Genomic DNA, 57,671 nt, shown 5'->3' on the forward strand with positions numbered 1-57,671 from the left:
TCCTCACGCTGATCGTGGCCGTGCTCACCGTGGCCATCACCGGCCTGCTCTATGTGGTGATCCCGAAGGGCCTCTTCCCGGTGCAGGACGTGGGCGTGCTCCAGGCGATCAGCGTGGCAGACAATTCGGTGTCGTATTCGGCGATGGTGCGCCGCCAGAGCGAACTGGCCGAGCAGATCCTCAAGGACCCCGACGTGGTCTCGCTCACGTCTTACGTGGGCATCGACGGCATCAATAACACGCTGAACAACGGCCGCTTCCTGATCAACCTGAAGTCGCACGACGACCGCTCGGAAACCGCCGAGGAAATCGGCCGGCGCATCCAGCAGTCGGTGGCGAAGGTGCCGGGCATTCGCCTCTATGTGCAGCCCGAGCAGGATCTGACGCTCGACACGACGGTCTCGCGCAGCCAGTACAACTTCGTGCTGCGCGGCCCGAGCCAGGAAGCGTTCGGGCAGTACGTGCCCGACCTCGTCGCGCGCATGAAGCAGATTCCGTCGATCGCCGACGTCACGAGCGACCTGAACACGGACGGTCTCTCCGTGAACGTGCAGGTGAACCGCCAGCTCGCGGCGCGTTACGGCATCACGGCGGCGACCATCGACAATGCGCTTTACGACGCGCTGGGCCAGCGCATCGTCTCGACCATCTTCCAGCAGTCGGACCAGTACCGCGTGATTCTGGTCGCGAAGCCGGAGTCGCTGCCGACGGTCGATTCGATCGGCGACATCTATCTGCCGAGCCAGACCGCGAGCACGGGCCAGGTGCCGCTCAAGGGCATCGCGACCATCAGCATCACGCGTTCGCCGCTGATGATCAGCCACCTCGCGCAATTCCCCTCGGTGACGATCTCGTTCAATCTCGCCGACGGCGCGTCGCTCTCTTCCGCCGTGCGCGACATCCGCAAGGCCGAAGCCGCCGTGAAGCTGCCGCCGTCGATCACCTCGTCGTTCCAGGGCGCGGCGCAGGCCTTCGAGGACTCGCTGTCGAGCGAGGTCTATCTGCTGATCGCCGCCATTGTGGCCGTGTATATCGTGCTGGGCGTGCTCTACGAGAGCTACGTGCATCCGGTGACGATTCTCTCGACGCTGCCTTCGGCGGGCATCGGCGCGCTGCTCGCGCTGATGATCGCGGGCAAGGACCTCGACGTGATCGGCATCATCGGCATCGTGCTGCTGATCGGCATCGTCAAGAAGAACGCCATCATGATGGTGGACTTCGCGCTCGAAGCCGAACGCGTGCACGGCAAGCCGCCGCGCGAGGCGATTTTCGAGGCCTCGCTGCTGCGCTTCCGCCCGATCCTGATGACCACGCTCGCGGCCATGCTCGGCGCGCTGCCGATGCTGCTCGGCACCGGCACGGGTTCGGAACTGCGCCGCCCGCTCGGGCTCGCGATCATCGGCGGCCTGACGGTTTCGCAGTTGCTCACGCTGTTCACCACGCCCGTGATCTATCTGATGTTCGATCGTCTCGCGGAGCGTTTCGGCCGCAAGCGCAACCGCGATGAAAGCGGCGACGCGGACAGCAACGCGCCTGGCGGCAACAACGGCGGCAGTGGCAACAACCCGCCGCCCGCGCCCGAGGCGACACCGTGAATCTTTCGGCGCTTTTTATCCGCAGACCGGTCGCGACCTCGCTGCTCGCGATCGCGATCCTGCTCGCCGGCACGCTCGCGTTCTTCCGTTTGCCCGTCGCGCCGCTGCCCAACATCGCCTATCCGGTGATCGTGGTGCAGGCGAACATGGCGGGCGCGAGCCCGGAAACCATGGCGTCCACCGTGGCCGAACCGCTCGAACGGCGGCTCGGCACGATCGCCGACGTCAGCCAGCTCACGTCGATCAACAACGTGGGCTCGTCGCTGATCGTGGTCGTGTTCGGCCTGAACCGCGACATCAACGGCGCCGCGCGCGACGTGGAAGCGGCCATCCAGGCCGCGCGCGCGGACCTGCCCACCACGCTGCGCAGCAATCCCACTTACCGGCAGTACAACCCCGCGAGCGCGCCGATCATGGTGCTCGCGCTCACCTCCGACACGCTCACGAAAGCGCAGCTCTACGATTCCGCCGACTCGGTCATCATGCAGCAGCTTTCGCAGGTGGACGGCGTGGGCCAGATCACGCTGGGCGGCGGCGCGCTGCCCTCGGTGCGCGTGGAGTTGCAGCCGGGCAAGCTCAATAGCTACGGCATCGGCCTCGAAGACGTGCGGGCGGCGATCGGCGCGGCCAACGCGAACAGCGCGAAAGGCCATCTCGACCAGGGCGACCAGCGTTTCGTCGTCACCTCGAACGACCAGATCAGCAATGCCGCGCCGTTCCGCGACGTGGTGATCGCCTATCGCGACGGCGCGCCCGTGTATCTGCGCGACGTGGGCACCGTGCGCGACTCGAACGAAAACATCCGCAACGCCGGCCTCTACAACGGCAAGTCGGCGGTGCTCGTGATCGTCTATCCGATGCCGGGCAGCAACGTCGTGAAGACGGTGCAGCAGATCCAGGCGCGCCTGCCCAACATCGAGGCCGCCCTGCCCGCCACCATCAAGGTGAACGTGGCGGTGGACCGCTCGGAGTCGGTGCGCGCCTCGGTCGCCGACACCGAGCGCACGCTCTTCATCGCCGTGCTGCTGGTGATCGGCGTGGTGTTCGTGTTCCTGCTCTCGCCGCGCGCCACGCTGATTCCGGCCGTGGCGCTGCCGCTCTCGATCATCGGCACTTTCGGCCCGATGTACCTGCTCGGCTACAGCATCGACTCGCTCTCGCTGATGGCGCTCACCATCGGCACCGGCTTCGTGGTCGACGACGCCGTGGTGGTGCTCGAAAACATCGTGCGCCATATCGAGGCCGGGCTCGATCCGAAAGAGGCCGCGTTGCGCGGCTCGGCCGAAGTGGGCTTCACGGTGCTCTCGATGAGCCTCTCGCTGATCGCCGTGTTCCTGCCGATCCTGCTGATGCCGGGCATCGTCGGCCTGCTGTTCCACGAATTCGCGATGACGCTCTCGATCGCGATCCTCATCTCGCTGATCGTCTCGCTCACGGTCACGCCCGCGATGTGCGCCTACGTGCTCAAACGCGAGCAGGTGCACAAGGAGCCGTCGCGCGCCGCGAAATGGATCGACGCGCAGTTCGAGCGCTTCAAGCAGTTCTATTCGCACTCGCTCAACGTCGCGCTCGATCACGCGAAGCTCGTGATCTTCCTGCTGTTCGCGCTGCTGGTCGGCAACGTGTTTCTCGCGCGCCTGCTCTCGGGCACCTTCTTTCCCGAGCAGGACACGGGCATTCTGATCGGGCAGATCATCGCCGACCAGAGCATCTCGTTCACGGCGATGGAAAAGAAGCTCGCGCAACTGCAGGAGATCGTGCAGCAGGATCCGGCGGTGGCGTCGGTGGCGGGCTTCACGGGCGGGCGCGCGCTCAACACGGCCAACGTCTTCATCGAACTGAAACCGCTCGCGCAGCGCAAGCTCTCGGCCAGCGAAGTCGTGAACCGGTTGCGGCCCAAGCTCAACGGCGTATCGGGCGCGCGCCTGTTCATCCAGGCGCAGCAGGATCTGCAGATCGGCGGACGGCAGTCGGCGGCGGAGTATCAGTACACGCTCACGAGCGATGATGCCGACGCGCTGTTCAATTGGGTGCCCAAGCTCGTGACCGAGCTGAACAAGCATCGCGGCGCGATCATGGACGTGAATTCGGACCTGCAGCAAAACGGGCTGCAGACCTATGTGACCGTGAACCGGCAGACCGCGAAACGCTACGGCTTCGATCCGAACCAGGTCGACAGCGTGCTGTACGACGCCTTTGGCCAGCGCACGGTCTCGACCATCTACAACCCCATCAACCAGTACTTCGTGGTGATGGAAGTGGCGCCGGAATACTGGCAGTATCCGCAATCGTTCGATCGCATCTATCTGAGCACGGCGGCGGGTAACGCGAGCGGCTCGGCGTCCACGCAGATGTCGAGCAGCACGGTATCGGGCGTGACCGCGTATAGCGCGATCACCAGCACGAGCACGTCGAGCAGCAGTACCAACGCCCTCAACGCCGACGCCGTGGCGAACCAGCAGAACAACTCGATCGCCAACAGCAAGGGCGGCAGTTCGAGCGGCAGCGCGGACAGCACGGCCGCCGAAACCATGGTGCCGGTGACCGCGATGATGAACTGGAGCGTGAGCCACACCGCCACTCAGGTGAACCACCAGAGCGGCCAGGTCGCGGGCACGATCTCGTTCAATCTGCCGACGGGCGGCTCGCTGTCCGAAGCGGGCAAGATCATCGAGCAGGCCGAGCGCGATATCGGCATGCCCGCTGCGATTCACGGCGAATTCGCGGGCGCGGCCCAGGCGTACGCGCAGTCGATGGGCACCGTGCCGCTGCTGATCCTCGCGGCGCTGGTCGTCGTGTATATCGTGCTGGGCGTACTCTACGAGAACACCATCCACCCGCTCACGATTCTCTCGACGCTGCCTTCTGCCGGGATCGGCGCGATTCTCGCGATGCTGATCTTCGGCACGCCGTTCTCGGTGATCGCGATGATCGGCATCATTCTGCTGATCGGTATCGTCAAGAAGAATGGGATCATGATGGTGGACGTCGCGATCCAGAATCAGCGCAATCTGGGCATGGATGCGCGCAGCGCGATTCACGACGCCGCCGTGGTGCGCCTGCGCCCGATCATGATGACGACCTTCGCCGCGGTGCTGGGCGCGGTGCCGCTCGCGGTCGGCATCGGCCAGGGCGCGTCGCTGCGCCAGCCGCTCGGCGTGACCGTGATGGGCGGCCTGCTCCTCTCGCAGGTCTTCACCCTGTACACCACTCCTGTGATTTATCTGTTCCTCGACCGCCTGCGCGCGCGACTCGCACGCTGGGCCGCACGTCTGCCCTGGAATCGCCAGGCCGATGAGAGCGCATCATGAAAACGACTGACTTCACTCTGATTCACCGCACGCGGCGTACGCTGCCGCTCGCGCTCGCCGCCGGCCTCGCGTTCGCGCTGAGCGGCTGCATGGTCGGCCCCGACTACCATCGCCCGCAGGTGTCGGTGCCCGCTCAATGGAAAGAGCTGCCGGGCTGGACCCAGGCCGAGCCCAGCGCCGCCGAAGCGCCGAAGGGCGACTGGTGGACCGCCTTCCACGATCCGCTGCTCGACGAACTCGAACCGCTCGTCACCGTGTCGAACCAGACCGTGCGGCAGAGCTACGCGAACTATCAGGAAGCGCTCGCCGAAGTGCGCGTGGCGCGCGCGGGCCTCTTTCCGACGCTGGGCGTGACCGGTTCGGCCACGCGCGAGCGCGCCTCGACGACCACCACGACCGGCAGCGCCGCCCGCATCGTCAACGCGGGCTCGCTCGAAGCAAACGCAAGCTGGGCGCCCGACCTCTGGGGCGAGGTGCGCCGCCAGATCGAGGAGCAGTCGGCCACGGCCCAGGCGAGCGAAGCCACGCTCGCCAATGCGCAGCTTTCGGAACAGATCGCGCTCGCGAACGCCGTGATCGACCTGCGCATCACCGACGCCGACATCGACCTGCTCACAGCGACGGTCGCGGCATACAAGGACTCGCTGCGCGTGGTGAGCGATCAGGATGCGGCGGGCACCGTCGCGCCGTCCGATCTGCTCACGGCGCGCACGCAACTGGAAAACGCGCAGGCGAGCCTGATCGCGCTGGGCGTTTCGCGCGCGCAGTACGAGCACGCGATCGCGGTGCTGGTAGGCCGCAATCCGGAAGACGTGACGATCCCGCATAGCGAGCGCCTGCCGATCCTGCCGGAAATCCCGGCGGGCGTGCCGTCGACCATCCTGCAACGCCGCCCCGATGTCGCGACCGCGGAACGTCAGATGGCGTCGGCAAACGCGGCCATCGGCGTGGCCGTGGCGGCGTACTACCCGAGCATTTCGCTCTCGGCGCTCGACGGCTTCACGCAATCGCCGCTGTCGGGTCTGCTGCACATCAGCAACTATGTGTGGTCGCTCGGCGCGAGCGCGACCGAAACGATCTTCGACGGCGGCCTGCGCAGCGCCGACGTGGACGCCGCGCGCGCGAGCTACGACGCCTCGGTGGCGAACTATCGCGGCACCGTGCTGACGGCGTTCCAGGACGTCGAAAACGATCTTTCGGGCCTGCGGATTCTCGCGCAGCAAAGCGCGGTGCTCGAATCGGCCGTGCGTGACGCCACGCGCGCCACGCAGATCGCGCAGAACGAGTACGAGGCTGGCACGGTCGATTACACGACGGTCGTGACCGCGCAGGCCACGCAATTGAGCACGCAACAAAGCGCGCTGACCGTGCAGCAGAGCCGCCTGCTCGACGCCGCCGCGCTGATCGGCGACCTGGGCGGCGGCTGGAACGGCCAGATGCACGATGCGCGTCATCCGGATCGGGTCGACGGCAACGCGAATCCGGGCATCAGCGCGAGCGCGCCCGCCGGTGCGGCGGCGCCTGTGCAGGCGAGCGGCGTGGCGGCGGCTGCGCCGAATCCGTAAGACGCGGGCGCGGTCGCGCGCGCGGACTCCAGTCAAACGCGCCGCGCCTTGATGTGCCGCGCATGCCGTTCGTGCATGCGCTTTGATGCAGCCCTTCTCATCCCCCTCTTCACCCCCTGCGAGCGCAACCGATCGTGAGATCGGCTGCGCTATGCTGAATTGTCGGGCGCGCATCGTCGGCTTTGTGCCTTGGTGCGCTTGCTCGTGCGCTTGGCTCGTGCTCACGCGCGCCGCCGCGCCCCCCGTCGATCATCGCCTGCACCACAGCATCGGCACGATGCCGATGCGGGAGATTTCGCCACGATGACACGCCACCGGCACTCGAACCTCGCCATGCTGTGCGCGCTGCTCGCACTCGCCGTGACGGCCCACGCCGAATCCCCACCCAACGCGGACGACGCTAACAGGACAACCGCAGCGCACCCCACGGGGTTCGCACGCTTTCGCGACACGCAAGACGGCGCGTTCGACCTCAGCGACTTGCTGCTCAATCACAAGGGCGTGTTGCCGGTACCGACCATCATCACCGAACCGGCCGTGGGCTACGGCTTTGGACTTGGGCTGCTGTACTTCAGCGCCCCCAAACGCGAGGCAAGCGACAATGCCGGCTCAGCATCGAACAGCGCCGACGCCAAACCGACAATGTCACCGCCCAACATCACCGGCGTGGGCGGTTTCTTCACCGGCACGCATAGCTGGGGCGCGGGCCTCATGCACTTCCACAGCTGGGACGACGACCACATCCGCTATCTCGGCGTGCTCGGCAAGGTCAATCTGCATTTGAATTACTACGGTCCGCAAGGCAACGCCAACGCGTACCAGTTAAGCGGCGTCACCGTGGTGCAGCAGATTTTATTCAGGATTGCCAATAGCCCGTGGTACGTCGGGCCGCGCTATACGTTCTTCGATTCGGCCACACGCTTCGGCCCCCTGCTGCCCGACGGCCTCCACCATTTCGAGCGCGACGTGCGCGTGGGCAAAGGCGGCATCGTGGTCGATTACGACACGCGCGACAACATGTTCTATCCGAGCCACGGCACCTACGCGGAATTCGAAGCCGATTTCGCGCGCGGCGGCTTCGGCAGTTCGAACGCGTTCGACATGCAATCGGTCAAGGCGTATCACTGGATCGAACTGACGCCGCGCTGGATTCTGGGACTGCGCGTGGACAGCGGCTTCTCGCAGGGCGACATCCCGTTTTTCGCGCAGCCCTACGTGAGTTTGCGCGGCGTCTCCGACGCCCGATTCCAGGATCGCAATCAGGTCACGGGCGAGCTGGAACTACGCTGGAACGTCACGCCGCGCTGGGCGCTGCTGGGCTTCGGCGGCGCGGGCAAGGCCTGGGGCAAGCTGCATGCGCTCGGCGACGCGCCCACGGCTTTCGGCTTCGGCACCGGCTTCCGTTATCTGATCGCGCGCAAGCTCGGTTTGTCGATGGGTATCGACGTGGCGCACGGCAACGGGCAGAACGCGTTCTATATTCAGGTGGGCAGCGCGTGGCGCTGAGTTGCGTACTCAAGTGCGCGCCGGATCACGCGCAAGGTTCCGATTCCGCGCGCGGCTCCAGCGGCAGCGCCGAGGCAGGCAAACCGAACACGCGATCGAAGATCAGATTGAAGACGTAGGCATAGACGAGGAAGAACACCGCGAGGCCGACGTCCATCACGAACGCCTCGCCGAGCGGCACGCGCAGCGTGAGCGCGATCATCGGCACGAGAAACAGGATCAGGCCGCCTTCGAAACCCACGGCATGCGCGATGCGCCGCGCGACGCTGCGCCCGCGCTTCGTCTGGCGCGCTTCCCAGCGCTCGAACAACGTGTTGAACACGACGTTCCAGATCACCGCAATCAGCGACGAGAAAATCGCCGCCGCGCCCGCGCGGTCCATGCCGCTGCCCGACAACGAGGCGAAGCTCGTGCTGGTGATGAGGATCGCGATCCCCTCGAACAGCGCGACGTAGACGATCCTGCGTTTGATTCCCTGCATGCCGTGAGCGCTCCCGCGCGATATTTTGCCTGGAAACCGAAAGTGAAAACCGGAAGCGGCGATGGTACCAGCATCCGCGCCGCCTCCCGTTTTCACGGCATGCGCGCCGTGGGCCTTACGCGAGGTCCGTGAACACGGCTTGCGCCGTGAGACGCGACTTCGGCAGCTTCGCGTTGAAGTCGTCGGCGCTGCGGTAGCCGAGGCTGATCACGACGAGCGACGTCAGGCCCTGATCGGCCAGACCGAGTTCCGCGTCGAGCGCAGCGGCGTCGAAACCTTCCATCGGGCAGGCGTCGATTTCGAGCGTCGACGCGCCGATCAGCACCGAACCCAGCGCCAGATACGCCTGCTTTTCCATCCACGACGGCAGATCGTTGCGCTCGCGATGCAGGTTCACGTAGAAATTGCGCGTGTTCGCCTGCCCCGTCTTCGCTTCGGCGCTCGCGAAGCGGCCATCGGCCTCTTCCTGCGCGAGCACGGCGTTCAGATGCGCCTCGTCCATGTCCTTGCGCACGCACAGCACGAGCACGTGCGAAGCCTTCAGCACCTTCGGCTCGTTGTACGCGTAGCCGGGCTGCATGGACTTCGCCACGCGCGCGCGGGCCGCGTCGCTTTCGGCCACCACGAAATGCCAGGGCTGCGAGTTCACCGACGACGGGCTGAAGCGGATCAGCTCCTTCAATTCGTCGATGACCGCGACCGGGATCTTGCGGGCGGGATCGAAAGACTTGGTCGAGTGGCGAGACTTGGCGAAGCGGGTGAGGTTCAAAACATTCTCCTGAATCGATGCGAGGTCTGACGTCGGCCGCCAGCGCGGCGGCAAGGCCGGTATCCTACCAGCATGCGGCGAAGGCCGTGCGGGCGGCCATCGGACCTGTTGCGGCGACCTCGCTCTGCCTGCTCGCCCCGCCTGCTCGCTTCGCCCGCCCCGCTTACGCATCGCGCCTTACCGGAGAATCCCATGCGCCAGGCCATCCATCATCTGCACGTGCACGCGCGCTCGCGCGGGCTCGTCGATTTCACCGCGCAGGTGCGCGAATTCGTCCGCGAAACCGGCATCGGCACGGGTTTGCTGACGCTGTTCTGCCGCCATACCTCGGCTTCGCTGCTGATCCAGGAGAACGCCGATCCCTCGGTGCGCCGCGATCTCGAACGCTATTTCGACGCGATCGCGCCCGAGGACCCGCAGCGCTACGAGCACGACACCGAAGGCCCCGACGACATGCCCGCGCATCTGCGCACCGCGCTCACGCAGACGCAGTTGTCGATTCCCGTCGAGTTCGGCGGTCCGGTGCTCGGCACGTGGCAGGGGATTTATCTGTTCGAGCATCGGCGCCACGCCTCGACGCGCGATGTCGTGCTGCACCTGATCGGTGAATAGACGCGCGCCGGACACCCGCCGTTAGCGAACCTTGTCGCGCCGGCATCGACTTCGCGCCGATGCCGCCGAGCAAAGCGCGCGCGCAGACGCTATGCTACGGCTTGCGCTTTTTCGACACCGGCTTTCGTTCGCCGCTATCGCATCCGAAAGCCTTCGGAAATGTCTAAACGCTTTCGCACCGATTCACCGAACCCTCAAGGAACGCCACATGACAAAGACCACCGGCTCCATGATTTCCTTCAACCGCCCCGACGGCAAAGCGCTGCAAGGCTACCTGGCCACGCCCGCCAAAACGGAGGGCGCGCCCGCCATCGTCGTGATCCAGGAATGGTGGGGCTTGAACGGCCAGATTCGCGGCGTGGCCGACCGTCTCGCGCAAGCCGGTTACTACGCGCTCGTGCCCGACCTCTATCGCGGCAAGAGCACGGTCGAGGAAGAAGAAGCCCATCACCTGATGACGGGCCTCGATTTCGGCGACGCCGCCTCGCAGGACATCCGCGGCGCGGTCGACCACCTGCGCACGCTGACCGACCGCATCGGCGTGACAGGCTACTGCATGGGCGGCGCGCTCACGCTGCTAGCCGCCAACCAGATTCCCGATCTCGCGGGCGTGGTGACGTGGTACGGCTTCCCCCCGCTCGAGTACCTCGACGCGAGCAAGATCACGGCGCCGGTGCTCGGCCACTGGGGCACGCAGGACGGCTTCTTCAAGATCGAGACCGTCGACGAACTGGAAAAGAAGCTCAAGGACGGCGGCGTGAACGTCGAGTTCCATCGCTACCTCGCCTATCACGCGTTCGCGAACGAAGAGGCCGTCGGCCCGGGCCGCATCGCGCACACGCAATTCGATCCGGTCTGGTCGCAGCAGGCGTGGGACCGCACGCTGACGTTCTGGGGCCGCACGCTCTGGAAGCAGGGCTGAGCGCGGCGGCGTGTAGCCGCTGGCCTTAGGCTCAAAGCATGAAAAAGCGCGGCGCACGTTTTCGAACGTGCGCCGCGCGATGGTCCCACAGAGAGACGGGACGCGACTCACCTCATTGCTGGATCGTCGCGCCGCGAATCTGCGCTGCGGTGAAAGCCGCCGCTGCTTTCTGCAGCGCCAGCACCTCGAGTTGCGCCTTCACCGTGTCCTTCACCTGCTCGAACGGCGGAATCTGCGTCGGACGCTTTGCATCCAGCTTCACGATCACCCATGCGTTACCGATCTGGACCGGCTGCGGTGTGATCCCGCCTGCTGGCAATTGCGCGATTGTGCGCGCGATCGGCAGCGGAAGTCCCTGAGTCTTGCCCTCCGCCGCCGGCACCGGAAAACTCATCCACGGCATTTCACCGCCTTGCGCCCCGGTCGCCGCCACGCTATACGCTTTCGCCAGTGCGTCGAACGGCTCACCTGCCTTGACCTGCGCGAGCACCTTCCGGGCGGTCGCCTCGTCGCCAACGGTGATGATGCGCGCCTTGAATTCGTCCTTGCCGAGCGACGCGACGAGCGCGTCGTAGCGCGAGCGAACCTGCGCGTCCGTCACCGCGTCGGGATGCACGTGGTCCGCGAGATAGAGCCTCACCTCGGTGTCGATCTTCGCCTGCGCCGGCGCCTGCTTCACCTCGGGCTTCTGGTCGTAATGCGCTTGCTCCGCGCCCTGGCGCAACACTTCACGCGCGATCAGTCCGCTGGTCAGCATCTGGCGCAACTGCGGCGTATCGGGCTGCTGCGCGCCGTTCGCGCTCACCCGGCGAACGGCATCGTCCAGTAGCGAGGTGGGGATGGCCACCCCGTTGACCACGGCGACAGCGCCAGCAGGTAGCGCGGTGGGTGCCGGGGAATCGCTTGCGTGCGCGAGCGGGACGCCGAACAGGCCACCGAGCACGCCCGCCATTGTCGCGACACGCGCCGCGCCTTTCATACGTTCAAGACAAAACATCACTGCTCTCCTGCTTCAATTGAATGATTGGGCTCGGCCGCATCAAAATGACCAGTTCACCGTACCGAGCGCGAGCGTCGCGCGCGGCCCGATTGCCGCTGGCCGGGCAAGCTGCCGCCCGATCAGGCCTTCGCCCGAAAACTGCTGGTGGCGCCACTGCCACTGCACGCGCAGACCCGCGCCAATCCCCGCCAGCGTCGGGAACCCCGGCACCGCGACGAGACTCGCCTTGCCCGCATCGAGGAACACGTAGGGCTCGACGCGTCCGTCGTGCCACACCGGCACGTTCACCCAGGCGAGTTCGTTACGCGAATAGATACCCCGGTCGCCCGCGATATCGCCCGAGCGAAAGCCCCGGATCGTATCCATGCCGCCGAGGTACAACTGGTCCGAGCCGTAGAGCGCCACGTTGGCGTACTGGCCGCCGAGCGCACCGCGATACGCGAGCGCCACGCTGGCTAGCTTCGGTAGCGGCAGCGTCCACGTCGCCGTTGCATCGCCCTTCGTGAACTGCGCGTGCGCGTCGGTGCGCGCCGCGTTACCGTCGTGGTCCGCGCCGAGCCACGGCAGGCCCTGGGAGATGCCCGCGTCGAGCGTGAAATTGCCCTGCGCTTCGTTGGCGACGAAGCGATGCAGCCAGTTGCCGCCCAAGCGCAGCACCGCGACGCGCTGCGGATCGAGATCGAAGTTATTGATCTCGCGGTCGGTGCGCCGCCATGAGAGCGAGGCGTCGAGCGCGGTGAGGTCCGAAGCCGTCCGGCCGAGCTGGTAGTTCCAGCCGACAATGTGGCTGAGCGTGCGCCCGTACTGCAACGCAGTCGTACCGATCACCTGCTGGTACTCGGAGTCGGAGAGCGTATAGCTGAACGTATTGCGCCCGAACGGGATCGCGAGCGAGCCGACGATTGCGTTGCTCTCGACGCTGTCGATGTAGTTCAGGCTCAGAACCTCCTGCAGGCCAATCAGGTTGTCGGCCTCGAAGCCTGCGCGATAGCGCGTGACGCCCGTCGACTGCGCGCCGTAGTTGTCGACGCCGAGCGCGTAATACGTCCGGTCGCCCGGCGCGTTCTGGATCGCGATAACCGAGTCGCCGATCTCCTGACCCGGCAGCACCTGCACCTGTGCCTGATTGCGCCGCATACGATTGATCTGCGCGACGCCCTGATCGATGTCGGCGAGGCGCAACGGGTCGCCCGCGCTCGCGGGGAACGCGAATCCGTACCCCGCGTCGGTGAGCCACCCGCCGCCGGCAGCGCGCTCGTTCGTCGCGAGCCGGTGAATCGTCTGCCCGTTGACCGTGAACCCCTCGATGCGCCCGATCTGAATCGTCACCGTCAGCGTGCCCGAGCCGAGGTTCTGCGGGCCGAGCAACGCGCGTGTCGTGACATAGCCCGCCCGCACATAGGCGTCGGTGAGCCGCCGCAACAGGACGTTCACGCGATGCGAGCCGAGATCCTGACCGACGAACGGCGCGACGAGCGCGACGAGCGTCGCCTGCGAGACGGCGGTTTCAGGGACGGGCGTTCCATTGGGGCCGGTGAGAACGATATGCTCGACGTGGAAGGTCGGCCCGGTCTCGACGATCTTGTCGACCGGTGTATCGAGCGGAATGTCGAGTGTGGTCTCGCTGGCCTGTGGCGCGACCTCGACCTGTGCGGGCGGCTCGGCGAGTTGACGTTGACGTTCGGCTTCGCGCTGCTGGTCGATCAGTTGCTGCGCGGGGTCCTGCACGGGGCGAGCCACCGGAGGCGCGGCAGGGGGAGCAACTGGAGGCGGCGTCTGCGCCGCCGCATGAAGCGTGTGAAAAACGACGGCGAGCGACGCCGGGATCGCGGCGAGTCGCCAATGCTGCCTGAACTTCGTGATCTGCATTTTCTAGTACCACCACCACGTCGTCAGGCCGAGATGCTGATCGATCTGTACCGGCGTGCGCGACGGCGCGCGCAGCGTCGTCATGTGGCCGAGGACGCCCCGACCGCCCGAGATATAGCCCCCGTTGATGAGCGTATCGCCCGTGAGCGTGACGAGGCCGTCCGCCGTCAAGCCGCCGCCGATATCCATCGCGACGAGCTGCGCCCAAATGCTGCCGAAAAACGCCTTGAATCCCCGGTCCTGATTGATCGCCGAGTAGCCCGTCACGCCCGTCGCGTAGGCAAGCGGCGCGTCCACGAGAATGTTGCCCTGCGCGATCACATTGCCGCCGACGTTCGCCGCGCTCGCTCCCGCGTGGATCGCGACATCGCCGCCGGAGCGGATCGTCCCGCCGTAGGGCGTCACGCTGCTCGACGCGCTGCCGTGGCAGAAGATGAAGCAGCTTCGTGAATAGCTCGCCTGGCCCGCGAAGATCGCCGCGTTCGTGAACGTATCGCGCGCCTCGATCGACACGTCGCCATCGCTCGACTGGATGATCCCGCCCGCGTTCGTGACGTTGCGCCCCGAGATCGAAACCGACCCGTTGCTCGACGCGATATAGGCCATCTGCGCGGGCTGCGTGACCGTCCCGTAATCGACGTCGTAACCCCCCGTCTGGTGCCTGAAGAACAGGAAGCGCCCCCCGGTGTAGAGGTAGGCGAGCGGCGCGCCGCCGTTGACACCTCCCGCGTGGTCGATAACGTTCCTGACGTCGCCCTGCGCCGAGAGCGAGACCGCGCCGTTCGCGATGATGCGCGCGTTATCGTTGACGATATCGCCCTGCGCGGAAAGTACCGCCTGGCCGTTCGCGGAGAACAGCACCGCGAGGTTCGTCGCGTCGGAAACGTTCGTGATGCTGCCGAGCGCGGAAAGCGTCAGATCGCCGCCCGAGAGCGTGCCGTCCGCCTGCGCGAGTCCCGCCTGAATCGTGCTGCCCGTGTTCGTGATCGCTCCGCCGCTCGCGAGCGCGAGAGCATGGTTCGCGCGCAGGGTTGACGGGCCCGAGCCGGCGTCGGAGACCGTGATATCCGCCGCGCTGATTGCGCCGTCATGGTTCGCGCCAACCTGAGCACCGACCATCGAGAACGCGCCGCCCGACGTGATGGCGAAATCGTTGGCCGCCTGAACCTGCGCCCCGTCGAGCGCGAGCGTGCCGGTCGCCGTCATGGTGACGTCGGTCCCCGCCTCGACTGTGCTGTTCGTTGCCGAGAGGTCGCCGCTACTCAGAAGCGTCGTATTGCGGTTTGCGCTGATCGAGGTCGCGCGCGTCGCGTCTGCCGCGAGCGTGATATCCGACGCCTGGACGACGGCGTCGCGCCCCGCCAGCACTTCCGTACCCATCGCCGAAAGCGGACCTGTCGCGGCGAGCGACACGTCCTCTCCCGCCGTCACGCGCGTATCCTGCAACGTCATCGCGCCGCCCTGCGCGGCGAGGCTCACATCGTTGCCCGCCTGGAGGGCGCCGCCCTGTACAGCGATGCTCGTCCCCGCGATGAGGCCGACGTCGTGACCGGCGACGACGGGCGTATCGTGCAGCGAGACCGCGCCGGGCGTCGCAATCGTCGCGTCGTGCGCTGCGGTTATCGAGCCGCCCAAGGTCGTGACGTCGCCGTTGGCCTGAACAAGCGCATCGCCCGCCGTCGCGTTGATCGCGCCCGCGCTGCGCACGCCCGCTCCCTGATCGGTGATGACAAGCTGCACGCGCCCTGCCGTCAGGCCGCCCGCCTCGGTGATATCGACCGCGTAAGCCGGTCCCTGCGCGCCGGTCGAGACGAGCCCGACGAGCCAGTCATGCCCGTTATCAGACGGGGAAAGGCTCGTATCCCAGGTGGTCGTACTGCTGCCGGTCAGCGCGCGGATACCGCCAGTCGAACTCGTATAGGCGTTCGCAACCGGACCGTTGACCGCAAGCTGCTTCGAGACGAGGTCGAGGTTGATGAGCGTGCCGGAGAGGCCACCCGGGCCGATGGTGATCGCGCCGCCGTTCGTGGTCAGGATGACATTGCGCTGGATCTGGCCGGGCGCGAGCGTGATGTCGCTAAAGCTGACCTGCCCGGTCGAGAGGACGACGTGCCCGGCGTTCACGAACGACCCGCCGTCGACCGTCACACCGTTCGGGTTCGCGAGGATGACGTTCGCGCGCGGCCCGAGCACGCTCACCGCGCCCTGAATGAGCGACGGGTTCGTACTCGTCACCTGGTTGACGATGGTTCGCGCGTTGACGCCCGTGTTCTGGAGATCCGCGCCAGCGTTCGACACGTTGAACGTGCGATACGTGTTGCTCGATACGCCGCCGACGGCGGGCGCGATGGAGACGGTCTGGTGACCGTTGGCGGCGGTCGAGACGTTTGTCGCGGTTCCGCCGTCAGGGGTAATCCCCCAGCATTTGCCGTGGGGATCGCCAAGGCAAACACGATTATGTGCAACAACCGCGCGAAATCCCACTCGCGGCATTCTTGTCTCGATCTGCTAATCTTTTGCATTGTTGTACGTTTTGTATCGAAATCTTTACCACAATTAAGACTAATCTGATTGACACGCACCTTCCCACCAAAACATACAGCACAGCCTACCCATGCCAACAGAAAACGATGAAATCAGTAAATATTTAAGCTACATACTCCGCCATGAACCGCACTCTATTGGACTGCAGCTAGATTCCGATGGATGGGCGAGCATCAACTCCCTCATCGCACTTTCTGCCGACCATGGGCGCGTTATTGATAAAGCAACAATCCAAACTGTGGTGCGAACGAACACGAAGAAACGATTCGAAATATCAGACGACGGTCGGAGGATTCGCGCTGTTCAGGGTCACACAACAAAATCTGTACAGCGCGTTTACCCAATAACAATGCCCCCACAATTGCTCTATCACGGGACTGCAGCCCGATTCGTAACGTCTATTCGCGAGCATGGTCTAAAAGCTGGTGCGCGCCATCACGTTCACTTATCAATCGACGTATCGACAGCCATTTCTGTCGGAAAGCGACACGGAAATCCAGTTGTTCTTGAAATTCAGGCACTGAAAATGTACGAACTAGGTTTTAAGTTTTTTATCGCCGAGAATTCAGTTTGGCTCACGGATTCTGTTCCCCCTGAATTCATCAAGACGATCGAGCAACTTGTTCACCAAGAGAAACCTCGCTTGCCATGATAACCAAAAGGAGGTTTTCTGCCGAGAACACAATATTGAAGTGCCGGACTATTCTTAAACTATTGAGATGTTTCGTCCATGCCTTCGCGATCTTTGATTCGGGATACTCTACAAGTACTCCACGCAGAAGGAGTGGCGCATCCATTTCCTCAACGTCAACCATCGGCGGCCCCGGAAATAATTGGGAATAGAAAGAACAAACCGAGGAGAACCGCAGCTCGCGCTGGCAAATTGATTCTCCACAGTCATACTCAATTCCTACTATTAGATCCGGCCCTTCCGTTCGTACCCTCACGGCACTCTCGCCATATCCCGGAAGCCATTCATAAGGGTCAAGCACTTCGATGCCGCGCGCTGCTTTCATCACTTTGGCCCCTTGGGCAAGTTGGGTGTTCCGGTTGATGGCAACTTGTTACGTGCCAGTTGCGTCGCAGCCAAGTCGTTAAATGTCATCCCAGCAGGCATCCCGGGCACTTGAACACCCGATTGATTGATGCCATACCATTGAGATCGCAGTATTCCAGCATCCCTCAAGGCAACGTGGGACGAAGAAGGCCGACAGCTCTTTGCGCCTCGATCACTCGCTGAACCTGCGATTCCCTAGCCTCCCGAACCTCCGCCTTTCCTTCCGCTTCTCGACGCATTGCACTACTTCTGTGTCGGCTTGTAGATTGTTGACTCTGAGCGAATACCATCCCCATCAATTCGACAACACCATCTGACAAGAGCAGACCAACCTCGATCGGTATTTCTAGCCACAACACCCGACGCGATCAAGTTATCGATTTTTCCGCCCACGTCACGATCCTCCATGTAGATGCTTACCAACATCCCTTCTCTAAGGTCTACCAGCAGTCCGGTAGCGTCGGCTTTGGTATCAGTTGCAGATAACAGCACAGTATCGGCATCGACCATTTCATTGAAGTCAACACAAAAAACTGGGCGGGACATTTGAACCTCACTTCCCAACTTTTGTTGGGTTCTTGATTGTCGGCACAAACAGATCCTGCAACTGTTACGTCGTAGTCTTTATCACTTTTCAGAAAAATCTGATTGACCGATCACCTCAGGTAGATATGCAACGCACTGTGCTAGTTCGCGTCGCCCTCTATCGCAACCACATCGGCGTTCCCTCTAACGCGTCATACTCTTCGAGGGGCTTGTTCTTGTCGCGCGCAAAACCAGCGAGGTCGGTGATCACTGTTCGGACCGGCTGATAGATGTTAAAGGCATCGACAAATGATTTCGCAGACGCGCAGGCGTCCGCGAAACGGTCGAAGTAACTACTGAACACATCGGCCAATGAGGGCTGATCGGGATTCAAGCGGCTCCTTTCCGGATCTGCGAGCATTGCAGCGTCCCATTCTATCGACGTCTTTGCCGGTTGTTGCGCAAAGATCTCTCGCGCCTGCGCCATCAACTTCAATGCAGGCTCCAGTTCTTCCGCGCGAAGGTAACGCCGATACAGACGATCGGTGAGCACGCTCCAGTCCTGCGTTGGATGATCCTCTTCTGCGTACCGTCTCAAACAATGGAAGAACAGCGACACATCAGGGGCTGGCCCTAGTTCATACATCGAATGCCCACCATCAAATCCGATTTTTCTCATCACTTTAACGAGAATCGTTTTCTGGAAGCCAGCCGCTCTCGATACGTTCGACAAGTGCTGTGTCATTCCATGCACTCCGTATTGGTAGCCGCCGTTGCTCCTCGGTAATCTTGCCGACCTTCCACTCTTTCTCTCCGTCCCATAGCCACCAATTTTCGACCTTGCCTGTCGATTGGTTAGGGATACCCGCCCGAAAAAGGGGAGTCGCTTTCGCGTGTTCCGGGACATGACCGTTCGCGACTTCTCGGATGATTCCCCGCTTATGAGCAGCCGCTACGGGAAAAAACACCCAAAAATTAGTTTCGCGCTCGACAAGTGAAGCCAACTCGGGCTGTCCATCTGCGTATGTTCCCGGTAAGACTCGGATCAGCGATCCCATCGGTGCGATCGTCTTCACGAACTGAAAGTATGCGTCTCCGATTGCCGTCTTGATCGCGAACACATCGCCAGTTCTCGCCATCGTTAGAAGCCCTCATATCCGACAGATTTAAGAGATTCGATACAAAGCCAAACTTCTACCGTCCATCAAACCGCTTGTCATTTTCACGACCAGACTTGAATCCCATTAACAACCCAACCTCCAGAAGTTTTATCGCAGCCTTCCCGGAAATCTTATAAGAATGTCGCTCAAGCGCGCAGTTTATATACTCATACGCAAGCCCATACTCCCCCGCAATTTCAATAAATTCTCGGATTTGAGCCATTTCATCGCCATATGACAACTCACCCGGAAGGTAAGTTTCTTCGATTTCATTCTGTCGCTCCATCTCATCCAAAACGACTATCAAATTCGCTTCGATAATCTCGTGATCGGATAAATTTTTCATTTCGGATTTCTCGGTAAATTTGTTGGATATCCGGCAACAACTCGACCCTTTGATGCATCGACCGCAACCTTGATATCAACTTCATTCACTGACCCAATTCCAATCACGTATCAGACGTCACCCCAGCAATTTGTCACTTGTTCAGGACTTGGGGATACCAAAGATGATCCACCAGTTCATAAGGCTCCAAGTAGCGCGAGAAAGTGTGTCGATCGCGAGTGGCCATAGATGCATCGTGCGATTCGCCAGGTTCATTCCACTCGGATTCACAGTCCTCACAGAGGACGAAGAGCGAGTGACCATCCTTCTCAGAAGCCACAAGAACTCTTCCCTGTCCGCATACTGGGCATGTTTCGTTGACAACGGCGTAGTGTACGTAGGTCATGCTTAAGGTGCCTTCGGCAAGGGTAAGCCATTGCCCGGGAATGCTGTAATGATTTGATTCGTTCCATGCACCGTAATAATGGTGACGGAATTCAGGTTCTGTCGTTGCCCAGTGTAGCCTCCGGCATATCCTGAGTTTGGTCGTGGCACAACGTAAATGTCGGTGCCTCCGTTGGTTACAGGTTGGATGCCGGTTTGCTGAACAGTATTCCATGAGTCGTTCACTGTCGACACTGTTACCCATCGTACTTTTATGTTGTAATCCTGATTAATTTTCAGAATAATCTGATTGACTGATCACCTCAGGTCGATATGCAACGCTCTGTGCTAGTTCGCGTTGCCCTCTATCGCAACCACATCGGCGTTCCCTCTAACGCGTCATACTCTTCGAGGGGCCTGTTCTTGTCGCGCGCAAAACCAGCGAGGTCGGTGATCACTGTTCGGACCGGCTGATAGATGTTAAAGGCATCGACGAATGATTTCGCAGACGCGCAGGCGTCCGCGAAACGGTCGAAGTAACTACTGAACACATCGGCCAATGAGGGCTGATCGGGATTCAAGCGGCTCCTTTCCGGATCTGCGAGCATTGCAGCGTCCCATTCTATCGACGTCTTTGCCGGTTGTTGCGCAAAGATCTCTCGCGCCTGCGCCATCAACTTCAATGCAGGCTCCAGTTCTTCCGCGCGAAGGTAACGCCGATACAGACGATCGGTGAGCACGCTCCAGTCCTGCGTTGGATGATCCTCTTCTGCGTACCGTCTCAAACAATGGAAGAACAGCGACACATCAGGGGCTGGCCCTAGTTCATACATCGAATGCCCGCCATCAAATCCGATTCTTCTCATCACTTTGGCGAGAATCGTTTTCTGGAAGCCAGCCGCTCTCGATACGTTCACAAGCATTACTCAACTGCAAGCCTCAAACGCCGTGACTAATTTATGGCCGAGTTCAGCACTGGACAACTCGCACTCAATCGTTTGATCTTTGAGCGCCCTCCCGCCTTTGTTCCAGTAATCTGATGTTGGCACCATTCTCACCAGTTCCGACTCGCACTCCAATCCGACCGATTTCGCCCCCTTTCCAAGCGTCGCCCAACTCTTTACGCCCACAGCTTGAAGCATTGGCGCCTGAATTAATTTCCACTCACTTTGACTAGGATGAGGTACATCCACCTCCGAACCTGCCAAGACTCCTCGGATTCTCTCGCTCAGATCCGCTTCACAATCCCCTCCAACAACATGGACGGGGCCAGTTGCAATCCATAGCCCCGTGGTTGCCTTGGAATAGCTTTGCAGGAAAATTTTCCCGTTTCGCAAAATAGCGTAAGCAGCTTTCAATTTCTCTTCCTCTAGAAATCAAGGATGTATGATCACATTGACTTTTACGCCCTTCGATAGCCCGTACTCAACAGCTTGCTTTATTACCTGTTGCTGTGCGATTGACCCCGAATTCGGTATTACAAGATCAAGTCCTCTAGCGGTAATCTGACTTGCATCAACATTCGCACCAGCCCAACCACCCGGGCCTGTTCCATTGTACGCAGCCACGTTATCGATATATCTGTTCAATGTCCGGGTTAGCGTAGCTGTACTTTGGTATGAACTAGCATTCACGTCTAGACTTTTGATGCTCGTCGCGACGCCATTTTCGAATCTGTCGATCACGGGGAAATTCTGCGGGAGGTTCTGTCCAATTTGCTTCTCAATATCTGTGCCGCGATCGAATGGACGTTTTGTCCACACACTTGTCGATGAATCTGCATCATTCGGCGACCCGGAACCGCTTTGGGCACCTTCCCCACCTCCACCACTCGCCAAAATCGGCGCACCCGGCGTAACAACCGGCGTGACAGCCATCCCACATGCGCCCGGCCCCGCAGGACACGGTAACGGCGTCACCACCGCCCCCGCCGTCGGCGGCGTATTGTTACCGCCGCTCGCATCCGAGATCTGCCTGTTCGGATCGCTCGGCGGCGTCTGACCGTTGTTCGCCTTGACCAGATCGACGAACTGACCAGGCAGGCTCGCAATCGTACTGCGCGCGTTCTGGAGCGCGTTCCACGCGTCGACGGCATTCCCGACGAGCCCCTTTTGCCCCGGATGCTCGCCCGAGTTGTTCATCGCCTCGTTCATCGCGGCGGCGACCGCGCCGTCGACGTTCGCGCCCGCGAGCGCCGCCGTCCCACCGCCGAGCGCCGTCGCGAAGCCCGCGAGTACGGCCATCTGCCCCTGATCGAGCGCGCCGCCGCCCGGGTTGATGCCGTTGATGAAATCCGGGCTGAACGCCGCGCTCACCGCACCGCCAATCGCGCCACCGCTGCAACCCTTGCCGCTCGCCGCGCCAGCCGCGCAGCCGAGCCCCGCGTGTGCCGCGATATACGCCGCCTCGTTCATGCCCGAGGCCGCCTGGCCAATCGCAAACGCGCCCGCCGCCGCCGCGTTCGCCGCCGCGTCATTGCGCAGGTTCTCAAGCAGGCTTCCGCCCTGGATCGCGGTCTGCGTGCCCGCCTGAATGCCCGTCACCGCGGCGAGTGCGCCGAGTGTCTGCAAGGTGCTGCCCGTGGCCGCTCCCGCGCCCGGGATCATGACGTTGCCGACCGGCTGCACGCCCGCGAGCGCCGCGAGGCTGTTCGACGAGGCGTTCGTCGTGAAGCCGACCGCGCCGTCCGCGTACGTGATCCCGCTCGTCAGACCCGCCGTCACGAACGCCGTCGCGCCTGCCGCGAGCATCGTGCCGAAACTGAAGCCGTTGCCCGAGAGGCTCTGGCCCATCGCGCTGTTCGCCATGCCCCCGACCGCCGCCGAGACCGAGGCGTTCCCCACGCCCGCGCCCACGGTCGGCGCTGCCGCCGCGAAGGTCGTCCCGGGCTGCGCCGCAGCCATCGCCGCCACCGCGCCCGAGGCCACGTAGGCCGCGCCGACCGAGATGATGACGATCACCGTCATCATGAACACCGTGCCGAGCACGCCCATCGCGTTATCGGCCACGACCGACGTTTGCAGGTTGTCGGCGACCGTCGACTGCGTAAAGCCGCCGCCGAGTTTGTCCTTGAGGCCCGCGAGCAACTGGGCGGTCGCCGCGCTGTTTGCGCTGCCGTCCGCGTTGATCTGCTGGAGCGCGCCGCCGATCTGGTTGATCGTGCCGGCGGTCAGGTCGTAATTCGCCGCCGACATGAACCCGCCTTCCTGCACGGCGGTCCCGGTCGTTTTCATCACGCCCGCCGCCTGCGCGAGCTTCGTGTAGATATCGCCGACATTGGTCGAGCGCTGTTCGTTCGTCAGCGTGCCCGTATTGACCGTCAGGTTCTGCGCGCTCACCGTCCCCGTGTTGAGGATGCTGTTCGCGTAATTCAGCGCGACGTTCGTCCCGCTGATCTCGCCGTCCGCGCTCACGCTCGCCCAGTTCTGCGGCAGCAGCACCTGCGGCATGAGCGCCTGAACGGTCGGGCAGCTCGCGTTGCCCGTCGCCGTACAGCCCGGCTGCGGGACCGTCTGCTCGACGTACCAGAGCATCGGCGCGGTAATCTTCGCGAGCTGGTCGGCGCTCAGTTGCGTGCCGAGCGCGACGTTGTTCTGCTTCGCGTAGTCGAGCGCTGCGCCGTAGAGCGCCGCCGTGTCGAGGTTGTTGACCGTCTGCTGGTTCGCGCTATCCGTCTGCGAGGGCAGCGCGTAGAAGCTCGATTGCCCCGTCGCTTTGAGCGCGGCCTGCTCGACCTGTTGCGCCTGCGTATACGGGTCGTAGTAGAACTGCGTCGTATCGGGTTGCAGGCTCGGGGGCAATTGCGCAATCAGCGCGGCGGGCGAGAGGTCGCCCGTCACCGCCGAGGCGGGACTGTTGAGCAGATACGACACATTGAACGTCTGCCCGCCGATGGTCTTGACCTGCGTCCCCGCCGCGACGCCCGGGGCCGTCCCCGCCGAAGCGGTGCCGGCCTGCGCGCCGGAGGGCGTGCCCGCGCCCGGCGCGCCCGGGACAACGGGCTTGCCGACCGTCGTCACGCCAATCGGCGAATTCGACGGCAGGCCCGCGCCGCCCGTCACCGAGACCGGCTGACCCGCGATGTTCGTGACGAGCCCCGCCGCGTTGACGGTCGTCGTCGCCGTCGCCGGCACCGGGGGCGGCCCGAGCGAAATCACCTGGCCCGCCACGGCGGGCGGCGGCGTATAGACGTTCGGGTTCGTCAGGCCGTTCACGAGCGTCGAGCCCGTGAGCGCCACGTTCGGGCCGATCACGTTGCCCGTGTTCGTGAGCGTGGGCGAATTGACCGCCAGCGCGTTGCCCGCCTGGATCGTGCCCGCGACGAAGTCGGGCAGGCCGACGCCCGAGGGCAGTCCGGCCGGAGCCTGCGATTGCGCGCCCTGCCAGGCGCTGCCATAGAGCGAGGCGCACAGCCCCGGGTTCGCCGAACAGCCCCAGGCCGGGAAGCTCGCGTCGTAATACTTGAGGTTCGCGTGCCAGTACGCGCCGAGATACTGGTTGTCGTTCGATGCGCTGCCGCTCGCGTTGATCGTGACGTTGTTCAGGCCAGTGACGAGACTGCCCGTATTCGCGAAACTGCCCGCGTTCACGTTCACGTCATGACTGGCCGTGATGGTCGCGGGCGCGGCGGACTGGACGTCGACGTACGCCTCGCAGTTCGACGCGCAGCCCGTATAGGGCGTAGCGCTGCCGTAGTTCTGGTGAACCTGAACGGGCGCAGCGACGGTGTTGACCACGCTCGCCGCGTTGATCGTCACGTCATGACCGGCGGCAATCGCGCCCGAGGTATTCGTGACACTCGCGGCCTGCGTCGTACTGCTCGCGCTCGTCCCCGCGCCGCCGATCACGACGTCATGCCCCGCGACGAGATTCCCGTAGGTGTTCGCGAGCGCGTTCGTGCCGACGACGATATCGTTGCCCGCCGTGACGTTCGCGTTGGTCTGCTGGTAGCTGTAGCTTTCCGAGTTCGGGTTTGTGGTCGAGAGCGTCGCGCAGCCCGCGCTGTAACCTGCCGCGCAGCCCGCCGTCGTCGTCATCGTGCCGACGTTGGTGCCCTGGTTCGTGAAGCTGTTCGACGTGATGTTGACGTTGTTCGTCGCGGCAATCGATCCGGCGTTCGTCAGATCGCCGCCCGAGAGATTGACGTCATGACCGGCGACGATCTGCCCCGCGCCACCCTGCACCGAGACCGACGACGAGGTCGAGAGCGGCGTGACCGTTCCGGGCGCTGCGAGCTTGATGCCCGACGTGTTGATCCACGCGCCGATGGTGTACGGGCCGATGGCGGTCGGGCCGTTGTAGTTGCCCCATACGCCAAGCGTCGACGGCATCGCCAAGAGGAACGCGTTGAGCGAGGCGAGATCGACCGAATCGGTGACAGTCGAACGGTAGGTCGAGCCGCTGTTGTCGAGCGTCTGGACGTGGATATTCGCGTCGTTCCCGGCGCTGACCGTGCCGCCCGAGTTCAGCAGGGTATCGGCGTTCAGGTTCAGGTCATGCCCCGCGGCGATGACCGAGCCCGACGCGCCGGGCGCGCCGCCCGTCGTCGTGGTCGTCTCCGTCACCGTGGGCAGCGCGACGGTCACGCGCGCGATGGCTTTGCCCGCGTTCTCCGGCGTCTCGACGAACCATAGCGTTCTGGACGTCCCGGCAAGCTGGTCCATGACCTTGACCTGGACGAAGGTCACCGTCCCCGAGGTCGCCACGGGCGGCGCGGTCGGCACAGCCGAGCCAAGCAGGAGCCCGACGACCGGATCAGGAATCGGGTTTGCCGCGCCCGTGGGCGAAAGGATGTCCGCGAGCGTGAGCGAGACCGGCCATCCCGAGTAGTCGCAGCAGAAACCGTTCTCGCCGCCGGTCAGACTGCCCGTGACAATGTTCGTCGATGCGAGCGCGAGACTGAGCAGCAGCGCCGGGTTGTCTATCGTCGTGGTGGTCGTCGTGGTCGCGCCACCCGCGCCCGACGAGCCCGAATTGACGACACGCGCCGCATTGACCGACAGATCGTTCGTCGCGGTGATCGTGCCGCCCGCGTTCGTCAGGTCGCCCGAGACGTTGATGTTCAGATTGCCCACACCACCCGAGGCGCCCGAGGCGGAACCCCCGCGCGTCGTGGCGCCCGAGTTGTCGTAACTCGCGCCGTTGATGCTCAGGTTGTTCTGCGCCTCGACGGTGCCCCGGTTCGTGCCCGAACCGTTGAGTGCGAGCGAGTCGTTCGCCTGAACCGTCGCGCCCGCCGCATTCGTGAGGTTGCCGTTGAGCGTGAGGCCCTGCGCCGTGACGGTGCCGGTATTGTTCAGGTCGCCATTGAGCGTGAGCGAACCCGTGCCCTGGCCGATCGTGCCGCTGTTCGTGATGCCCTGCGAGGCCGAGATCGTGACGTGCGTGCCCGGCAGCGTCCACGTTCCGCCATTGCTGATCGCCGCCACCGAGAGCGCGAACGCGTTGCCGCCGTTGAGCGTGCCGACCGACGCCGCCGAAGGATCGAGGTTCTGCTGCGGCAGGTTCAGCGTGAGGCTGTTCTGCCCGAGGATCTGGCCGTTCGTATTGTTGAAGGTGCCGTCGCCGCCGGTGACGGTCACGTTCACGTCGCCCGTCGCTGCCGTCGGGTCGTTCACGTCGCCCGCGAAAATCAGGCCGCCCGCGTTGTTGAGCGCGTTCGTCGTGATCGAGAGCGCATTCGTGCCGAGCAGCGCGCCCGAATTCGTCACGCTGTTCGCCGCGTGGATCGTCGCGGTCGAGCCGTAGATCGAGCCCGTGTTGACGAGATCGTTCGTGTCGACGCTTGCGCCCGCCAGCCCCGAAAGCCCGCCCGTGTTTGTCACCGATGCACCGCTGACGCCAAGCGTGCCCGCCGCCATCTGCGTGCCGGAGTTCGTGACGCTCGCGCCCGCGAGCGATGCGTCACCAAGATACGCGCCGGTGCCCGTCGTGTTCAGTGCCTGTACGGCGATCGCGCTGTAGCGCCCGCCGATCACGGCGTTACCGGTCGCGACCGTCGCGCCTGCGAGCGCCGCGGTACCGTTGACCGCCAGCGCGCCTGCCGTCGTATCGAGCGTCTGGGTCGCCTTCGCGTTCAGGTTGCCGTCGACCGAGACGTCGTGCGCGGCGATGTTCGCGCCGGAGAGCGCCACATTGCCCTGCACGGTCGTCGCACCGCCGAGCGCGAGATTGCCGCCTGCCGAGAGCGACGCGTCGCCCGCGACCGCAACCGGCCCCGCCGCGTTGACGTCGCGGCCCGCGTTCACATCCAGGTTGCCGAGCGTCTGGACGCCGCCACGCGTGTTGACGTCGGTACCCGCGTGGATGCTCATGTCGCCGCCCGAGAGCGCATCGCCCGTGAGCGTCGCGCTGCCGGCCGTGGCGGCGAGACTCGCTTTGCCGACCGCCGTCACCGCGGCGACCGAAAGATCCTGCGCCGCCGTGGCCGAGAGATCGTGACCTGTCTGCACCGCACCCGTGAGCGCGATGTCGCGGCCCGCCGTCAGCGTCGTATCGTTCGCGACGCTGATCGCCCCGGCGCCCGTGATATCGCCGCCTGCAGCGACGGTCGCGTTGCCCGTGCCGTCCGCTTCGAGCCCGCCGTCGAGCGCGACGTTGCCGCCCGCGCGCACGCCCGTATCGCCGCCGCTATGAACCACGCCCGCGACCGAAACGTCCTGCGCGGCGCTCACGCTGATCGACCCCGGGCTCGTCAGCGTGCCGCCGACCGAGACGCTGCCCGCGCCCGCGGCGATCGAGGCGTCGCCCTGGCTGTAGACCGTGCCGCCGAGGTCGACGCCCTGCTGGCCGCGCGCGATGAGCTTGCCGAGACTGACCACATCACCCGAGGTCGCGAGCGAGCCCGTCGCCGCGCCGAGCGTCATATCGCCCATCGCCTCCGCCGCGCCCTGAATCGCCGCGTTGCGACCCGCCGCGACCGTCATCGACGAACCCGAGGTCGCCGCGCCCGCGAGCGTCGCATCGCGCCCGGCGTCGACCGAAACCGCGCCCGGCGCGCTGACGGTGCCGCCGATCACCGCATCTCGCCCCGCCTTGACCGCGAGATCGGTGCCCGCCTCGAGCGCGCCGCCCGTATTGACGTCCTGTCCCGCCGTCAGCGAGACGGCGTCGTTCGACGCGACGCTGCCCTGGCCGCTGATCGAGCCGCCCGTCGCGCTGATCGTGACCGGTCCCTGCGCGAGCGCCTTGCCGCCGAGCGCAACATCCTGTGCGGCGCGTACGTCGAGCGTGCCGTTCGTCTGCACGTCCCCGGCGACCGAGGCCGAGCCGCCCTGCGCGGCAATCGTCGTATCGCCCACGGCGGCGATCGCGCCGCTGACCGTTGCATTGCGCCCCGCCGCGAGCGCGACCGTGCTACCGCTCGCGACGCCGCCCTGCGCGTTGATGTCCCTTGCGGCCTCGATCCGGATCGCCCCCGGCGCGGAGACGTTCGCGAGCGTCGCGTCGACACCTGCCCGGATCGCGGCTGCGCCGCCAGACTGGATCGCGCCGCCGTAGTTCACCGAGCGTCCCGCACTGACGGCCACATCGCCGCTCACGGTGCCGACGGTCCCTTTGCCGGTAACGTCGCCGTTTCTCGCCGACAGCGTCAGCGCATCGACGGTCGTGATCGAACCGTTGACGGCGATACCGTTGCCTGCACTCACCGTCGCGCGCTGCGCCTGCGTCTGCCCGCCGAGCGCGACGTCCTGCCCGGCGCTGACCGTCAGCGTCCCGGGCGTGACGACCGTACCCGCCAGCGTGGCGCTCCCCGCCGTCGCCGTGACATTGATGGGTCCCTGCGCCGAGAGCGCGCCGCCGACCGTGACGTCCTGTCCTGCGTTGACGTCGAGCCTGCCGTTCGTGATGGCGCTGCCCGCAATCGAAGCCGAGCCTGTACCCGCCGTAACGGAGGTATCACCCACGCCGCTGACCGAGCCGTTGACGCTCGCATGGCGCGCGCCCGTCAGCGCGACGGTGCTACCGCCCTGCACCGCGCCGTTGACCGTCAGGTCGCGCCCCGCGTTCGCCGAGATCACGCCCGGGGCCGTGAGGCCCTGATTGATCGTCAGGTCGCCGCCCTTCGCATCGAGCGCGATGGCGTTCGCCGCGAGCGAGCCGATGGTCATCGAGTTGGCCGCGACGAGACTCGCCTGACCGTTGGCCGCCACCGAGGCGACGTCGAGGTCGTGGCCCGCCGTCAGCGAAACGTCCTTCGCCCCGGCCACGCTGCCGCTCGCCTTGATATCGCCCGTCGCGGTGACGGTGTAGTTCTGGTTCGCGAGGCCCGTGTCGTTGATCGAGACATTCCCGCCGCTCGCCAGCGTGACGTTCTCGCTGCCGAAGGTCTTGCCGACGACGATATCGCCCGCCGCGCTGACGCTGACGTTGCCCGCCGTCGCGGCGAGCGGACCTTGCAGGTTGACGCCCTGGCCTGCGGCGGTCGAGACGATGAACACCTGCCCTGCGGTAACCGATCCGAACGCGCTCGCGTCGACGGCCACCGCGCCGGGCTGCCCCGCAACGACGTTCGACGTCCAGTAGGCCGAGCCGGTCGAACCCGGCGTCGGCGTAACCGTCTGGTTGCCGGTGACGACGTTGACGGCCTGGTTCGCGTAGAGCGGCGCGTTGAGGCTGACCGACTGCCCGATCAGATCGATGTTGCCGACCGTGCCTTCGATGCCCGCGCCGGGACCGTTCGCCCCCGTCGAGCCCGGCGCTCCATGGATACTGACGTTGCCCGATGACACGGCGAACGCGACCGCGCCCGCGTTCGCGAAGCTCGCCGCCGCACCACCCGGGCCGGTGATGAACTGCGGCACGCCCGTGGTCAGGACGAGCCCCGGCGCGTTGGTCAACGACAGGCCGCTGACGCTCACGCCGTTCGGCGCGGCGACGATCACGCTCGCCGGAGAGCCAAACACTTCGAGCGGCCCGGCGAGGATCGCCGGAGCGGTCGACGTCACCTGATTGAGAATCGTCGTTGCCGTGCGACCCGCGAGGTTCGGATTCGCGCCAAGCGCGCCGCCGAGCAGCGGCGTACCGGAGACGAGGCTGTTGTTCAGCACCAGGCCGGTGCCCGCGTCGACACCGAATGAGGAATACTGATTAACGCTCAGACCCGCCGCATTGGGCGCCGTGATGTTGACGGCGGGCACGCCCGCGCCCGTCTGCGTTATCGTTGGCTGAAACTGGACCGGCGCGCGTGGATCGACGATCGGCGGCGCGGCGTGCGCAGCCTGATCCGCCAGCAGCATCGCAGGCGTGAAGTACATCACCACCGTCATGATCGCGGCGGTCGCCCGCATCCATATCGGACGTCTTGTCTCGCGCAAGCTTTCGCTTGTTCCGGCCGCGCCTGTCAAGCGTCGCGCATCACGCGCAACATGCTGCGGGGCCAGCTGTCTCCTGAGTCGTGCTTCGGCTTTCATGCTCGTTGAAATCCACGCAGATCGATTTGGAGCGCGAATCTAACACCGCCTTACAAGCACATTCGTCAAGAATTGTCACAGTCACTTCGTGACCCTGGGGCACGTCATATCACGTCGACTTCGCTGCCTCCGGCGATGAATTTCCGCATTTCGACTCTCCACGCCACACCGTTCTACAAGGACAAACCGACACCACAAAACGAGCGCGGCGCACGTAAAAAACCGTGCGCCGCGCTCGTTTTACCGCTTCAATTCGATTCAACTCCTCCGCGTCATCGCCTGATCGAGCTCCGCAATCTCCCGCTCGCTCTGCGCGACAGCCTTGCGCTCGCCCTGCGCGTCGATCGAGCGGGCCAGCGCGAGATACACGAGCGCCGACACCGCAAGCCCCACCGCCCACGCCACATCCACGCCGCCGATGCGCGCGGCCAGCGGCCCCGTATAAATCCCCGGCAGCACGAAGAACGGCACCGTCGCGGCAAAACCCACCGCGTAGGCGATCAGCCCGCGCGCGCCCCACGCGCCATAGAGACCGCGCGGCGTGAAGAGTTGCGTGATCGCGTAGTGGCCGCGGCGCACGAAGAAGTAATCGACCAGATTCACCGCCGTCCAGGGCACCAGCAGATACAGCATGATCGTGAGCGCCGCGAACAGAATGTCGATGGCGTTACCCGACAGCGACAGCGAGATCACCACCCAGACAAGTCCGAGCGCGAGCACCGTCACCACGCGCACGGTTTGCGTCGGCTTCACGGGCTTGAACGAATCGACCGCCGTGACCACCGTGAGCATCGCGCTATACGCGTTCAGGCCCATCGTCGCGACCATCGCGCCCACCGATGCCAGCGAGATCAGCACGCCGAAGCCGCGGAACATCGCGTTGCCTGCATCGTAGAGCGCGACGAGACCGTCCGAGGCGCCCAGACGCGTCGCGAGCCACGCACCCAGCGCGATCAGCCAGATCGCCGACGCCGATGCCCCGACGAACACCGCCGCGATAATCGCGCGCGGTTTCGTATCGCGCGGCAGATAGCGCGAGTAATCGGACACATACGGCGCATAGGTGATGTTGTAGCTCGCGCTGGCCGCGAACTGCGCGGCGAATGCAACGAGCGAGAAGCCGCCCGCGTGCACGATGCCGGGCTTCACGCCGACCGCGCCGAACAGGATCCACAGCGTCAGCAGCACATAGAGCGGCAGGCTCGCGACCAGCAGCCACTTGAACACGCGATGCAGCCAGTCGTGACCGTAGATCGCCAGCGCCAGCGCGATCAGCGCTGTGACGATGGTGACGAGCGTCGGCGACCAGCCGAAGATGCCCTTCACGCCGCTCGCCATCAGCACGGTATCGACCACGTTGAAGCCGATGAACGTGAACAGCGTGGCGATCAGGATCAACACCACGCCGCGATAGCCGAACTGCGCGCGCGACTGGATCATCTGCGGCAGGCCGAGATGCGCGCCCTGCGACGCGTGAAACGCCATGAACAGCGTGCCGAACAGAATGCCGAGCACGCCCGACAGGATCGTGTAGCCGAGCGACAGTCCCATGCTCGGACCCACGAAGCCGATGGCGATCGTGAAGAACTGGAAGTTGCCGAGAAACCAGAACGGCCCTTGTCCCGCCACGCTGCCGTGGCGTTCGTGCGCGGGCACGTAGTCGATCGAACGCACTTCGATCTTGCGCCATTTCGAGGGCACGGCGGCGCCGGGCGCTTCCATGCTGCGTGGCGGTTCGGCCCCGTCGGCCGCCCAACCGTTGACGTTGTCAGTGTTCATCTGTCTGTTCCTGTGGGGTGCGCCTGCCCGCGCGCGCGACGCGCGCGAGCGATGGCGTTGACGGCGGGTTCGTTATTACGGTTGCAGCGACGGCGACAATGGCGGCGCGCCAGCCGGACGCGCGCGAATGACATGCTTGATTTCCTGATAGGCGCGCACGCCCCAGGGTCCGAGTTCGCGGCCGATGCCGCTGAGCTTGCGCCCGCCCCAGCCGGTCTGCGGGAAGATCACTTGCGGCGCGTTCACCCAGACGACGCCCGACTCGCAGGCGTCGGCGACACGCGCGGCACGTTCGGCGTCGGCGGTCACGACCGTGGCGACGAGTCCGTAGTCGCTGTCGTTGGCGAGCGCAATCGCCTCGTATTCGGTATCGAACGCACGCACCAGTGCGACCGGGCCGAAGATTTCCTCGCGCCAGAGCACGTTGTCGGGCGCGACGTTCGCGCAGACCGTCGGCGCGACGAAGAAGCCTGGACGCGCGAGCGCACCGCCGCACAGCACGCGCGCGCCTTCGTCCTTGCCGCGCGCGAGCAGGCCGAGCACGCGCTCGCGCTGCGCCGCGCTGATCAGCGGTCCCACGCGCGCGTCGGCGGCGTCGGGCGCACCGACGACCGCGTCGCGCGCGAGCGCCACGAGCCGCTCGACGAACGCGTCGTGCAGCGCTCGCGCCACCAGCACGCGCGAGGTCACCGAACACATCTGCCCCGCGTTGAAGAACGCGCCGTTGAAAGCGAGTTCGACGGCTTCGTCGAGATCGGCGTCGTCGAATACGATCAGCGCCGACTTGCCGCCCAGTTCGAGCGAGACGCGCTGCATGCGCTCGGCGGCGGCGCGCATCACGGCTTGCCCGGCGGCGGTGCTGCCCGTGAACGAGACCTTCGCGACGCCGCGATGCGCGGCCAGATGCGCGCCCACCTCGCGCGCGCCGGCGACCAGATTCACCACGCCCGCGGGCACGCCCGCCGACGCGACGATGTCGGCCAGCGCGCGTTCGGCGAGCGGCGTGAGTTCGGACGGCTTGATGACGACCGTGCAGCCCGCCGCCAGCGCGGGCGCGAGCTTCCACGCGGCTGTCACGAGCGGGAAATTCCACGGCACGATCAGCGCGCAGACGCCCACGGCTTCGTGGCGCACTTCGGCGTCGAAACCCGGGTCGGGCAACGCGACCGTCGATGTGGTGGCCACGCCGCCATCGCGACACAACTGCGCGTAGTAATGGAACGTGGCCGCCGCGTCGCTCACATCGAGCTGCGCTTCGAAACGCGGCTTGCCGTTGCACTGCATCTGCAGGTCGATCAGTTCGACGCTGCGCGCTTCGATGCCTTGCGCGATGCGTTCGAGCAGCTCGCCGCGCACGGTCACGGGCGTCTTGCGCCAGCCGAGCAAGGCGCGCGCGGCAGCGGCGACGGCGGCGTCCACGTCGGCGGCGCTCGCGGCCGACACGCGCGCAACCGGTTGCCCGCTGCACGGATCGATCAGCTCGAGCGGCGCGCCTTCGCCATGCCGCCATTCGCCATCGACGAATACGCCCGGCTCCACGGCCGCGACTACGGTCTCGCGCTTCATGCGGACGCCTCCAGCGCGTTCGCTTCGTTCACGTCGTGCTGCACGGCCACGCAGGCGTGCGGCGACAGATGCTCGTGCACGGCGATCCAGTCGGCGCCATCGCGCGCGAACACGATGGTCTCGCGCTCGACCAAAGTCTCGCGGCCCGCGTGCGTGCTCACCTGCGTGCGCACGTTGTGCGTGAAGATCGCCACGTCGCCGAGACACTGCACGGCGCGCCCGCTCGACTCGCAGCCGAGCACGGCGAAGCCGTCGTCGCGTTCCCACTGACGCCACAGCGCCTCGTAGGCCGCGCGCGTCGGCAGCGCTTCGCTCACGTGATGAAATACGAAACTGGCGTGCGGCGCGAAGGCCGCGAAATAGGCGTCGCGGTCGTGGCGCGCGAACGATGCGATCAGCGCATCGGCGGCGGCCAGAACGGCGGTCTCGGTGGAAGTCGGGGTCTCGCTCATGCTTGCTCTCCGGGGAACTGGCGTCATCTTTGAATCATTTCGGATGCCGTATCAATCGACATCGCTCAGGCGCGATACGCCACGCCGGGCAGCACGCACAGCATTTCGAAGGCGAGATTCGCGGCCAGCAGCGCCGTGGTGCCTTGCGGGTCGTACGGCGGCGAGACTTCCACCAGATCCGCGCCCACCAGATTCAGGCCGCGCAAACCGCGAATGATTTCCAGACCTTGCGGCACCGTGAGTCCGCCGATCTCCGGCGTGCCCGTGCCTGGCGCGAACGCGGGATCGAGGCCGTCGATATCGAAGCTCAGATAGACGGGACCGTTGCCCATCTGCTCGCGCACCTCCTTCATCAGCGTCTCGAGCGAGCGGTTCCAGCACGCCTCGGCCTGCACCACGCGAAAGCCCTGATCGCGGCACCAGTCGAAATCGTCGGCATGATAGCCGGTGCCGCGCAGACCGATCTGCACCACGCGGTCGCAATCGAGCAGGCCCTCTTCCACCGCGCGCCGAAACGGCGTGCCGTGGGCGATTTTCTCGCCGTACATGGTGTCGTTGACGTCGGCATGCGCGTCCACGTGGACCACGCCGACCTTGCCGTACTTCTTGTGCATCGCGCGCAGGATCGGCAGCGCGATCGTGTGGTCGCCGCCCAGCGTGACCGGCTTGCAGCCGCCGGCGATGATGCCGTCGTAGGCCGTTTCGATATCGGCGATCGCCTTGTGGATGTCGAACGGATTGATCGCCACGTCGCCGATATCGGCCACCTGCAGCGAGTCGAACGGCGCGGCGCGCGTCGCCATGTTATAGGGCCGCAGCAGCACCGACTCGGCGCGGATCTGGCGCGGGCCGAGGCGCGCGCCGTTGCGGTTCGAGGTGCCCAGATCGAACGGCACGCCGACGAAACAGGCGTCGAGTCCCGCGCTCGTGTCGGCGATCGGCAGTCGCATCATCGAAGCGATGCCGCCGAAGCGCGGCATGGCGTTACCGGAAAGCGGCTGGTTCAGCGGGGTGTGTTGCGAGTCGTTCATATCCGTATAAACCCTGAAAACATCGATAGGAGCAGTGGGATGAAACCCAATGCTGGCAATGCTAGAGGGAAAAAAATACGGATAAAATGACGGCCTGATGATGTTTACATCGATTCGCATCAATGTGAGGATTGAAGCATGCTGGCCAACCTGACCGACTTCGACCTGCGGCTGATCCGCGTTTTTCTCGCCGTGGTCGACGCGCGCGGGCTGACGGCCGCGCAGGCCGCGCTCAACGTCGGGCAATCGACGATCAGCACGCAGCTCGCTTCGCTGGAAACGCGGCTCGGCTTCCGGCTCTGCGAGCGCGGGCGCGGCGGCTTCAAACTCACGGCCAAGGGCGAGCGTTTCGCGATGTCGGCGCGGCGGCTGCTGATGGCCACCAATACGTTCTGCGCCGAAGCCGCCAATATGGACCGCCAGCTCGTCGGCGAACTCAATCTCGGCCTGATCGGCCACACGCCGTTCAGCCAGAACGCGCGCATCAGCGACGCCATCGCGCGCTTTCGCCAGCGCGACCAGGCCGTGCGCTTCAACATCCAGATCCGCTCGCCGGGCGAACTGGAGGAGCAGGTGCTCAACGGCAAGGTCGATATCGCGATCGGCTATTTCTGGCACCGCGTGCCGAGCCTCGACTACACCTCGCTGTTCATCGAGCGCCAGTACGCGTATTGCGGCGCGCGCCACGCGCTGTTCGGGCGCGCCGCCCACGCTGACCAGCCGGGCGACGTGGGCGCCGCCGAAGCCGCCGCGTGCGAGTGGGCGTGGCGCAGCTATCCGCTGCCGGAGGCGCAGCATTCCACGCACGAGCGCAATGTGACCGCCATCGCCGACAACATGGAAGCCGTCGCGTTGCTGATCCTCTCGGGCCATCATCTCGGCTATCTGCCGGTGCATTTCGCCAAGCCTTATGTCGACGGCGGCCTGCTGCGCGCCGTGAATCCCTCGGCGCTGCGCTACGACGTGACCTTCCATATGGTCACGCGGCGCATGACGAACGCGGGCGACATTCAGCGCGCATTCATCGAGGATCTGCGCGCCGTGCATCTGAACGAGGTCGAGCGCGAAGACCCGGCAAACGCGTAGAATCGCTCCACCCAGCCGCCTTGCCTGCCAACGTTTATTGCTGTTCACGCGCCTTCGACTCACGCCACTCGGAGCCACCATGACGCAATACCTTCAGCATCCCGCGTATCTCTTCGTCACCTTGATTGTCTGCCTGCCGCTGGCCGCCGCGCTCGGCGCGGTCGTGCTCGACCGCCGCTTCCCGCTCTCCGAGGAGGCGCGCGAAAACTACAACGTCGTGCAAGGCGCCACGCTCACGCTGCTCGCGCTGCTGATCGGCTTCACGCTCTCGATGGCGGTGGGCCGCTACGACCAGCGCAAGAATCTGGAGGAGGAAGAAGCGAACGCGATCGGCACGGAATATCTGCGCGCGGATCTGATCGGCGGCGCGGGCGCGGCGAACCTCAAAGCGCTGCTCGCGAAGTACACCGAGACGCGCGTGCTCTACTACACCACGCACGAAAGCCACGCCCTCGCGCGAATCAACCGCACGACCGCCGATCTGCAAACGCAGCTCTGGAACGGCGTGCGCGACGCGGCGGCGGCGCAGCCGAATCCGGTCACGGCGCTCGTGGTGGCGGGCATGAACGACGTCATCAACACCCAGGGCTATACGCAGGCCGCGTGGATCAACCGCATTCCCGTGGCGGCATGGATACTGATGATCATCATCGCGCTGTTCAGCAATCTGATGCAGGGCTATGGCGCGCGCGGCAGGAGCGGCAAGCGCATTCTGCTGTTCGTGCTGCCCATCACGGTCTCGCTGTCGCTGACCCTGATCGCCGATATCGACAGCCCGCGCGGCGGCCTCATCCGCGTTGCGCCGCTCAATCTGATCAGCTTTCAGCAGTCGTTGCCGGCGCAACATTAAACGCGCAGCATCCAGCATCGCGCGCCGCGTTTTATCCCTTGTTTTCGTGCTCCCTCATGAAGATCATCCGCAGCAAGAGCTTTACCGCCGAGCGCGCCTGGGGCGCGCTCGATATCGCGAATCTGAACGGCACGACCGTGCGTCTGCACTGGACCGACCAGCCGTACAAATGGCATGTGAACGACGGCGAGGAAGTGTTCGCAGTGCTCGACGGCACTGTCGACATGCACTACCGGGAACGCAGCGAAACCGGCGTGTCGGAACACGTGGCCGTGCTCGAAACCGGCGACGTGTTTTATGCGCAGGTGGGCTGCGAACACGTGGCGCATCCGCGCGGCGCGGCGCGCATTCTCGTGATCGAGAAGGAAGGCAGCGTGTGAACGCCGTCACGCGCAACGGCAAGGATCGAGCAAGAATCAGGACACGCCCAACGCGCTTGCCGTAATTCTTCTACACTAGGCGGCCTTCGTCGCACGGCCAGACCGATCGACACGACAAGACCACTCAGAGGAAAAGCATGAACGCACTTTCGACCTTCCCGATCTCCGAAAAATGGCCGGCGCAGCATCCCGAGCGCATCCAGCTCTATTCGCTGCCCACGCCCAACGGCGTGAAGGTCTCGATCATGCTGGAAGAACTGGGCCTGCCGTACGAGCCGCATCTCGTGCGCTTCGACGCCAACGATCAACTGTCACCCGCGTTTCTCTCGCTGAATCCGAACAACAAGATTCCCGCGATTCTCGACCCGAACGGTCCGGACGGCGCGCCGCTGCCGCTGTTCGAATCGGGCGCCATCCTCATCTATCTCGCCGACAAGACCGGCCAGCTCCTCGCCCGCTCGGGCGCGGCGCGCTACGAAGCGATCCAGTGGGTGATGTTCCAGATGGGCGGCATCGGCCCGATGTTCGGCCAGCTCGGCTTCTTCCACAAGTTCGCGGGCAAGGAGTACGAGGACAAGCGTCCGCGCGACCGCTACGTCGCCGAGTCGAAACGTCTGCTCAATGTGCTCGACCAGCACCTCGCGGGCCGCACGTGGATCATGGGCGACGACTACTCGATCGCCGATATCGCCACGTTCCCGTGGGTGCGCAATCTGGTCGGCTTCTACGAAGCGGGCGATCTGGTGGGCTTCGACTCGTTCAGCAACGTCAAGCGCGTGCTCGATGCATTCGTCGCGCGTCCTGCGGTGCAGCGCGGGCTGGAGATTCCGAAGCGCGTGTGAACGCGGCTTTTTCTGCGGCGTCGCGGCATGACTCAGGGCGCGGCTTTCACGCGCGCCACCACGGTATCGGCAACCTGTCCCGCCGCGCGCTCCACGGTCAGGCGCTGATCGCCGCGCGCGATCACGAACTTCGCGGCGGCCACGTAGGGATTGAGCGCGATGGCCGCCCCCGCGCCCGGCGTCTTGTGGCTCGACTGCGCGTCGATCACCTGATAGAGCGGCGCGGGCGCGTGCGTCGCCAGATCGTCGACGGCCACCGCCAGCTGAACCTCGCTCGCGCCCGAGCCGAAGCCCACCATCGCGCGCCGCAAGCGGTCGCCCTCGTCCACCTGCAGGAACACGCCGCGCACGAGCCAGCCTTGTGCGGGCATGGGCGCGCCCGCCGCGAGTCGGCGCGCATCGACACCGGCGCGGCGCAGGTCGGCGACCAGCGTCGACGCCATCTCCTCGACGATGTCGCGCGCTTTCGCCTGCGGATCCTCGCCGCGCAGACGCGGCAAAGGCCGCGGCAGCAAACCGCCCGCGAGACGCCGCGCCTGATCGACGGGATTCTGATCGGTCGTGACGCTGGAGGCGTCGAGTTCGAAATCGCTTACGTAGACGAGCGGCGCGGTCGCGGGGACGGCGGACTGCACCGCTTCGGCAGTCGCCGGAGTTTGCGCGTAAGCGGGAGTTTGCGAGTCAACCACGCTCGCGCCGAACCACAGCGCGGCGAGCACAAAACGCCAGACAGAACGCCAGGTAGAACGCCGTGCGGACAGGCTCATCGGACACTCCGGCGATGGACGATGCGTCCATCATAGTCGCGGCGCGCGACGATTTCCTTCTGCGTGCCGGCCGTGCTCAGACGTTCGCTTTCTGCGCATCCGCGAGCAGTTCCTGAGCGAGCGTGACGGCCACCTCGCCCGCCGGCGACATTGTGCGCTCGGCCAGCACCACGAGCGCGATATCGAGCCCCATGCGCGGCGAATCGGCCACCTCGATGCGCTCGATCGTGCCCGCCGCCAGCTCGCGCCGCACCGACGACACCGTGCCGAACAGCAAGGCGTCGGTCTGCTCGACGAAGGACTTGAGCACCTGCAGATCGTTGCATTCGAGCTGCACGCCAATCGACTCGTGCGAGCGGATCTTCATGAGCCGATGCACGGCCGCGCGCATGAACGGCGGCAGCGGCACCGACACCAGCGGAAAGTCGCGCAGCACCGCCGTGCTCACCGCGCCGCGGCGCGTGAGCGGATGCCCGGCGCGCGCGAACCAGCCGCCGTCGTGCCGCTTGAGCGACTTGATGGCGAGCGCGGGATTGTCGGGCAGCACGCGCCGGTCGGTGACGAGAAAGTCGAGCTGTTCGGCCAGCAGCATCTCGACCATCTGCATGCCCTGATTCACCGACACTTTCATCTCGACCGCCGGATGACGGCGCGACAGCGCCACCAGCAGGTCGGGCATGAGCACCATCGTCGGATACGGCCCGAGGCCCATGCGCACCTCGCCCGCTTCGTGCGACTTGAGCAGTTCGACGTCGCGCGTCAGGCAACTGGCCTCGAACAGCACGCGCCGCGCGCGCTCCACCACCGCCTTGCCCGCCTGCGTGACCGCCACGCCGCGCACCGCGCGGTCGAACAGGCGTAGTCCGAGTTCCTCTTCGATCGCCTGGATGCTGCGGCTCAGCGCGGGCTGGCTCAGATGCACGCGCTCGGCCGCGCGCGCGAAGCTGCGCTCCTCCGCGAGCGCCACCACGTGGCTCAAGCGCCGGACACTCAGGTCATGCATGCCTTGCAAGCTCCCATCGGTGAGAATGCGTTTTTTGAATGTCCGAGCGTAGTCGCGAAACGCACCCGGCTCAAGCCGGATCCACCCTGAAGCTGCGCTTGCGCAGGCGTTCGTGCCTGCTTTCAGTCGTGCAACACGCCGAAGCGGCGCAGGTCGTGCTCGAGCGTGCCGGTATCGACGAACAAACAGGCGTGCAGCCCCGCGTCGAGCGCGCCTTGCACGTTCGCGTCGCTATCGTCGATGAAGAGGGTTTCGTGCGGCAGCGCGCCAAGATGCTCGACACAGCCGAGGTAGGTCCGCGCGGCGGGTTTGACCGCGCCGAATTGCGCCGAGCCATAGACGCGCCCGCCGAACAGACGCGCGACGGGCGGATTCAGTGCGTCGAGGTGATCGGTGACGAGACTGCCGTTGTTCGTCAGCACGGCGATGCGGCAGCGCTCGCCCGCGCGCGCGGCGAGCGCGAGCGTGGCGTCGTTGGGCGTGATCGACGCGCGCCGCGACGCCAGCCAGGTCGCGCGGTCCATTGCGCAGCCGAGCAGTTCGCCGAGCGCGCGCAGATAGGCGTCGGGCGCGAGTTCGCCGGCATCGGCGCGCGCTTCGAGGCCGGAATCCCAGATCGCGGCGCGCACCGCGTCGGGCGTCGTGCCGGTGAGCGCCGCGAGATGTGCCGCGCGCGCGTCGCGGTCGTAGTGCGAAAGCACGCCTTCCATGTCGAACAGGACCGTGCCGATGTTGCCGCTTTGCGCCGTCGTCGCTGTCGCCGACGTTTTCGTTGCCATGGGCCGCTCCCGCTTCGAGTCATCGCCGATGATAGCGCCGCGCCGGGCGCGCGCGTGCGCCGATTGCTGCGCTGCGTCGGCGGGCGCACGCAGCGCTTGCCTGCGCGTAGTCGCGTGGTTACGTGGCGGGGTCACGTGGTCGCGCCCCGAAAGCGCGCGCCGATTCCGGGTAAACTGAACCGATGGACAAATGCCGATACTGCGGAGAGCTGCGCGACGAGTGGGATTGCCACGGCGACGACTGCCGCCGCGCGATTTCGCAGGCGCTGCGCCGGCAGCGTCAGGGGTTGCCGATGGTGCCCAACGTCATCCGCAACGAGATTCCCGCCAACGCCAGCACGGGCGAGATCATCAGCGTGCTCTCGCGTCAGCGCATGCGTGCGCGGCGCGGCAACGAGGAGCGCCGCGAACGCAAGGCGCTCGATATCGCCGACGAAGCGGGTCGCGCGAACGCGCGCCAGACGCACGCCGAAAAGCCTTAAAGCCCGACGATCTCCTGGCGGTATTGCGCGCACACGCGCCGCACGGCGGCGAGTGCGTGCGGCACCGGCAACGCCGCCATCGCGCGAAAGAAACCGTCGTGCCGCACGGGCGAACAGCTTCGCACTGCTCAGGCAACTCGCGCGGCGCGGGCGTGGCCGCGTTGCCGTCGCATCTGTGCGAGGACGACGTCGCGCGAGACACGCTGATCGAAGTGAAAACAGGCGGCGAAGCGGCTGCGGAAACCGGCCTCTTTATCGTCTATCCGTCGCGACGCGATATGAGCGCACGCGTGCGCGCGTTCGCTCACCATCTCGCGGAAACGCTCGAAGCGCACGCAGTCGTCTGATTGCGGGCGGTGTCGCCGTGTTTTCCACGCTCGTTCACCTCGCGCCTCAAGCCGCACCGCCCCGCGATGCGGCATGTCCAGCCCCGGCGCTTCGCAATGCGCCGCGACCAGCGGCGGCGCGCGGCCCGGCGGACGCACGATCGCGTAATCGTTGGTCTGCGCCTCCACACTGGTGCCGGGACGATCGCCCGCCAGCCAGTCCGCGGGCAGTGCCGCGCGAATGCGGTTGCGCCCCGGCGGACTCGCGACCATCCAACGTTCGTGTTGCTCGCGCGACGGCTGGCGCAGCACATCGCCGAGCAGAATCGCCCGCACCGATCGCACGACCGCGCGCGGTAACGCCCACGGCAAGGTCACAAAGGCCCCACCGCCGCCCCCGACAATCGGGCCCAATCGAGCAAAAACCCCCGATCTGGCCTAAACTGGCGCCCTCGCAGGCGCGCTGTGCGCCGCTTCATTCCCGGATTCACCCCAGATTCACCAGGCTCGACACACCATGTTTTCGCTCACCGACTCCCTTCCCGCCGACAAACCCGCGCTCTACGCCACGCTAGCCGCCCAGGCGCGCGCGCTGATCGAAGGCGAAACCGACGCGATCGCGAACGCGGCGAACTTCTCGTCGCTGGTCTACCACTCGCTCGACGGGCTGAACTGGGCCGGTTTCTACTTCTTCGACGGCAAGGAACTCGTGGTCGGCCCGTTCCAGGGCAAGCCCGCCTGCGTGCGCATTCCGCTCGGCAAGGGCGTGTGCGGCACGGCGGCGCAGACGCGCGAGACCCAGCTCGTGCCCGACGTGCACGCGTTCGCGGGCCACATCGCCTGCGATTCGGCTTCGCAATCGGAAATCGTGGTGCCGCTCGTGGCGGCGGACGGCACGCTGATCGGCGTATGGGACGTGGACAGCCCGCACCTCGCGCGTTTCGACGACGAAGACGCCAAGGGCATGGCCGAACTGTGCCGCGTGTTCATCGAATTCGGCTGGACGCGCGCCGCGCGCTAAACGCTGCGCTTTTCTCGCGCGTTTTCCCCACGCGTTTACCCGCGCGGATATCTCATCAGGATGACGAAGTATTTGCGCCTGCCTCGGCGCCCGACTTCAGAAAGTCGACGAAAGCGCGCAGCGGCGCGGGCGGATGCCGCCGCCCCGGGTAGTAGAGAAACGGCCCGGAAAACTGCGGCCACCAGTCCTCGAGCAGCGGCACCAGCGCGCCGCTCGCGAAATGCGGCTTGAGCATGTCCTCGAACATCGCGACCACGCCCGCCCCGCGCAGCGCCATTTCGATCGCCAGATCGAGCGCCGCCGCGGGCTTCACCACCAGCGGCCCCGGCGGATCGAGACGCACCGTCTCGCCGTCGCGCTGATACTCCCAGATCGCCATCGCCCCGCCCGAAAACTGCACGCGCAGACAGGCGTGGTCGAGCAGATCGCGCGGATGCGCGGGCACGCCGCGCGCAGCCAGATAATCCGGCGACGCACCCGTGGCGAAGCGCTGCACGGACGGCCCGATCGGAATCGCGATCATGTCCTGCTCGAGCCGCTCGTCGTAGCGAATGCCCGCGTGGCAGCCCGCCTGCAACACGTCGACGAAACCGTCTTCCACCACTACTTCCACGCGAATCTCGGGATAGGCGCGCGCGAAGCCCGCAAGAATCGGCGGCAGCACGCTGCGCGCGACGTTGGCCGGCACGTTCAGCCGCAGCACGCCCGCAGGCCGGTCGCGATAGCCGTTGAGCACGTCGAGCGCGGCCTTCATCTCGGCGAACAGCGGCGTGATGGTGTCGAGCAGACTTTGCCCCGCCTCGGTCGGCGCGACGCTGCGCGTCGTGCGGTTCAGCAGCCGCAGACCCAGCCGGGTTTCGAGCCGCCGCACCGCCGTGCTCAGACTCGACGGCGAGACGCCGCCGGCGCGCGCGGCGTCGCGGAAACCGCCCGCGCGCGCCACGGCGACGAAGGCGGCCAGATCGTTCATTTCGAGGGCCGGATGGCCTTGCGGTCGGGTTTCGCGCGTCATGATGAGGTCGAATCGGGTCGAATCGGGTCGAATCGGGTCGAGAAAAGCGGAATGCGGCGCAGACAGTTTGATGGGGGCGCCCATGCGCCATTGTGCAAAATTTTGCACAACCCGTGCGGATCTGACGGGATTATCCACCAACGCGACTCAGTCCATACTGGCGCCATCCCTTTTCCAGGAGAACGCCATGACCCAGCCGACCACCCCGCAGACCAGCCAGCAGACCACCCCGAGCCGCACCTTCGAATTCGCCGGCCGCACGGTCAACCGCATGGGCTACGGCGCCATGCAGCTCGCCGGCCCCGGCGTGTTCGGGCCGCCCAAGGACCGCGCGGAGGCCGTCGCGGTGCTGCGCGAGGCGCTGGAACGCGGCGTGAACCACATCGACACGAGCGACTTCTATGGCCCGCACGTGACGAACCAGATCATCCGCGAGGCGCTGCATCCGTATCCCGCCGGCCTCACGATCGTCACCAAGGTCGGCGCCGTGCGCGACGACCAGGGCGGCTGGCTGCCCGCGCACGATCCCGACGACATCGAGCGCGCCGTGCACGACAATCTGCGCAATCTGGCGCTCGATGCGATCGACGTCGTGAACCTGCGCATCATGGGCGACGTGCACAAGCCCGCCGAAGGCCCGGTCGAACCGCAGATGGAAAGGCTCGCGCGCCTGCGCGAGCGCGGCCTCGTGCGTCATATCGGCCTGTCGAACGCGACCGCGAAACAGGTCGCCGACGCCGAGCGCATCGCGCCCATCGTCTGCGTGCAGGGCGAACAGCAATCCCTTAGTCTCCCCTAGACCCACCAGCAAGGTGGGAAGAAACGAAGGCTCATGTCCTGGCGCCCCCGATGCTCCCCCGCGTTCCCCTACGGATTGTTGGCAACGCGTGGTGAAGCCGGGTGTACCGTAATCGCACCAGGAGAAGCCTCAAATGAACAGCACGCAACGCGCAAATGCGCGCCCTTTGAAAGTAACTGATGCCTCGCTCAAGACGCTTCGGCCGGGCGATAGACCCCATAAGCTTTCTGTCGGCGACGGACTGTACCTGCTCGTATCAACTGCCGGCAGCAAGACGTGGAACATGGCCTACCGGTTTGGTGGCCGTCAACGAACGTTGAAAATCGGGTTATTCCCCTACGTGAATCTCGCCGAAGCTCGCTTGCTCGCATATGAGGCACGTAAGCTGCTTGCCGTCGGCATAGATCCGGTTGCCGCTCGCGAAAAAGAACGGCTGATGAACGTTCAGGCACACGCGGAGACGCTCGGTGCGTTATGCGCTGAATGGTTAGAACATCGCCGAGGCAGCGTTGCCGAGTACACCTTCGGTCAGTCCAAAACATGGCTCGAGCGATACGTCGTCGGTCGTGACATCGGCAGACTCCCTGTTGCAGAGGTTACCGCAGCGCACGTTCACCACTTGGTCAGGGACGTCGGTAACGGCAGCATTCGCACAGGCTTCGAGCGGCAGAACGGAAGCACGTATGTTGCGGGCAAACTCAAGCAGTTGCTCGGACAGGTATTCCGCTATGCAATCAGCTCGGGGCGCGCGCAAAACAATCCCGCTACGATGATCGCCCTGGGCGATGCGGTTAAGCCCAGGAAAGTCCGGCACAACAAAGCCCTGCCGCCCTCCCAGATGTGTACATTGCTCGGTCGAATCGACAGAGAGAACAGGATGCTAGTCACGCGAACGCTTGCGGCGACGATACTACTAACCGCATGCCGTACCGGAGAGGCGTTACAGGCACGTTGGGGGGAATTTGACTTCGAGAATGCACTCTGGAATATTCCGGCTTTCCGGATGAAAAACAAACAGCCACACTGTTTTCCACTGTCCGCCCAACTGGCTGCTCGGTTACTGGTACTTCGCTCGATTTCACAAAACACGAATGCCGAAGATTACGTCTTTTATAGTTCGAAGGCCAAGGTACTTCCCCACCTTTCACGCGGCGCAGTTAACGCAATCTTCGCCAAAATGGGCCTAAATGAAGAAAGCAACAGTTGGTTCCGCGCGCATGGCGCCCGCGGGTCGATCGCGGTATGGGCTTACGAAAGTGGCCGGTGGCGTTCCGAGGCCATTGAATGCTATCTAAGCCATATCGAGCGCAACAAAGTCAAATTGGCCTACACCAATGCGACGAAGTATCTTTCTGAGCGCCGCGATCTTGCGCAGCGATGGGCCGATCTTATCGATCCACTAACAGCAACGGGCAACACCAGACTGAGTGCGGCCTAAGCTCCGTCGCGGAATTTATGTGGATTGCGCTCGAAGCGAAGAAACGCGGGTCCGGGTCGGGTTCTCATTGTAGGCGCTCAGCCCCCCGTATGGGATTGATCAATGTGACGCCGCGCAGTTACCCCTGATCTACTGGTTGGCCATCGAAAAATGGCGCACTCTCGCAACGCTGGTCTCATACGGACGCGCTGAACACCACCCTACGCAAGCAGATTCTCAATCCAAACTACCGATCTACCACGAGCAGTGCACAATGTGAAGAACGACCTCTGCTTCGCTCGTGTAAATGCGATAAAGAACGGATTCAATTCCTACATGCGATCGGGCGTCAAGCTCCACCACGTCGGGTTGTCGAGCCCGTAGAAGATGACCGTATGGAACTCGAGACCCTTGCTCTTGTGAATTGTCATAAGGGAGACCTGGCCTAGTCCTTCGACCTCATCCAGCCCCTGCGTCCAGGTGTCACTATTGCCAAGGCATTCTTGTAGAAGAGTAACAAGTCCGACAATGACCCTGTCGAAATCCGCCTGGCGTTGATAAGAGGCGAATGTTCGGCGCAGAGTCTCCACAAACAAAGGTCTCAAGGCGCTGCTGCGATCGCTGTAGCGCGCGATCATCTACTGGATCGACAGCCTCCAAAAACTGGAGATCTCTTAAGGCGGCGTTCCAGTGCTCCGGACTTCTCATTGTCGTAGCGAGACGCATCAGTCGAAGGAATATCTGCGTCAGATCTTCACCAAGAAGATCCAGGATTGCAATGCCCCCACGCGGTGTTACGAAGACGAAGACCGTATGCCTCGAAATCTGCCGACATACTCTCCTCGACCGCGTCTGCCCGCTGCCCGCTGCCCGCTGCCGCACAAGAATAACCGATTAAATTCATGCAATTCAAGAAACTCGCTGTAATCCCGCCTGCTCGGCATCACAACGCGATAGTCCGCTGGCGGGCGACACTGCGCGGGTATTGCCGCACGAAACCGGTCGACAAGACTCTTTGCAAAGGCATCAAAAGTATAAGAGTCGAAGCGACGTGCCCGATCGGGCGTGCAGCGCTTCACAACCCGATCGGCAAGTTTCTTAGCTGCGTCGCGTTTGAAACTGATTGCGAGAATGCGCTTGGGAGCGGCACAGATACCAGTCTGAAGCAGATAGCTCGCTTTCTGCGCGAGAAATTCTGTCTTACCTGTACCTGCCCCGCTGTGACGAGGGCGTTGCGCTCGGTCTCACGTATTGCCCCCCGCGCCCGCCCCTCGAGCTCGTCCACTCCCAGTGGGCGCCAATCCTCCGGCAGCACGAGAGTCATGGCTGGTTATCCTCAAAGCCTAACGCACTGGCCAACGCATCGAGCAACGCGCTCAATTCTGGAGGAGCATCAGGAGCGATGTCCTCGTCCTCAATCCGAGTAAGCGCGGCGATGTGAGTCTGAGGATTGCTACGATCCAGAAACAGATAGGGATACCACTTGAATCCCTCGTCATACTCCGGCGCGTACAACCCGGATGGCCGCTAGTCTTAAGCGACGTGGCTTTCTTCTCGTCGATCGCTGCAGCGCTTGCCCGTGGTCCGCGACCTCCGACCCGTGGCTGTTGGTAAACATCCAGAAACGCGCGCAGCATAGCAAAATCGATGTCGAGCGGGAACGAGAAGAACACACTTTCTCTTTTAGCTGCAATACAGGAGTAGCCTCCGTGTCGGCTTGATGCAGCTGCCCCCACTTCATGGAGAGCCGCTCCATCACAAACCGCGCAGGCTGCTCAGCCTCGAACTGTTGCTGAATACCTTCCGGGGCTTGGGCGCTGTGGCCCTGGAACGCCTGCAACCACCTTACTGCTTGCCACAAACGTCCATTTAGCAATGCCGCGACTTGACCAAGAGCGTCGCGAGCTGCCGGGACATAAATGAATTGTCTCGAGCCGCGCTCCGTTGCCTGGACACGACGGCACTCGCCCCATTCGAATGCCTCGTCAAGCGTCGTGATCCACCTGATCTCCTCCTCAACACTACCCTCCGGCGTTCCGTCGTCGGCCCATGTGACCTGAAGCCTAATTCGCGCCTTAAGCGGCGCGTCAGGCGCAGATGCTGCCATCTGGAGAAAGAAGTTCTGCATATTCAATTTGCATAGTTACGGCATCACCACGCTTGCCAATCTCACCGTTCGCATTCCGCGCCGACGCCGGTGGCGGAAGGTCGTGCGGCGTCTCGGCGCAGCTAGCGCCGCAATTGATCGCCAAACAACGACTGCCTGGCCTTTCATTTATCTTATTCAGTAATTTTTCCTGCTGGGGTTACTATGGTCGGCTACTTGCGCCGAGTGTGGCAAAATCGTGCTCCTAGGGAACCGCTGTCTATCGCCATGCGCATGCTTAGTGAAAAATCCGACCAAAGTTCAAACGGGCGCAGCGGACGCCAGGACGAAGTGATTGCACGCTTCTTCTATGGCAAAGCTGTTACGGTGGTTGGCCGGATCGGCACGGGCATTACGAGACTTGGTGATCTCGATGTAGCCCCAAACGCGCCGGAAGTGCATGCTCTAGTCCTTTCATCCCGAAGCAGCGTCAATCGGGAGTTGCGTGAGAACGTGATGCGCGCGGCAGAAGGCGATGCGATCTTCGTTTATTGTTCCTCCCGCTCACAGTTCGAACGGCTGTTACGCCTGATTCGTTCCTGACGCGAGCATCCGCTGACGCAACGTCGGCAGTACTCAAACTCCTCTGCCCAGAAGACTAAGCATCCACCCAGATGCCGCGCAACTCCTTGGCTCCGCGGCTCAGACTTTTCTCGTTTTTTAACGTTGGCTATCCCGGCGGGAGCGCGTCCCCGTCCTGACCAGGTTGCTCCCCCGGTATTTCGGCGGCAACGATTGGTGGGGACGCCTGTTTGCCCCTCCCCGCCGGGCGACTCCCCGAGGACCTCGTGTACGGTCAACCCATGTTCCGCGACCTTCGCACGAACGGCCGCAGGTACCTCCGCGATCTCCGAAGCCCATGCGACTGCGGCTTCTTCCTCAAGCTCTGCAATTTGCGCCTTGAGTCGCCGGTAAGTTGCCACCACACCCTCCTTACAAGGAATTCCTTCACATTGCGCCGTGACCGAAGGTGCTGACAATATGTCTGACTCAAACAGCCGCCCGCGCGTTACGCGGCGCGTAAGATATCAAGACATCCAGACGACGGGCCTATTCATGCTCACCGAAAGCGAATTGCGCGAGCGCCTGACGAACCTTCTGCAGCGGGCAGAGTACATTTGGTCGCGAAGTCAAGCGCGTATTGATACCCTCACAACGGCAACGCAGGTCCTTCCCGAGCTGCACCCGGATGAATATCTGCGAATGGTGAAGGGCGCTACAGACGACGCGACGATGGCAGCATTAGGCTATCACCGGAGCTTGCCATTCCTCGAAACTGCTATCTCGCTCTTGGAGAGTTTGGCTCAACCGTCCCCATCTACTGAAGAAATATGGCGTGGACAGTTGCTGTTCAGGCTCGACGAAGTGTTGAAGACCGCCGCGAACCTTATTGTCGAGGGCGAAGAGTACCTTGCTAGCAGCGAGCGCATCGACGTATAGATTCCGCCAATCTCGCTGTGGTGCCATCAGCGGACGCTTGGATCGACGATTACTGCGACCAGTACACCGTCACCCGGCTATGCCAGATTCTGTGCGTTTCGCGCAGCGGATATTGCCAGTGGCGCGTTCGAGCACAGGCGAACGCGGCCCTTGATGCGGAAGCAGCCGCCATCCACCACAAGCATCGTGGCACGTATGGCCGCCAGCGTATCGTGCGGCAATTGCGAGTCCAAGGTCCAGCGGCGAGCGAAGAGCGCGTGCGGCGTAGCTTGCAGCGCCAAGGCTTGCGCCCGCTCTACAGGCGCGCCTATCGGGTCACAGCCTTCCCGTAGCGCCGAACCTGCTCGATCGTCGTTTCGATGGCTGGCAATGTCCGAACGCATCGAGGCCGAGCTGGTTTGCCAGGCACTGCGCAGCGCGTGCTGGCAACGCAAACCGGCGCGAGGACTGCTGTTACATTCCGACAGAGGGGCCCAGTATGCAAGCCGGGCATACCAAAAGCTGGCCGCCGGCTTCAAGGCAACGATCTCCATGAGCCGTCGTGCCAATGCGTGGCACAACGCCCCGATGGAAAGCTTCTTCAAGACCCTGAAAGTCGAAAGAATCTATCAGGTTCACTACGAAACGCGAGCGCAGGCTCGTCTGGATATCGTCGACTGGATCGAGGGCTATTACAATCGAGGGCGCCTGCGCACCTCGATAGGGTTTCTTACTCCCGTCGACTTCGAGGCCGCGTTGATCGCTGCATGATCTGCTGTACGTGGAAATGAGGCAGGGTCACGCTTCGAGTGGAAGCAAAATTGTCACTTCGGCGACTCAGAACGCCGTACCGTCGAACCGGCACCGGTGACACATTTTTTGCGCACTACGGTTGCTTCCGTACTTTTCGCCATGGTATGGGCCGCGCCAATAGGCGGCTGCTTCGCCTATTGCACCGGTGGCGTTGCTCTCGCGCTGCCGTGGACCGGGATTGTGGGAATCGGCATGAGAAGCCTAGTCGCAGTTAGTTCGCCGGGCGAGTTCGCGATGGGTGTGGTGGCCTACATTGCCGTTGTGCTTGCGGTCGCGAAATGGTCGCCTGTAGGCCCTAGTGTTCGTGTCCTGATCGTTGCCGTGGTAGCCGGCGGCGCCGCTGGTTCGTTAGTGACAGCGATCGTGAACGGCCTCGAGCATGGGCAGTGCACTCTCATGTAGGAGAGAACAGCGCTGCACATTGGCAACCTGAATTTCCGAAGGGCGAAAACTAGCAGGCTGTTGAAATATCTTCCGCGCACGTCATCCGCGCGGGACGCGTAAACGTTGAAACGAAGAGTCAGACAACACTGAGGCTGAGGCAATGCGCGGAGCGGACGGCTACACCGAGTCGATGTTCACGATGTCCCGGCTGGATGACTTCGTTCCGGCCAATCACCCGTTGCGACCGATTCGGCAATGGTTGAACGATGCGCTCACTCGCATGGACCCAGTCTTTTCGCGCATGTACGAGAGCGACGCGAAGGGCGGACGCCCAAGTATCGCGCCGGAGAAGTTGATTCGCGCACTGCTGTTGCAAGTGCTGTATTCGATTCGCAGCGAACGCATGCTGATGGAGCAAATCTCCTACAACATGTTGTTCCGCTGGTTCGTCGGACTGGCAATGGACGATGTGGTTTGGGACCACTCCACCTTCAGTAAGAACCGCGACCAACTCATGGCCCATGATGTCATGGTCAGTCTGTTCAATGAGACGGTCGAGACTGCGCGCGTACGTGGCCACCTGTCGGGCGAGCATTTCAGCGTCGACGGCACACTCATTCAGGCCTGGGCCGGACACAAGAGCTTTGTGCCGAAGACGAAGTCGGATGACGACTCGCCGCCTAACGGCGGTGCTGCCTCTCACGAGAACTGGCATGGCGAGAAGCGTAGCAACGACACGCATGAGTCCAGCACGGACAGCGCGATGCTTTGCTACACGGGGCACGTGCTGACTGATAACCGGCACGGCCTCGTGGTGAACGCACAGGTGACGCAGGCGAATGACACAGCCGAGCGCAATACAGCAGCCGGAATGCTTGCGGACGCCGCGCAATTCGCCGATACATTGATTACGGTCGGTGCTGACAAGAACTACGACACGGCACGGTCGGCTTCGTTGCAACGTACCGCGCACACGGCGTGACGCCACATGTTGCGCAAAACAATGGCCGCGCGGGTGGCTCCGCCATCGACGCACGCACAACGCGCTGGGCCGGCTATGCCATCAGTCAGCGCGAATGCATTGAGCAGGTTTTTGGCTGGAGCAAGACGGTTGGCAGGATTCGGCAGGCGATGTTTCGGGGCCTGCAACGAGTTGACCAGCTCTTCCTGTTGACTCAGGCGGCCTACAACCTGACTCGCATGCGCACGCTCGCCGCGCAAGCGGCATAGGAGCAACTGGCAGCGAGGACAATGGCATTTTCTCCACCAGAATGAAAGGCTTCGAGCATTAAATCGACATCAACCAAACCGGTGCAGAGACTCGACGAAATTGAGTGCTCAACGCCGGCAAGGTGTTTTTCAACAGTCTGCTAGACGCCTTCGATGCCAGAGGAGGGCATTCGCGATCGCGTGACCACAGAATCAAATCGCTCATTTCAGCACCTTCGTCGCCACGCTCAGCGTTTGAACCGTTGACCAAGTGATTATCGCCCCAGGAATCCGTTATTTTCCAGCGTCTCAGTCACGATCCGCATCAGTTCTTGTGCTGGATAAGGTTTGTCCAGCACAGCAACGAACAATTCCGGGTGTTGCCTCGCGGACGCTCCTTGTGCAGCGCTGGAAAGGATGACAGGAACGTGCATGACAGCGTGGTCTGCCTTGATCGCGCGCGCAAGCTCCAAACCCGTCATCAATGGCATCATGTAGTCCGTGATGACGAGGTCCGGAACAATACGTACGATAAGCTCAAGCGCTTCGGCTCCATTGCGAGCGCTATGGACGACGTATCCCGCGTCCTCCAGAAAAAAGGACAGGAAATCCGTGATCAAGGTCTCGTCGTCAACTACTACTATGGTCGCCATTGCGGCTCACTCCCGTTACCTGCCGTCAGCAGACGGCACGCAGCCCTTCCAGCGACATTTTAATTTTCGGGGGTGCCTGATGTAGCGATGCCACGATCCCCGAGCGTTCCGTGAATGGCATCCGGGATGATGAGCTTCGTGATTGTCGGAGCGAATGCACTGTCCCTGATCTTGATAACTTTCATGCCAGGATACAGCGCGTCACCCGCTTCCTCAAGCTGCATGCCAATGACATTGTCGAACAGGCTCAGCATTTCTGGCGGCGCCGAATTCAGTGCCGTCGCGGTCAGCTCCCTCGTTTCCCATGTACACAGCGTCGTAACGTCCAGAACGCGTAACTGGTTCGTCAATGCAGCAAGAAATTCGGTGAAGCGAGGACGCTCAACACTCGCCCTTTCGAAACCCGCAAGCCCATCTATGACGAGCCTGCGCATTCCGCGTGCCCGAACTGCATCAAGCAACTGGTACGCCAGTTTGTCGATGACGTTCTCGGTCAACGGGTTCCACAAAACAGCCACCGCACCTGAGGCGATAAGCGTCTCCAGTTCTATCCCCAGAGCCTTTGCCTTACTGGCAAGACGCGCAGGGCTCTCGTAGAAGCCAAAGTGCAGCGCTGGTGCTTCAGGCGTCGCCAACCGTAGAAAATTGAGACCAAAACTGGTCTTGCCACTTCCACCCGGACCCACCACGGCCGTAGCGGAGTTTGCGGGCAGGCCGCCGTGTACTCGCAGGTCAAGCTCGCCGACACCACTAGAGACCCGGTCCTGCGGAGCACGGTCCTGACCAACAGGTCGACCATACAGGGATTCGAGCCGCGGATAGACCGTGACCCCCTGATTGGAAATCTCATAGTGATGGAGACCTCCAAGCGAGGCACTTCCGCGCGATTTGGTTATCCGCAGCCGTCGTACGGTACGCGAGCCGAACAATTCCTCCTCTAGTTGAACCACACCATCGACCATCGTGTGCTCCGGGCTTGATTCGTCGATGCGCGCGCTGGTCAGAAACAGGACCGTGCAGCCACTGAACGACGCATGCCCCTGCAGTTCCGCGACAAAGGCCTTCACGTCGAGTGAGCTATGCGTGCTTTCGCGCGCGTTGAGCAGCCCATCCAGGATGAGCATCGAGGCCCCCTGGCGCGCCATCTCCTTGCGGAGCAGCTCAACCAGCGCGCTCAGACCGTCGACGCGAAGCGTTCGGAACAGACTCAGATACGTTATTTCCTTACCAACGAGCTCAGCATCGTAGAAGTCAAGTATCGCGAGTGACTGAAAGAGGCGATCGTGGGACTCAGCGAGGAGCGTGATGTAGAGAATTTTGCTTCCCGCACGAGCCTGCGCGAAGGCAATCTGGTTTGCCAGGATCGTCTTGCCGGCACCCGGTCGCCCCTGGAGGATATACGCGGAACCAGCAATCAACCCGCCGCCCAGAATTGGGTCAAGTCCGGGCACATCGCTCTTCAGGCGAGTCAGGTCATGGTGCATCGCGTTTAGATTCCGACGTATTGGTGGTTGCCGAGGGGGCGGCAGAAAGGGGCAGCAATTTCCGCAGTTTCAGGGGAAACAGAGAACGGGCGATCATCCACGCGCAACTGTATCCAAACACGATTATGCGCCAAACACGCTCTCCATCGCCACCGATGGGTGCAGGCGCACTACGGCGATGTAGGCCACAGCCAGCGCCTCACCGGCGAGACCCACGGCTGTCCTCGCCAATCGACGCGCCGTACATGAACCGGTTCGAAGCCACCCTATGACACACGGCTTTGCGACGTAACAATAGAAACGGACGGCACTGCCTTGAGGTCGTAATCCATCAGGACGCGCGCCCTCGCGCAGCGACGAGGGCGCGCCACCCCGGGATCACCATACACACCCAAGGCTTTCCAGATCGGCCACCCTCTTAGCGATGCGCGGCCCGACGTCCGACGGTGACATCTTCGGCGGACCCAATTACGAATCCCTATTCCCGTTTTTGCATGCGACGTGGCTGTTGAAATGCCTACCAGCAACCGGGCAGACCAATTGCCGCCAGAATGCTTCTAGCTTCGGCGAAGCCGCTTTCAGGATGGCGCTCAAAGACCCGGTTGAATTCTTCGACGAGCGGTCGGGTACGCTCCGGCACAGGAGCGTCGTGCCCCAGCAACAAGGCGGTTTGTCCAAATTTAACCGGTCCAGCCTTTATCAGCGCGCGCAGCGCGGCATTCGCGCTACCGCGCCCGAACAACTCCATTCCATATGTTCGGATCATGGCGCGTACGATCGATTCCGCAGCAGGCGTAAGAGGCGGCATTGTTTCGATCAAGCGCAGATGCGGTGAGCGCACATCAGGCGCGGTGAATCGTTCGATACCGTCGATGTCTGCTTCGAGACGTTGCACTGGCAGATCGACGCTGAAGAGCATAAGCCGTATACGTTCATAAGGCGAGTCGTTGTCGGGAAAGGTGACTGCGATGTCTGTCATTCTATATTCCTCGAAGCGGAGGTCAGATGGTTCCGCAGGAACAGAGATCCAGAAGGGACGACCGTCGAATCCGCAGGTATTCGTCTCGCGTCAAGCCATAAATCGCTGACGGAAGCCAGGTCTGTCGAACATGTCGGTCCGGAACGACTGAGCATAACCGGATCTGCGCTTCGGGAAACGCCAGTGCCTGCGCCCCGCGTTTCCGCTGTGGCTCGTGTCGGTCCGGATGCCGTCCGGCAAGCTCTGGCAGACTCGCCCCCGCACTTCACCGCGAGGGCGGCTGCGAGGCCGTGCGGTTGCGTAGCCATTCAGCCAGCGCGTCCCGGATCCTCAATTTCCTTCGCACGACTACCCGGCGCGAGAGACATTCCCGGATCCAGGCCAACGGCGTTTCCGGCAGTCTTCCTGCCGCGGTGCACGTCGCACGGTTGAAGTGCGTCAAGGAACGTTTTGCCCTTTCCGGTCAGGTAGGCGCGCCGTGCACCTTTGCCGCAATGCTGCAGCATCACCAGTTGGCGCTCGAGAAGCGCATCGAGTTCGGCGCGGTTCATGTCGAGCTGGTCCGGCGCCTGGCGAACCAGCATCAGGGTCGCGAATTCGTGTGGACTAAGCATTTGCTTCTCCCAGGAAACAGGAGCCCGCGTGCACTTGCCCCTGCAAAAAATAAAAAGTAGCGCAAGCCATACGCGGACTGGATAACGGCGCGATGCGGTCCGTTCAACCGAGGAACTGTGCGGGCGAACCCCTGTCGCTTCAGCAGCCCGCATTGATGGTGCGTATCGCGTACTCGACTGTCTGCCGGTGCGCCTCGTCCGCGCTTGCCCAGTGCTGGGCGTAGCACCGAGGAGCCGGTCGGCGACCGTCTGCTCCGCACTCCGGATGCGGACGATCGCTACGTCCACGTTCCGGCCAGCGGGAGGCAGCGCAGTGCCAACCCGGGAAGACGCGCGTCTCGATCATGAAGCCCTTCCAGCTATGGCTGCGTTCGTTGTCGATAGATACCTCCGCGTGGCGGGTCACGCAGCGCGGGCCGAGCGGACCACGTCGCATAACCGGAACTGCCTCTGCGCGTTCGTCTAACCGACCCTCACTTCAATGCGGCGCGGTTTTGCCGCGTCACGACGGGGAATGGTGAGCTTGAGCACACCATCGTTCAGTTGTGCGTCGATGCGCGACACGTCGAAATCGGGGCTGAGTGTGAACGCGCGCCAGAAGTGCGGGTGGCGCACTTCCCCATGTTGGAGGCGCAGCCCTGGTGGGGTTGAAATCACCGCTTCCGCCTCGATGCTCAGGCTGCCGTCCTGCACGCGCACGTCGAGCTTTTCGCGCGAGACGCCCGGCAGGTCTGCGTAGAGCGTGATGCCGTGGGTATCCTCGAAGATATCGACTGCAGGTGCCATCCGGGTAAGCTGCTTCGCATGTCGTGCACCTTCGCGCGAAGCAAGGTCGGTGTGAGGCTCCCGGGTAGTGAGTTCAGTGCTGTCGTTCATGATGTCCTCCGTGCTTTCTCGTGCTTCTTTCTATCGCGTCACTGGACGGCGATGGCTCGCGGCTTCGACGCTTCGGACCGTCCGACGCTCACCGTCAGACAACCGTTCACATAGCGCGCACTGACCTTGTCGGGATCCGCGTGCGGCGGCAGTTCGATCACGCGCCGGAACGCTCCCATGAAGCGTTCGCGAGCGTACACGCGCGTTTCGTCGCCACTTCCCGTCGCGGGAGGCCTGCGTTCGCCGCTGATCGTGAGCAGCCCCTTGTCTATCGAGACGTCGATCGACGCCGGATCGAGTCCTGGCGCGAACGCGACGATCTCTACGCTGTCGTCGGTACTGCCAACGTTGACGGGAGGAAAGGTTTCGCTGCGCGTAGCGCGCAGGCTTGCGGGAAAGCCCGCGACGGCGCTAGCTATCTGCCGTTGCAGGCGGTCGAATTCGCCCAGCAGATCGGTAGTGAAGAAAAGATCGCTCATGACTGGCTCCTTGAAACCGGGGCCTCTCACGAAGAACGAACTGGTCCACGCGCTCCAGTCCGTCTGCCGTGGGGACACCCGCTGACAAACAAATCGAAACACGCAGCGCTTGATCGCGACTGCCTGAGCGATGCCTAAAATAGCGCATATGATGGAAATTTCAAGAGGCCCTGCAACAACACAACCGGAAGGCATCATGGACCTTTTCGACACGCTTCAGGCGCAGATCGACACCGTGCGTCTGCCGCTGTTCGCTGTCACCGTCACGGCGGCAGCACAGGTGAATACGCCGCTCATCGCAATACTCCACTGGCACGGATTCAAGCGTGCGACACCGTTGGTACTGCCCGGCATAGAGATCCCGCCCCGCCCGGTTCCAGCGTCAGCCGTTCAGCTCCATGCGCCATGGCACAATTTTGAGAGTGTGGATGCTTTGCTGCTGGATGCAGCGTGGCAATCTGGTGCATGGGATGTCGAGCGCACGGAACGGCGCGGGTGCAACGTGATCGGTGCCGGCGCTGCGGAGGCGCTCGCCTGTCGTCTGGCATTTGGCGACTACGGGGTGGACAGCGCGCATGACCCACAGCTCCTCGATGACGAAACCGATCGCGGCGAGCTGATTCAACTCGCCGCGCGCAAAGGCTACGTGCGCTGGCTGTTCCGGCCGGTAAAGGGCGGCCTGTGGCGTACGCTCGAAGCCCCGGACGACACGCTTGACGCCGATGGCGGACGCCAGCCACCCTGCCCCGTGCTGCCTGAGCCGCGTCGCCCTGATGGGCGTGGCCGCACGGTTTATCGCCTCGGCGCTGTCCATCGCATCTTGCTGACTCGCTGAAACAATTTGTTACAAATAGCCGTTTTGACACCCCTTGAAGGACGTGACCGCCGCCTCTATTTCGCTATCCGCCAGACACACTGGCTCGGCTGCTCCGAGGCGTCCCCACACGCTTCGGTAACAGCAGCCGGATTCCCTTATTGGTAATCTT

The 57,671-nt window shown here is 63.8% G+C and carries 47 protein-coding genes and 4 pseudogenes (1 of these 51 only partly in view); 22 read left to right on the plus strand and 29 right to left on the minus strand.

The window, feature by feature from the left end:
- From G5S35_RS36780 to G5S35_RS36795, 4 genes are all read left to right on the plus strand, one after another.
- Positions 1–1,595, plus strand: the 3' portion of a protein-coding gene (locus tag G5S35_RS36780; protein ID WP_183040271.1) for an efflux RND transporter permease subunit. 1,582 nt of this gene lie to the left of the window's left edge; only the last 1,595 of its 3,177 coding nucleotides appear in the window; the start codon falls outside the window, past its left edge; its stop codon occupies positions 1,593–1,595.
- Positions 1,592–4,906, plus strand: a complete 3,315-nt coding sequence (locus G5S35_RS36785) for an efflux RND transporter permease subunit (RefSeq protein WP_183040272.1) — start codon at positions 1,592–1,594, stop codon at positions 4,904–4,906. The genes G5S35_RS36780 and G5S35_RS36785 overlap by 4 nt, the downstream gene beginning before the upstream one ends.
- On the plus strand, positions 4,903–6,471 hold the full coding sequence (locus G5S35_RS36790) for an efflux transporter outer membrane subunit (protein WP_183040273.1): 1,569 nt from the start codon (positions 4,903–4,905) through the stop codon (positions 6,469–6,471). The genes G5S35_RS36785 and G5S35_RS36790 overlap by 4 nt, the downstream gene beginning before the upstream one ends.
- A 303-nt stretch (positions 6,472–6,774) precedes the next feature.
- Positions 6,775–7,977 carry a BamA/TamA family outer membrane protein gene (locus G5S35_RS36795; RefSeq protein ID WP_176080253.1) on the plus strand — a complete coding sequence of 401 codons (1,203 nt, stop codon included), beginning with the start codon at positions 6,775–6,777 and terminating at the stop codon, positions 7,975–7,977.
- Between the two features lie 25 nt (positions 7,978–8,002).
- Here the strand turns inward: G5S35_RS36795 and G5S35_RS36800 are convergent, their stop codons facing one another.
- Complete coding sequence (locus G5S35_RS36800) at positions 8,003–8,458, minus strand: PACE efflux transporter (RefSeq protein ID WP_065063466.1); 456 nt, start codon at positions 8,456–8,458, stop codon at positions 8,003–8,005.
- Between the two features lie 115 nt (positions 8,459–8,573).
- Complete coding sequence (nfsB, locus tag G5S35_RS36805) at positions 8,574–9,227, minus strand: oxygen-insensitive NAD(P)H nitroreductase (RefSeq protein WP_183040274.1); 654 nt, start codon at positions 9,225–9,227, stop codon at positions 8,574–8,576.
- 192 nt (positions 9,228–9,419) lie between these two features.
- Between nfsB and G5S35_RS36810 the strand changes: the two genes are divergently transcribed.
- Positions 9,420–9,839, plus strand: coding sequence for a secondary thiamine-phosphate synthase enzyme YjbQ (locus G5S35_RS36810; RefSeq protein ID WP_065063463.1), 420 nt, complete (start codon positions 9,420–9,422; stop codon positions 9,837–9,839).
- Between the two features lie 208 nt (positions 9,840–10,047).
- A complete protein-coding gene (locus G5S35_RS36815; protein WP_065063461.1) occupies positions 10,048–10,761 on the plus strand; it encodes a dienelactone hydrolase family protein in 714 nt (237 codons plus the stop codon).
- A 112-nt stretch (positions 10,762–10,873) separates the two neighbouring features.
- On the opposite strand, the gene G5S35_RS36820 is transcribed toward G5S35_RS36815, so the two are convergent.
- From G5S35_RS36820 to G5S35_RS36830, 3 genes are all read right to left on the minus strand, one after another.
- Entirely contained in the window at positions 10,874–11,713 is an 840-nt protein-coding gene (locus G5S35_RS36820) for a peptidylprolyl isomerase (protein WP_237181851.1), read from the minus strand.
- An 87-nt stretch (positions 11,714–11,800) separates the two neighbouring features.
- Positions 11,801–13,630 carry a ShlB/FhaC/HecB family hemolysin secretion/activation protein gene (locus G5S35_RS36825; protein WP_183040275.1) on the minus strand — a complete coding sequence of 610 codons (1,830 nt, stop codon included), beginning with the start codon at positions 13,628–13,630 and terminating at the stop codon, positions 11,801–11,803.
- Between the two features lie 3 nt (positions 13,631–13,633).
- Positions 13,634–16,123 carry a two-partner secretion domain-containing protein gene (locus G5S35_RS36830; RefSeq protein ID WP_202035040.1) on the minus strand — a complete coding sequence of 830 codons (2,490 nt, stop codon included), beginning with the start codon at positions 16,121–16,123 and terminating at the stop codon, positions 13,634–13,636.
- A gap of 121 nt (positions 16,124–16,244) precedes the next feature.
- Between G5S35_RS36830 and G5S35_RS36835 the strand changes: the two genes are divergently transcribed.
- A complete protein-coding gene (locus tag G5S35_RS36835) occupies positions 16,245–16,826 on the plus strand; it encodes an RNA 2'-phosphotransferase (protein ID WP_183040276.1) in 582 nt (193 codons plus the stop codon).
- Positions 16,827–17,474: 648 nt separating this feature from the next.
- On the opposite strand, the gene G5S35_RS36840 is transcribed toward G5S35_RS36835, so the two are convergent.
- The 11 genes from G5S35_RS36840 to speB form a co-directional block, all read right to left on the minus strand.
- Complete coding sequence (locus tag G5S35_RS36840; protein ID WP_124261288.1) at positions 17,475–17,777, minus strand: hypothetical protein; 303 nt, start codon at positions 17,775–17,777, stop codon at positions 17,475–17,477.
- Positions 17,778–17,934: 157 nt separating this feature from the next.
- Positions 17,935–18,501, minus strand: coding sequence for a hypothetical protein (locus tag G5S35_RS36845; protein WP_321854779.1), 567 nt, complete (start codon positions 18,499–18,501; stop codon positions 17,935–17,937).
- Positions 18,440–18,895, minus strand: a complete 456-nt coding sequence (locus G5S35_RS36850) for a hypothetical protein (protein WP_183040277.1) — start codon at positions 18,893–18,895, stop codon at positions 18,440–18,442. The genes G5S35_RS36845 and G5S35_RS36850 overlap by 62 nt, the downstream gene beginning before the upstream one ends.
- 55 nt (positions 18,896–18,950) lie before the next feature.
- Entirely contained in the window at positions 18,951–19,262 is a 312-nt protein-coding gene (locus G5S35_RS36855) for a hypothetical protein (protein WP_183040278.1), read from the minus strand.
- Positions 19,263–19,990: 728 nt separating this feature from the next.
- Entirely contained in the window at positions 19,991–20,548 is a 558-nt protein-coding gene (locus G5S35_RS36860; protein WP_318298051.1) for a hypothetical protein, read from the minus strand.
- Between the two features lie 3 nt (positions 20,549–20,551).
- Complete coding sequence (locus G5S35_RS36865) at positions 20,552–20,983, minus strand: hypothetical protein (protein ID WP_074984938.1); 432 nt, start codon at positions 20,981–20,983, stop codon at positions 20,552–20,554.
- Between the two features lie 18 nt (positions 20,984–21,001).
- Complete coding sequence (locus G5S35_RS36870) at positions 21,002–29,914, minus strand: two-partner secretion domain-containing protein (RefSeq protein ID WP_237181853.1); 8,913 nt, start codon at positions 29,912–29,914, stop codon at positions 21,002–21,004.
- 381 nt (positions 29,915–30,295) lie between these two features.
- Positions 30,296–31,759 (minus strand): purine-cytosine permease family protein, encoded by a 1,464-nt coding sequence (locus G5S35_RS36875; RefSeq protein WP_065059168.1) that lies wholly within the window; start codon positions 31,757–31,759, stop codon positions 30,296–30,298.
- 132 nt (positions 31,760–31,891) lie between these two features.
- Positions 31,892–33,382, minus strand: a complete 1,491-nt coding sequence (locus tag G5S35_RS36880) for an aldehyde dehydrogenase family protein (protein WP_183040279.1) — start codon at positions 33,380–33,382, stop codon at positions 31,892–31,894.
- Entirely contained in the window at positions 33,379–33,834 is a 456-nt protein-coding gene (locus tag G5S35_RS36885; RefSeq protein WP_065059131.1) for a nuclear transport factor 2 family protein, read from the minus strand. The genes G5S35_RS36880 and G5S35_RS36885 overlap by 4 nt, the downstream gene beginning before the upstream one ends.
- 65 nt (positions 33,835–33,899) lie before the next feature.
- Positions 33,900–34,865, minus strand: coding sequence for an agmatinase (gene speB / locus G5S35_RS36890; protein WP_065059130.1), 966 nt, complete (start codon positions 34,863–34,865; stop codon positions 33,900–33,902).
- A 138-nt stretch (positions 34,866–35,003) separates the two neighbouring features.
- On the opposite strand from speB, the gene G5S35_RS36895 reads away from it, so the two are divergent.
- From G5S35_RS36895 to G5S35_RS36910, 4 genes are all read left to right on the plus strand, one after another.
- Positions 35,004–35,951, plus strand: coding sequence for a LysR family transcriptional regulator (locus tag G5S35_RS36895; RefSeq protein ID WP_074984944.1), 948 nt, complete (start codon positions 35,004–35,006; stop codon positions 35,949–35,951).
- A 79-nt stretch (positions 35,952–36,030) separates the two neighbouring features.
- Positions 36,031–36,801 (plus strand): bestrophin-like domain, encoded by a 771-nt coding sequence (locus G5S35_RS36900; RefSeq protein ID WP_074984946.1) that lies wholly within the window; start codon positions 36,031–36,033, stop codon positions 36,799–36,801.
- Between the two features lie 56 nt (positions 36,802–36,857).
- Positions 36,858–37,181: a cupin domain-containing protein gene (locus G5S35_RS36905; protein WP_065059127.1), complete on the plus strand. Its 324-nt coding sequence runs from the start codon at positions 36,858–36,860 to the stop codon at positions 37,179–37,181.
- 137 nt (positions 37,182–37,318) lie between these two features.
- Positions 37,319–38,023 carry a glutathione S-transferase N-terminal domain-containing protein gene (locus tag G5S35_RS36910; RefSeq protein WP_110326229.1) on the plus strand — a complete coding sequence of 235 codons (705 nt, stop codon included), beginning with the start codon at positions 37,319–37,321 and terminating at the stop codon, positions 38,021–38,023.
- Between the two features lie 32 nt (positions 38,024–38,055).
- Here the strand turns inward: G5S35_RS36910 and G5S35_RS36915 are convergent, their stop codons facing one another.
- The 3 genes from G5S35_RS36915 to G5S35_RS36925 form a co-directional block, all read right to left on the minus strand.
- Positions 38,056–38,790 carry a DUF4410 domain-containing protein gene (locus G5S35_RS36915; RefSeq protein ID WP_176080260.1) on the minus strand — a complete coding sequence of 245 codons (735 nt, stop codon included), beginning with the start codon at positions 38,788–38,790 and terminating at the stop codon, positions 38,056–38,058.
- 76 nt (positions 38,791–38,866) lie between these two features.
- Positions 38,867–39,793 carry a LysR family transcriptional regulator gene (locus tag G5S35_RS36920; protein ID WP_124261295.1) on the minus strand — a complete coding sequence of 309 codons (927 nt, stop codon included), beginning with the start codon at positions 39,791–39,793 and terminating at the stop codon, positions 38,867–38,869.
- 122 nt (positions 39,794–39,915) lie between these two features.
- The gene (locus tag G5S35_RS36925; RefSeq protein ID WP_183040280.1) at positions 39,916–40,572 is read right to left on the minus strand and encodes an HAD family hydrolase; all 657 of its coding nucleotides are present in this window, start codon (positions 40,570–40,572) and stop codon (positions 39,916–39,918) included.
- Positions 40,573–40,754: 182 nt separating this feature from the next.
- Here G5S35_RS36925 and G5S35_RS36930 point away from each other — a divergent pair, with 182 nt between their 5' ends.
- Together G5S35_RS36930 and G5S35_RS40385 are read left to right on the plus strand one after the other, a co-directional pair.
- Positions 40,755–41,054 (plus strand): hypothetical protein, encoded by a 300-nt coding sequence (locus G5S35_RS36930; RefSeq protein WP_183040281.1) that lies wholly within the window; start codon positions 40,755–40,757, stop codon positions 41,052–41,054.
- A 152-nt stretch (positions 41,055–41,206) separates the two neighbouring features.
- Positions 41,207–41,401 carry a LysR substrate-binding domain-containing protein gene (locus tag G5S35_RS40385; RefSeq protein ID WP_420874560.1) on the plus strand — a complete coding sequence of 65 codons (195 nt, stop codon included), beginning with the start codon at positions 41,207–41,209 and terminating at the stop codon, positions 41,399–41,401.
- A 165-nt stretch (positions 41,402–41,566) separates the two neighbouring features.
- Here the strand turns inward: G5S35_RS40385 and G5S35_RS40450 are convergent.
- Positions 41,567–41,758: pseudogene (locus G5S35_RS40450) on the minus strand (hypothetical protein); the annotation flags it as partial.
- 139 nt (positions 41,759–41,897) lie between these two features.
- On the opposite strand from G5S35_RS40450, the gene G5S35_RS36940 reads away from it, so the two are divergent.
- Entirely contained in the window at positions 41,898–42,401 is a 504-nt protein-coding gene (locus tag G5S35_RS36940) for a GAF domain-containing protein (RefSeq protein ID WP_065059121.1), read from the plus strand.
- 55 nt (positions 42,402–42,456) lie between these two features.
- Here G5S35_RS36940 and G5S35_RS36945 read toward each other — a convergent pair whose 3' ends face one another.
- On the minus strand, positions 42,457–43,413 hold the full coding sequence (locus G5S35_RS36945) for a LysR family transcriptional regulator (RefSeq protein WP_183040282.1): 957 nt from the start codon (positions 43,411–43,413) through the stop codon (positions 42,457–42,459).
- 187 nt (positions 43,414–43,600) lie between these two features.
- On the opposite strand from G5S35_RS36945, the pseudogene G5S35_RS36950 reads away from it, so the two are divergent.
- Positions 43,601–44,182 (plus strand): annotated as a pseudogene (locus G5S35_RS36950) (oxidoreductase); the annotation flags it as partial.
- Between the two features lie 163 nt (positions 44,183–44,345).
- Entirely contained in the window at positions 44,346–45,650 is a 1,305-nt protein-coding gene (locus tag G5S35_RS36955) for a tyrosine-type recombinase/integrase (RefSeq protein WP_183040284.1), read from the plus strand.
- Positions 45,651–45,961: 311 nt separating this feature from the next.
- Here the strand turns inward: G5S35_RS36955 and G5S35_RS39335 are convergent, their stop codons facing one another.
- Together G5S35_RS39335 and G5S35_RS36965 are read right to left on the minus strand one after the other, a co-directional pair.
- A complete protein-coding gene (locus G5S35_RS39335) occupies positions 45,962–46,060 on the minus strand; it encodes a 3'-5' exonuclease (RefSeq protein WP_202035041.1) in 99 nt (32 codons plus the stop codon).
- Positions 46,061–46,423: 363 nt separating this feature from the next.
- On the minus strand, positions 46,424–46,798 hold the full coding sequence (locus G5S35_RS36965) for a DEAD/DEAH box helicase family protein (RefSeq protein WP_237181953.1): 375 nt from the start codon (positions 46,796–46,798) through the stop codon (positions 46,424–46,426).
- A gap of 966 nt (positions 46,799–47,764) precedes the next feature.
- Here G5S35_RS36965 and G5S35_RS39840 point away from each other — a divergent pair.
- The 5 genes and pseudogenes from G5S35_RS39840 to G5S35_RS36995 all read left to right on the plus strand — a co-directional run bounded on the left by G5S35_RS39840 (position 47,765) and on the right by G5S35_RS36995 (position 51,621).
- Positions 47,765–47,920 (plus strand): phage integrase family protein, encoded by a 156-nt coding sequence (locus G5S35_RS39840; protein ID WP_420874555.1) that lies wholly within the window; start codon positions 47,765–47,767, stop codon positions 47,918–47,920.
- Between the two features lie 89 nt (positions 47,921–48,009).
- Positions 48,010–48,318 (plus strand): hypothetical protein, encoded by a 309-nt coding sequence (locus G5S35_RS36975; RefSeq protein WP_183040703.1) that lies wholly within the window; start codon positions 48,010–48,012, stop codon positions 48,316–48,318.
- 513 nt (positions 48,319–48,831) lie between these two features.
- A complete protein-coding gene (locus G5S35_RS36985) occupies positions 48,832–49,215 on the plus strand; it encodes a hypothetical protein (protein ID WP_183040286.1) in 384 nt (127 codons plus the stop codon).
- 35 nt (positions 49,216–49,250) lie between these two features.
- Positions 49,251–49,965: pseudogene (locus G5S35_RS36990) on the plus strand (IS3 family transposase); the annotation flags it as partial.
- A 586-nt stretch (positions 49,966–50,551) separates the two neighbouring features.
- Positions 50,552–51,621 (plus strand): annotated as a pseudogene (locus tag G5S35_RS36995) (IS5 family transposase).
- 254 nt (positions 51,622–51,875) lie between these two features.
- Here the strand turns inward: G5S35_RS36995 and G5S35_RS37000 are convergent.
- The 6 genes from G5S35_RS37000 to G5S35_RS37025 all read right to left on the minus strand — a co-directional run bounded on the left by G5S35_RS37000 (position 51,876) and on the right by G5S35_RS37025 (position 56,685).
- On the minus strand, positions 51,876–52,253 hold the full coding sequence (locus G5S35_RS37000) for a response regulator (RefSeq protein WP_183040287.1): 378 nt from the start codon (positions 52,251–52,253) through the stop codon (positions 51,876–51,878).
- A gap of 59 nt (positions 52,254–52,312) precedes the next feature.
- The gene (locus tag G5S35_RS37005; RefSeq protein ID WP_183040288.1) at positions 52,313–53,737 is read right to left on the minus strand and encodes an RAD55 family ATPase; all 1,425 of its coding nucleotides are present in this window, start codon (positions 53,735–53,737) and stop codon (positions 52,313–52,315) included.
- Between the two features lie 517 nt (positions 53,738–54,254).
- Complete coding sequence (locus G5S35_RS37010; RefSeq protein ID WP_183040289.1) at positions 54,255–54,716, minus strand: hypothetical protein; 462 nt, start codon at positions 54,714–54,716, stop codon at positions 54,255–54,257.
- Positions 54,717–55,024: 308 nt separating this feature from the next.
- Positions 55,025–55,330 carry a hypothetical protein gene (locus G5S35_RS39845; RefSeq protein WP_237181866.1) on the minus strand — a complete coding sequence of 102 codons (306 nt, stop codon included), beginning with the start codon at positions 55,328–55,330 and terminating at the stop codon, positions 55,025–55,027.
- 462 nt (positions 55,331–55,792) lie between these two features.
- On the minus strand, positions 55,793–56,206 hold the full coding sequence (locus tag G5S35_RS37020; RefSeq protein WP_183040290.1) for an Hsp20/alpha crystallin family protein: 414 nt from the start codon (positions 56,204–56,206) through the stop codon (positions 55,793–55,795).
- 38 nt (positions 56,207–56,244) lie between these two features.
- On the minus strand, positions 56,245–56,685 hold the full coding sequence (locus G5S35_RS37025; protein WP_110329279.1) for an Hsp20/alpha crystallin family protein: 441 nt from the start codon (positions 56,683–56,685) through the stop codon (positions 56,245–56,247).
- A gap of 196 nt (positions 56,686–56,881) precedes the next feature.
- Between G5S35_RS37025 and G5S35_RS37030 the strand changes: the two genes are divergently transcribed.
- On the plus strand, positions 56,882–57,520 hold the full coding sequence (locus G5S35_RS37030; RefSeq protein ID WP_183040291.1) for a diguanylate cyclase: 639 nt from the start codon (positions 56,882–56,884) through the stop codon (positions 57,518–57,520).
- The last annotated feature ends 151 nt before the right edge of the window (positions 57,521–57,671 follow it).

This window comes from Paraburkholderia tropica, from assembly GCF_014171495.1.
Classification (GTDB): domain Bacteria; phylum Pseudomonadota; class Gammaproteobacteria; order Burkholderiales; family Burkholderiaceae; genus Paraburkholderia; species Paraburkholderia tropica.

Coding starts and splice junctions, on each gene's coding strand:
- G5S35_RS36835 (WP_183040276.1), top strand. CDS start 16,245: ATGCCAACAGAAAACGATGAAATCAGTAAATATTTAAGCTACATACTC.
- G5S35_RS36820 (WP_237181851.1), bottom strand. CDS start 11,713: ATGGCGGGCGTGCTCGGTGGCCTGTTCGGCGTCCCGCTCGCGCACGCA.
- G5S35_RS36790 (WP_183040273.1), top strand. CDS start 4,903: ATGAAAACGACTGACTTCACTCTGATTCACCGCACGCGGCGTACGCTG.
- G5S35_RS36885 (WP_065059131.1), bottom strand. CDS start 33,834: ATGAGCGAGACCCCGACTTCCACCGAGACCGCCGTTCTGGCCGCCGCC.
- G5S35_RS37010 (WP_183040289.1), bottom strand. CDS start 54,716: ATGACAGACATCGCAGTCACCTTTCCCGACAACGACTCGCCTTATGAA.
- G5S35_RS36905 (WP_065059127.1), top strand. CDS start 36,858: ATGAAGATCATCCGCAGCAAGAGCTTTACCGCCGAGCGCGCCTGGGGC.
- G5S35_RS37025 (WP_110329279.1), bottom strand. CDS start 56,685: ATGAGCGATCTTTTCTTCACTACCGATCTGCTGGGCGAATTCGACCGC.
- G5S35_RS36845 (WP_321854779.1), bottom strand. CDS start 18,501: ATGACACAGCACTTGTCGAACGTATCGAGAGCGGCTGGCTTCCAGAAA.
- G5S35_RS36815 (WP_065063461.1), top strand. CDS start 10,048: ATGACAAAGACCACCGGCTCCATGATTTCCTTCAACCGCCCCGACGGC.
- G5S35_RS36870 (WP_237181853.1), bottom strand. CDS start 29,914: ATGCGGGCGACCGCCGCGATCATGACGGTGGTGATGTACTTCACGCCT.
- G5S35_RS36920 (WP_124261295.1), bottom strand. CDS start 39,793: ATGCATGACCTGAGTGTCCGGCGCTTGAGCCACGTGGTGGCGCTCGCG.
- G5S35_RS36855 (WP_183040278.1), bottom strand. CDS start 19,262: ATGAAAAATTTATCCGATCACGAGATTATCGAAGCGAATTTGATAGTC.
- G5S35_RS36900 (WP_074984946.1), top strand. CDS start 36,031: ATGACGCAATACCTTCAGCATCCCGCGTATCTCTTCGTCACCTTGATT.
- G5S35_RS36940 (WP_065059121.1), top strand. CDS start 41,898: ATGTTTTCGCTCACCGACTCCCTTCCCGCCGACAAACCCGCGCTCTAC.
- G5S35_RS36850 (WP_183040277.1), bottom strand. CDS start 18,895: ATGGCGAGAACTGGCGATGTGTTCGCGATCAAGACGGCAATCGGAGAC.
- G5S35_RS36795 (WP_176080253.1), top strand. CDS start 6,775: ATGACACGCCACCGGCACTCGAACCTCGCCATGCTGTGCGCGCTGCTC.
- G5S35_RS36955 (WP_183040284.1), top strand. CDS start 44,346: ATGAACAGCACGCAACGCGCAAATGCGCGCCCTTTGAAAGTAACTGAT.
- G5S35_RS36975 (WP_183040703.1), top strand. CDS start 48,010: ATGCTTAGTGAAAAATCCGACCAAAGTTCAAACGGGCGCAGCGGACGC.
- G5S35_RS36895 (WP_074984944.1), top strand. CDS start 35,004: ATGCTGGCCAACCTGACCGACTTCGACCTGCGGCTGATCCGCGTTTTT.
- G5S35_RS37005 (WP_183040288.1), bottom strand. CDS start 53,737: ATGCACCATGACCTGACTCGCCTGAAGAGCGATGTGCCCGGACTTGAC.
- G5S35_RS37020 (WP_183040290.1), bottom strand. CDS start 56,206: ATGAACGACAGCACTGAACTCACTACCCGGGAGCCTCACACCGACCTT.
- G5S35_RS36875 (WP_065059168.1), bottom strand. CDS start 31,759: ATGGAAGCGCCCGGCGCCGCCGTGCCCTCGAAATGGCGCAAGATCGAA.
- G5S35_RS36925 (WP_183040280.1), bottom strand. CDS start 40,572: ATGGCAACGAAAACGTCGGCGACAGCGACGACGGCGCAAAGCGGCAAC.
- G5S35_RS39845 (WP_237181866.1), bottom strand. CDS start 55,330: ATGCTTAGTCCACACGAATTCGCGACCCTGATGCTGGTTCGCCAGGCG.
- G5S35_RS36910 (WP_110326229.1), top strand. CDS start 37,319: ATGAACGCACTTTCGACCTTCCCGATCTCCGAAAAATGGCCGGCGCAG.
- G5S35_RS36915 (WP_176080260.1), bottom strand. CDS start 38,790: ATGAGCCTGTCCGCACGGCGTTCTACCTGGCGTTCTGTCTGGCGTTTT.
- G5S35_RS36830 (WP_202035040.1), bottom strand. CDS start 16,123: ATGCCGCGAGTGGGATTTCGCGCGGTTGTTGCACATAATCGTGTTTGC.
- G5S35_RS36930 (WP_183040281.1), top strand. CDS start 40,755: ATGGACAAATGCCGATACTGCGGAGAGCTGCGCGACGAGTGGGATTGC.
- G5S35_RS36945 (WP_183040282.1), bottom strand. CDS start 43,413: ATGACGCGCGAAACCCGACCGCAAGGCCATCCGGCCCTCGAAATGAAC.
- G5S35_RS36880 (WP_183040279.1), bottom strand. CDS start 33,382: ATGAAGCGCGAGACCGTAGTCGCGGCCGTGGAGCCGGGCGTATTCGTC.
- G5S35_RS37000 (WP_183040287.1), bottom strand. CDS start 52,253: ATGGCGACCATAGTAGTAGTTGACGACGAGACCTTGATCACGGATTTC.
- G5S35_RS36825 (WP_183040275.1), bottom strand. CDS start 13,630: ATGCAGATCACGAAGTTCAGGCAGCATTGGCGACTCGCCGCGATCCCG.
- G5S35_RS36800 (WP_065063466.1), bottom strand. CDS start 8,458: ATGCAGGGAATCAAACGCAGGATCGTCTACGTCGCGCTGTTCGAGGGG.
- G5S35_RS36810 (WP_065063463.1), top strand. CDS start 9,420: ATGCGCCAGGCCATCCATCATCTGCACGTGCACGCGCGCTCGCGCGGG.
- G5S35_RS36840 (WP_124261288.1), bottom strand. CDS start 17,777: ATGTCCCGCCCAGTTTTTTGTGTTGACTTCAATGAAATGGTCGATGCC.
- G5S35_RS37030 (WP_183040291.1), top strand. CDS start 56,882: ATGGACCTTTTCGACACGCTTCAGGCGCAGATCGACACCGTGCGTCTG.
- G5S35_RS36985 (WP_183040286.1), top strand. CDS start 48,832: ATGCTCACCGAAAGCGAATTGCGCGAGCGCCTGACGAACCTTCTGCAG.
- speB (WP_065059130.1), bottom strand. CDS start 34,865: ATGAACGACTCGCAACACACCCCGCTGAACCAGCCGCTTTCCGGTAAC.
- G5S35_RS36860 (WP_318298051.1), bottom strand. CDS start 20,548: ATGCTTGTGAACGTATCGAGAGCGGCTGGCTTCCAGAAAACGATTCTC.
- G5S35_RS39335 (WP_202035041.1), bottom strand. CDS start 46,060: ATGACAATTCACAAGAGCAAGGGTCTCGAGTTCCATACGGTCATCTTC.